This window comes from Allobosea sp. P4_E12 (assembly GCF_056401655.1).
The window spans coordinates 1-56997 of the sequence record NZ_JBFUIY010000035.1; the positions used below are offsets into that span (position 1 = coordinate 1).

The 56997-nt window shown below is 64.6% G+C and carries 51 protein-coding genes and 2 tRNA genes (1 of these 53 only partly in view); 19 read left to right on the forward strand and 34 right to left on the reverse strand.

The genetic code is table 11. The annotated features are described in order from the left end of the window. Nucleotides 1-434: hypothetical protein (locus AC1DW9_RS29850; protein WP_476855261.1), on the forward strand; the 434-nt coding region annotated here is incomplete at its 5' end. 260 nt (nucleotides 435-694) lie between these two features. Here AC1DW9_RS29850 and AC1DW9_RS29855 read toward each other — a convergent pair. Beyond that, nucleotides 695-1663 carry an acyltransferase family protein gene (locus AC1DW9_RS29855; protein ID WP_441505703.1) on the reverse strand — a complete coding sequence of 323 codons (969 nt, stop codon included), beginning with the start codon at nucleotides 1661-1663 and terminating at the stop codon, nucleotides 695-697. Nucleotides 1664-2010: 347 nt separating this feature from the next. Then, nucleotides 2011-2095: transfer RNA gene (locus AC1DW9_RS29860), tRNA-Leu, on the reverse strand. Between the two features lie 304 nt (nucleotides 2096-2399). Here AC1DW9_RS29860 and AC1DW9_RS29865 point away from each other — a divergent pair. Both AC1DW9_RS29865 and AC1DW9_RS29870 read left to right on the forward strand, forming a co-directional pair. Continuing rightward, a complete protein-coding gene (locus tag AC1DW9_RS29865) occupies nucleotides 2400-2990 on the forward strand; it encodes a YqaA family protein (protein WP_441505702.1) in 591 nt (196 codons plus the stop codon). 4 nt (nucleotides 2991-2994) lie between these two features. After that, a complete protein-coding gene (locus AC1DW9_RS29870) occupies nucleotides 2995-3519 on the forward strand; it encodes a disulfide bond formation protein B (protein ID WP_476855262.1) in 525 nt (174 codons plus the stop codon). A gap of 15 nt (nucleotides 3520-3534) precedes the next feature. Here the strand turns inward: AC1DW9_RS29870 and AC1DW9_RS29875 are convergent, their stop codons facing one another. From AC1DW9_RS29875 to AC1DW9_RS29975, 21 genes are all read right to left on the reverse strand, one after another. Further along, nucleotides 3535-4092 (reverse strand): HNH endonuclease, encoded by a 558-nt coding sequence (locus AC1DW9_RS29875; protein WP_069882394.1) that lies wholly within the window; start codon nucleotides 4090-4092, stop codon nucleotides 3535-3537. 209 nt (nucleotides 4093-4301) lie between these two features. Then, a complete protein-coding gene (locus AC1DW9_RS29880; protein WP_441505700.1) occupies nucleotides 4302-5186 on the reverse strand; it encodes a 3-hydroxybutyryl-CoA dehydrogenase in 885 nt (294 codons plus the stop codon). A gap of 110 nt (nucleotides 5187-5296) precedes the next feature. Next, nucleotides 5297-6244, reverse strand: coding sequence for an electron transfer flavoprotein subunit alpha/FixB family protein (locus tag AC1DW9_RS29885; RefSeq protein ID WP_476768901.1), 948 nt, complete (start codon nucleotides 6242-6244; stop codon nucleotides 5297-5299). A gap of 3 nt (nucleotides 6245-6247) precedes the next feature. Continuing rightward, a complete protein-coding gene (locus AC1DW9_RS29890) occupies nucleotides 6248-6997 on the reverse strand; it encodes an electron transfer flavoprotein subunit beta/FixA family protein (protein ID WP_476775501.1) in 750 nt (249 codons plus the stop codon). Nucleotides 6998-7141: 144 nt separating this feature from the next. Next, on the reverse strand, nucleotides 7142-7837 hold the full coding sequence (locus AC1DW9_RS29895) for a rhomboid family intramembrane serine protease (RefSeq protein ID WP_441505697.1): 696 nt from the start codon (nucleotides 7835-7837) through the stop codon (nucleotides 7142-7144). An 8-nt stretch (nucleotides 7838-7845) separates the two neighbouring features. Beyond that, on the reverse strand, nucleotides 7846-8427 hold the full coding sequence (locus AC1DW9_RS29900) for a cob(I)yrinic acid a,c-diamide adenosyltransferase (protein ID WP_476775500.1): 582 nt from the start codon (nucleotides 8425-8427) through the stop codon (nucleotides 7846-7848). A gap of 183 nt (nucleotides 8428-8610) precedes the next feature. Next, nucleotides 8611-9201: an acyloxyacyl hydrolase gene (locus tag AC1DW9_RS29905; RefSeq protein WP_441505695.1), complete on the reverse strand. Its 591-nt coding sequence runs from the start codon at nucleotides 9199-9201 to the stop codon at nucleotides 8611-8613. A 174-nt stretch (nucleotides 9202-9375) separates the two neighbouring features. Beyond that, nucleotides 9376-9564: a twin transmembrane helix small protein gene (locus AC1DW9_RS29910; RefSeq protein ID WP_043233987.1), complete on the reverse strand. Its 189-nt coding sequence runs from the start codon at nucleotides 9562-9564 to the stop codon at nucleotides 9376-9378. 88 nt (nucleotides 9565-9652) lie between these two features. Further along, a complete protein-coding gene (locus AC1DW9_RS29915; RefSeq protein WP_441493191.1) occupies nucleotides 9653-10525 on the reverse strand; it encodes an ABC transporter permease in 873 nt (290 codons plus the stop codon). Nucleotides 10526-10532: 7 nt separating this feature from the next. Then, nucleotides 10533-11579 (reverse strand): ABC transporter substrate-binding protein, encoded by a 1047-nt coding sequence (locus AC1DW9_RS29920; RefSeq protein WP_441505693.1) that lies wholly within the window; start codon nucleotides 11577-11579, stop codon nucleotides 10533-10535. A 95-nt stretch (nucleotides 11580-11674) separates the two neighbouring features. Continuing rightward, entirely contained in the window at nucleotides 11675-12733 is a 1059-nt protein-coding gene (locus AC1DW9_RS29925) for an ABC transporter ATP-binding protein (protein ID WP_441493193.1), read from the reverse strand. A gap of 3 nt (nucleotides 12734-12736) precedes the next feature. Next, nucleotides 12737-13555 (reverse strand): ABC transporter permease, encoded by an 819-nt coding sequence (locus AC1DW9_RS29930; protein WP_244523418.1) that lies wholly within the window; start codon nucleotides 13553-13555, stop codon nucleotides 12737-12739. Between the two features lie 193 nt (nucleotides 13556-13748). Next, a complete protein-coding gene (locus tag AC1DW9_RS29935; RefSeq protein WP_441505692.1) occupies nucleotides 13749-14984 on the reverse strand; it encodes a metal-dependent hydrolase family protein in 1236 nt (411 codons plus the stop codon). Between the two features lie 148 nt (nucleotides 14985-15132). Beyond that, nucleotides 15133-16515, reverse strand: a complete 1383-nt coding sequence (locus AC1DW9_RS29940; protein WP_476768905.1) for a glycosyltransferase family protein — start codon at nucleotides 16513-16515, stop codon at nucleotides 15133-15135. 53 nt (nucleotides 16516-16568) lie between these two features. Continuing rightward, nucleotides 16569-17342 (reverse strand): polysaccharide deacetylase family protein, encoded by a 774-nt coding sequence (locus tag AC1DW9_RS29945; RefSeq protein ID WP_476775499.1) that lies wholly within the window; start codon nucleotides 17340-17342, stop codon nucleotides 16569-16571. Further along, nucleotides 17339-18412: a glycosyltransferase family 4 protein gene (locus tag AC1DW9_RS29950; RefSeq protein ID WP_476775498.1), complete on the reverse strand. Its 1074-nt coding sequence runs from the start codon at nucleotides 18410-18412 to the stop codon at nucleotides 17339-17341. Before AC1DW9_RS29950 ends, AC1DW9_RS29945 begins: the two co-directional genes overlap by 4 nt. A gap of 103 nt (nucleotides 18413-18515) precedes the next feature. Beyond that, on the reverse strand, nucleotides 18516-19691 hold the full coding sequence (locus tag AC1DW9_RS29955) for an ABC transporter permease (protein WP_441505688.1): 1176 nt from the start codon (nucleotides 19689-19691) through the stop codon (nucleotides 18516-18518). Continuing rightward, nucleotides 19688-20686 (reverse strand): ABC transporter permease, encoded by a 999-nt coding sequence (locus AC1DW9_RS29960; RefSeq protein WP_441493232.1) that lies wholly within the window; start codon nucleotides 20684-20686, stop codon nucleotides 19688-19690. Before AC1DW9_RS29960 ends, AC1DW9_RS29955 begins: the two co-directional genes overlap by 4 nt. A 6-nt stretch (nucleotides 20687-20692) precedes the next feature. After that, nucleotides 20693-22651 (reverse strand): ABC transporter substrate-binding protein, encoded by a 1959-nt coding sequence (locus tag AC1DW9_RS29965; protein ID WP_441505687.1) that lies wholly within the window; start codon nucleotides 22649-22651, stop codon nucleotides 20693-20695. Further along, a complete protein-coding gene (locus tag AC1DW9_RS29970; RefSeq protein WP_441505686.1) occupies nucleotides 22651-24531 on the reverse strand; it encodes an ABC transporter ATP-binding protein in 1881 nt (626 codons plus the stop codon). Before AC1DW9_RS29970 ends, AC1DW9_RS29965 begins: the two co-directional genes overlap by 1 nt. Nucleotides 24532-24632: 101 nt before the next feature. Further along, complete coding sequence (locus tag AC1DW9_RS29975) at nucleotides 24633-25580, reverse strand: polysaccharide lyase family 20 protein (protein ID WP_476775497.1); 948 nt, start codon at nucleotides 25578-25580, stop codon at nucleotides 24633-24635. Between the two features lie 195 nt (nucleotides 25581-25775). Between AC1DW9_RS29975 and AC1DW9_RS29980 the strand changes: the two genes are divergently transcribed. The 3 genes from AC1DW9_RS29980 to AC1DW9_RS29990 are packed head-to-tail and all read left to right on the forward strand — an operon-like array spanning nucleotide 25776 to nucleotide 30830. Next, nucleotides 25776-28514: an ABC transporter transmembrane domain-containing protein gene (locus AC1DW9_RS29980; RefSeq protein ID WP_476855263.1), complete on the forward strand. Its 2739-nt coding sequence runs from the start codon at nucleotides 25776-25778 to the stop codon at nucleotides 28512-28514. Further along, nucleotides 28511-28960 carry a cyclic nucleotide-binding domain-containing protein gene (locus AC1DW9_RS29985; protein ID WP_441493203.1) on the forward strand — a complete coding sequence of 150 codons (450 nt, stop codon included), beginning with the start codon at nucleotides 28511-28513 and terminating at the stop codon, nucleotides 28958-28960. The genes AC1DW9_RS29980 and AC1DW9_RS29985 overlap by 4 nt, the downstream gene beginning before the upstream one ends. Before the next feature lie 16 nt (nucleotides 28961-28976). Continuing rightward, a complete protein-coding gene (locus AC1DW9_RS29990) occupies nucleotides 28977-30830 on the forward strand; it encodes an adenylate/guanylate cyclase domain-containing protein (protein WP_476775495.1) in 1854 nt (617 codons plus the stop codon). A gap of 3 nt (nucleotides 30831-30833) precedes the next feature. Here AC1DW9_RS29990 and AC1DW9_RS29995 read toward each other — a convergent pair whose 3' ends face one another. Continuing rightward, nucleotides 30834-31379 carry a hypothetical protein gene (locus tag AC1DW9_RS29995; protein ID WP_441505683.1) on the reverse strand — a complete coding sequence of 182 codons (546 nt, stop codon included), beginning with the start codon at nucleotides 31377-31379 and terminating at the stop codon, nucleotides 30834-30836. Nucleotides 31380-31463: 84 nt separating this feature from the next. On the opposite strand from AC1DW9_RS29995, the gene AC1DW9_RS30000 reads away from it, so the two are divergent. From AC1DW9_RS30000 to AC1DW9_RS30030, 7 genes are all read left to right on the forward strand, one after another. Then, nucleotides 31464-32126, forward strand: coding sequence for a class I SAM-dependent methyltransferase (locus AC1DW9_RS30000; protein ID WP_441493206.1), 663 nt, complete (start codon nucleotides 31464-31466; stop codon nucleotides 32124-32126). Further along, nucleotides 32123-33379, forward strand: coding sequence for a glycosyltransferase (locus tag AC1DW9_RS30005; protein WP_476775494.1), 1257 nt, complete (start codon nucleotides 32123-32125; stop codon nucleotides 33377-33379). Before AC1DW9_RS30000 ends, AC1DW9_RS30005 begins: the two co-directional genes overlap by 4 nt. Next, on the forward strand, nucleotides 33376-34524 hold the full coding sequence (locus tag AC1DW9_RS30010) for a glycosyltransferase family protein (protein WP_476775493.1): 1149 nt from the start codon (nucleotides 33376-33378) through the stop codon (nucleotides 34522-34524). The genes AC1DW9_RS30005 and AC1DW9_RS30010 overlap by 4 nt, the downstream gene beginning before the upstream one ends. 171 nt (nucleotides 34525-34695) lie before the next feature. Beyond that, nucleotides 34696-35679 carry a cobaltochelatase subunit CobS gene (gene cobS, locus AC1DW9_RS30015; RefSeq protein WP_069878864.1) on the forward strand — a complete coding sequence of 328 codons (984 nt, stop codon included), beginning with the start codon at nucleotides 34696-34698 and terminating at the stop codon, nucleotides 35677-35679. Between the two features lie 13 nt (nucleotides 35680-35692). Then, nucleotides 35693-36049, forward strand: coding sequence for a GFA family protein (locus AC1DW9_RS30020; RefSeq protein ID WP_441505680.1), 357 nt, complete (start codon nucleotides 35693-35695; stop codon nucleotides 36047-36049). Nucleotides 36050-36074: 25 nt separating this feature from the next. Continuing rightward, nucleotides 36075-37970 (forward strand): cobaltochelatase subunit CobT, encoded by a 1896-nt coding sequence (gene cobT, locus AC1DW9_RS30025; RefSeq protein WP_441493210.1) that lies wholly within the window; start codon nucleotides 36075-36077, stop codon nucleotides 37968-37970. Nucleotides 37971-38014: 44 nt separating this feature from the next. Beyond that, nucleotides 38015-38974, forward strand: coding sequence for an esterase-like activity of phytase family protein (locus tag AC1DW9_RS30030; protein ID WP_441505679.1), 960 nt, complete (start codon nucleotides 38015-38017; stop codon nucleotides 38972-38974). A 166-nt stretch (nucleotides 38975-39140) separates the two neighbouring features. On the opposite strand, the gene rpmB is transcribed toward AC1DW9_RS30030, so the two are convergent. Then, on the reverse strand, nucleotides 39141-39428 hold the full coding sequence (gene rpmB / locus AC1DW9_RS30035) for a 50S ribosomal protein L28 (RefSeq protein ID WP_113516050.1): 288 nt from the start codon (nucleotides 39426-39428) through the stop codon (nucleotides 39141-39143). 264 nt (nucleotides 39429-39692) lie between these two features. Between rpmB and AC1DW9_RS30040 the strand changes: the two genes are divergently transcribed. Further along, the gene (locus AC1DW9_RS30040; RefSeq protein ID WP_441505678.1) at nucleotides 39693-40526 is read left to right on the forward strand and encodes a DUF3108 domain-containing protein; all 834 of its coding nucleotides are present in this window, start codon (nucleotides 39693-39695) and stop codon (nucleotides 40524-40526) included. On the opposite strand, the gene AC1DW9_RS30045 is transcribed toward AC1DW9_RS30040, so the two are convergent. Together AC1DW9_RS30045 and AC1DW9_RS30050 are read right to left on the reverse strand one after the other, a co-directional pair. Next, nucleotides 40523-41446 carry a haloalkane dehalogenase gene (locus tag AC1DW9_RS30045; RefSeq protein WP_441505677.1) on the reverse strand — a complete coding sequence of 308 codons (924 nt, stop codon included), beginning with the start codon at nucleotides 41444-41446 and terminating at the stop codon, nucleotides 40523-40525. The genes AC1DW9_RS30040 and AC1DW9_RS30045 overlap by 4 nt on opposite strands. Continuing rightward, nucleotides 41443-42039 (reverse strand): TetR/AcrR family transcriptional regulator, encoded by a 597-nt coding sequence (locus AC1DW9_RS30050; protein WP_441505676.1) that lies wholly within the window; start codon nucleotides 42037-42039, stop codon nucleotides 41443-41445. The genes AC1DW9_RS30045 and AC1DW9_RS30050 overlap by 4 nt, the downstream gene beginning before the upstream one ends. A gap of 466 nt (nucleotides 42040-42505) precedes the next feature. On the opposite strand from AC1DW9_RS30050, the gene AC1DW9_RS30055 reads away from it, so the two are divergent. The 4 genes from AC1DW9_RS30055 (at nucleotide 42506) to AC1DW9_RS30070 (ending at nucleotide 47697) form a co-directional block, all read left to right on the forward strand. Then, the gene (locus AC1DW9_RS30055) at nucleotides 42506-45835 is read left to right on the forward strand and encodes a helicase-related protein (protein ID WP_476775557.1); all 3330 of its coding nucleotides are present in this window, start codon (nucleotides 42506-42508) and stop codon (nucleotides 45833-45835) included. Between the two features lie 42 nt (nucleotides 45836-45877). Continuing rightward, on the forward strand, nucleotides 45878-46189 hold the full coding sequence (locus tag AC1DW9_RS30060) for an RNA-binding S4 domain-containing protein (RefSeq protein ID WP_476775491.1): 312 nt from the start codon (nucleotides 45878-45880) through the stop codon (nucleotides 46187-46189). Nucleotides 46190-46366: 177 nt separating this feature from the next. Further along, nucleotides 46367-46705, forward strand: a complete 339-nt coding sequence (gene fdxA, locus AC1DW9_RS30065) for a ferredoxin FdxA (protein WP_069878872.1) — start codon at nucleotides 46367-46369, stop codon at nucleotides 46703-46705. Between the two features lie 389 nt (nucleotides 46706-47094). After that, the gene (locus AC1DW9_RS30070) at nucleotides 47095-47697 is read left to right on the forward strand and encodes a CarD family transcriptional regulator (RefSeq protein ID WP_069878873.1); all 603 of its coding nucleotides are present in this window, start codon (nucleotides 47095-47097) and stop codon (nucleotides 47695-47697) included. A gap of 402 nt (nucleotides 47698-48099) precedes the next feature. Here the strand turns inward: AC1DW9_RS30070 and AC1DW9_RS30075 are convergent, their stop codons facing one another. Together AC1DW9_RS30075 and AC1DW9_RS30080 are read right to left on the reverse strand one after the other, a co-directional pair. Further along, entirely contained in the window at nucleotides 48100-49578 is a 1479-nt protein-coding gene (locus tag AC1DW9_RS30075; protein ID WP_476775490.1) for a M48 family metalloprotease, read from the reverse strand. A 4-nt stretch (nucleotides 49579-49582) separates the two neighbouring features. Beyond that, nucleotides 49583-50365, reverse strand: coding sequence for a hypothetical protein (locus tag AC1DW9_RS30080; protein ID WP_476855264.1), 783 nt, complete (start codon nucleotides 50363-50365; stop codon nucleotides 49583-49585). A gap of 28 nt (nucleotides 50366-50393) precedes the next feature. On the opposite strand from AC1DW9_RS30080, the gene AC1DW9_RS30085 reads away from it, so the two are divergent. Next, nucleotides 50394-50470, forward strand: a tRNA-Arg gene (locus tag AC1DW9_RS30085). Here the strand turns inward: AC1DW9_RS30085 and AC1DW9_RS30090 are convergent. The 5 genes from AC1DW9_RS30090 to AC1DW9_RS30110 form a co-directional block, all read right to left on the reverse strand. After that, the gene (locus AC1DW9_RS30090) at nucleotides 50441-52111 is read right to left on the reverse strand and encodes a recombinase family protein (RefSeq protein WP_476775556.1); all 1671 of its coding nucleotides are present in this window, start codon (nucleotides 52109-52111) and stop codon (nucleotides 50441-50443) included. The genes AC1DW9_RS30085 and AC1DW9_RS30090 overlap by 30 nt on opposite strands. An 82-nt stretch (nucleotides 52112-52193) precedes the next feature. Continuing rightward, the gene (locus tag AC1DW9_RS30095) at nucleotides 52194-52517 is read right to left on the reverse strand and encodes a hypothetical protein (protein WP_476775488.1); all 324 of its coding nucleotides are present in this window, start codon (nucleotides 52515-52517) and stop codon (nucleotides 52194-52196) included. 205 nt (nucleotides 52518-52722) lie between these two features. Next, entirely contained in the window at nucleotides 52723-53442 is a 720-nt protein-coding gene (locus tag AC1DW9_RS30100; RefSeq protein ID WP_476775487.1) for a hypothetical protein, read from the reverse strand. A gap of 110 nt (nucleotides 53443-53552) precedes the next feature. Further along, nucleotides 53553-56174, reverse strand: a complete 2622-nt coding sequence (gene mobF, locus AC1DW9_RS30105; RefSeq protein WP_476775486.1) for a MobF family relaxase — start codon at nucleotides 56172-56174, stop codon at nucleotides 53553-53555. Nucleotides 56175-56325: 151 nt separating this feature from the next. Continuing rightward, nucleotides 56326-56997: the end of a type IV secretion system DNA-binding domain-containing protein gene (locus AC1DW9_RS30110; protein ID WP_476775485.1), read on the reverse strand. Its footprint extends 1017 nt past the window's final position; the window shows 672 of its 1689 coding nt (coding positions 1018-1689); its start codon lies off the right edge, out of view; it ends in the stop codon at nucleotides 56326-56328.

Consider the following 56997-nt stretch of genomic DNA (forward strand, 5'->3'; position numbering starts at 1 on the left):
CGGCTATACAGTGCCTGCTGGTGCATCGAGACCAAAAATTCTCCGTGCGCATCGATGGAGGCCCCGATGAACTTGTTTCGGGACTGCTGGTGATGAAGGGCCGGTTCTACGCAGGGCCCTTCATTATAAGCGAAAATGCCACGCCAAAGGCATCAGGTTTCATTGTCGCGCTTCAACGTGAAGGAAGCCGTTTCGCGCAGTTGAAGTCCGCATTCTGTATCGCCACAAATAGGTTTTCGTCGCTTTCGTTCATTGAAATGAGACGCGCCGACCATGTCTCCATTCGTGGTACATCGGATGTACAAATCGATGGCGATCTGGCGCCGCCGCCCCCGGCGGACATTCGTGCCGCAGGCTCATGTGTCCATGTTCGCGTGGCCCGATCGACAGCAGCGAACAGCATCCGTGTGTCGCGATCAGCTTCTGTGCGTTGATCTTGCGCGGTTTCAGGCCAGGGGCCTCGTTCCTGCCCAGCGATGTCACAGTCCGTAGGGACAACCGATCTGCACAGAGGACCATAGCTCGCGCTTTCAACACGATCGAGGCCCGCCTAGTGCCTTCGCAGTGGCGGGCCAATAATGAAACGCGTCGGGGCTGCCTTGGTTATGGGGGAGTGGGCGAGCGGTGCTCGCGATCAACAAGTCGCCTGAGCTTCCTGGCGCCCTGGCGATAAGAGACCGCCGCGTTGGAGCAGTCAGGGGGGCGTTGGGATTGGTCGACGCCGTATCTGGATTAACGCGCGGAAGCCCGCGAGCATCGGCGTTTCGATGAAGCGAAAAACGACATAGGCCAGCAATACGCTCATGCCGACAGACGCGAGCATGACCGGAATGCTCTGCGCCTGATCGAGCCAGGGCAGCTTGGTGGCTACGATCCGCATTGGCTCGATCACCATCAGGTGGGTCAGGTAGAGCGAATAGGACATGCCGCCGAGCGCAAGCAGGGCCCGATTCCGACAGGCGAGGCCGGATGCTTCGGCCAAGAGTGCGGTCAAGAGAACTGCTGTGACGATGATGAGCGCCACAGCCGCTGGCGGCTCGTGCCACGCCACGCAGATCGTGACGACGCCGCCGGCAACGATCGCGGACACGACCTTCATTGTCCTGCGCAACGGAGGCATCCAGAGCCGCGCGGCAAGCCAAACATAGTAGAGAGCAATGCCGATCACGAAGAAGCCGGTCACCCTCCCCCCATAGGTCGAGCAGACCCGCCCGCATGGGGCAAAATGCTGAACCGCCTGCAAGAGCAGTAGCACAACCGCAGCGATCAGTGGCGCCCACCTCTTGCTTATCGCGAGCGCGACACCAAACAGCACGTAGAAAAACATTTCATAGTTGAGGGTCCAACCGACGCGCAGCACCGGCGGCTTGTCGGCCGGAACGAAGAGAAGGCTCTCGAGCAAGTGCGGCCACGTATAGGGTGTAAAAATGAAGAAAACCGCAGTTGCGATCCAGTAGAGAGGCACCACACGGACAAGGCGTTTGAGCAGGAACCCGGTGCTATCCTGGCGTGTCACATGGGTGATGATGAAACCGCTGATCGCGAAGAAGATGGACACGCCATAGAATTCAGTTGAGATGCCGCGGACGATCTGAAAATCGCTGTGGTAGAAACTCACTCCAAGCGCCGCCAAGCCTCTGAGCAATTGCAGATTGTAGATCATCCCGGCGCAGCCCCCGATGCGCCGAATGACGCGTTGAAATTGTTCCGCGTCGCAGTTTCGACCGCCTATGCAGACACCCTCTTCCTTCATGATGCATGACAACGCGGATCGCAATATCGCGGCCGATCGGGGCACTTGTCAGTGCAGGCCAACGCGACGCTCGGGCTTCGCCGACTCTGGATGCCGCGCGCAGGCGATCGCTGACAGAAGAGCCTCCGTGGCGATGCAGTGCTGATGGGAGGTCGTCCGCAAGAAGCGCGCGACATGGCCAGGGCGCGCCACAAGGCGGGAATACCGGGCTTGAAAGCCTTCCGAAAACGCCAGTGAGCAGGCGTATCGAGAATGAATGGTGCCCCTGGCCGGGATCGAACCAGCACTCCTTGCGGAACTCGATTTTGAGTCGAGCGCGTCTACCAATTCCGCCACAGGGGCCCAAGCATGAGGCCGCCGGTCCTTCGACCGCGGTACATGCCCTCAACGGGCCGGCGGACTATAGCGATGGCGCGCGCGCGGTCAACGGATCGTGAGCAGGCATTGTGCAGAGCTGTGAATGATGGACAGCCTGACGCCATCGGGGCTAGACAGCCTCGATAGCGAAGCCAGCCCGGTGGGTAGGCAACGCTCGCCGGAAGATGGTCTTTGCTCGCTCAGGCGCGCGGAACGGCTATCGCCCGCTCCTGAGGACTGAACAGCCGCATGTCGGCCCTCATCGGGCGGCGCGCACCGGTGCATGAGCATGTTTCGACGCCTCTATGAATGGACCATGGCGCTCGCCGCCAGCCCGCGCGCACCCTATGCGCTGGGTGCCGTCTCCTTCGCGGAAAGTTCCTTCTTCCCGATTCCGCCCGACGTGATGCTGGTGCCGATGGCGCTCGCCAGGCCCCAGAAAGCCTGGTTCTATGCCGGGATCTGCACAGTGACCTCGGTGCTCGGGGGACTGCTCGGTTACGCGATCGGTGCGTTGCTTTATGATTCGCTCGGTCAGTGGATCATCAAGCTCTACGGCCATGGCGACGGGGTCGAGGCCTTTCGGGCGGCCTATGCGCAGTATGGTGCCTGGATCATCCTGCTGAAGGGGCTGACGCCGATTCCCTACAAGCTGGTGACGATCACATCGGGCTTTGCCGGATACGATCTGCTCTGGTTTGTCGTGCTCTCGATCATCACGCGCGGGGCCCGGTTCTATCTTCTGGCCGGGTTGCTCAATCGGTTCGGCGGCCCGATCCGGCGCATTCTCGACGAGCATTTCACCACGGCGATGATCGTCCTGGTCGTTGGGATCGTGGGCGGCTTCTTCGCCTTCAAACATCTGTTCCCGGCGGTATGATGCAATGCCCGGCAGCGATTCCCGGCTCGACATGCTGATGCGCCCGATGCGGTTGATCCTGCTCCTCGGTCTCGGTTCGACGGCCCTGATCGCCGGAGCATGGTGGTCGCAGCTCGTCTGGCATCTCGTGCCCTGCAAGCTCTGCCTCGAGCAGCGCATTCCGCATTACGCCGCCATGGCGCTTGCCGTCGCGGCGCTGGTGGGCGCTCGTTCGCGTGCCTTGCAAATGGCGGTGCTCGCGGGCTTCGCCGTGCTGATGCTCTGGAGCGCCGGGCTCGGCGCCTATCATTCCGGTGTGGAATGGGGCTGGTTCCTCGGGCCGAATGATTGCGGCGGCGGTGCCCCGGCGGCTGCCGCAGGCGTCCAGGATTTCATGAAGCAGCTTCAGACCACGCGTGTGGTGTCCYGTGGCGAAGCAGCGTGGCGGTTTCTCGGATTGTCCCTGGCGGGCTGGAATGCTCTGGCTTCGCTGGGGCTTGCCGCCCTGGCCCTGCTGGGCCTGATCAAGGCCTCGAAACAAGGCGGATAATCCGCACCGAGCATCTCAGGGTTCGAGTTCGGAATCCCAGTAGAGATAGTCGAGCCAGCTTTCGTGCAGGTAGTTCGGCGGGAAGAGCTTGCCGTTGCGGTGCAGGTCGTTGACCGTCGGCGCGAAGGGCCTTTGCAGAGGCAACATGCCGACGACGGTCGGCATCTTGTCGCCCTTGCGCAGATTGCAGGGCGAGCAGGCCGCGACCACATTGTCCCAGGTCGTCAGGCCGCCCTTCGAGCGCGGCACGACATGGTCGAAGGTGAGTTCGTCGCGCGTGCCGCAGTACTGGCAGGAGAAGCGGTCGCGCAGGAAGACGTTGAAGCGGGTGAAGGCGGGGGTGCGGGACGGCTTGATATAGGTCTTCAGCGAGACGACCGACGGGAGCTTCATGTTGAAGCTCGGGCTGTGCACGATCGTGTCGTATTCCGAGACGATGTTCACCCGGTCCATGAAGACTGCCTTGATGGCGTCCTGCCAGCTCCAGAGCGAGAGAGGGTAGTAGCTCAGCGGCCGAAAATCGGCATTGAGCACCAGAGCCGGACAGCCATCCGGAGAGGCCATCGGATGCATCACATGCGCCGTCAAACCCGTCGCACCTCCGCTGATCGAAGCAGGACGAATCCTGCTCACAGCTCAATGTACGCGCGAGACGACAGGAATGTGAAGATGCCGCAGTGCGAAGTTGATGTGCGTCATAGTGGCCGGCCTTGAGCCGGCCGACGCCATCCATTCCGAATTCTGGGGCGATACCCGGCTTAATGCCCGGGTCGGGATGCCGGTCAGCGGGTAGGGACCGGCTTTTCCCCGCGATAATCGTAGAAACCGCGCTTGGTCTTGCGGCCGAGCCAGCCGGCTTCGACATATTTTACCAGCAGCGGGCAGGGGCGATATTTCGAATCCGCCAAGCCATCATGGAGCACCTGCATCACGGAGAGGCAGGTATCGAGGCCGATAAAGTCGGCAAGCTGGAGCGGACCCATCGGATGATTGGCGCCGAGCTTCATGGCGGTGTCGATCGCCTCGACCGAGCCGACGCCCTCATAGAGCGTATAGACCGCCTCGTTGATCATCGGCAGCAGGATGCGGTTGACGATGAAGGCCGGGAAATCCTCCGAGACCGTCACCGTCTTGTGCAGCTTGCTGATAAAGCTGCGGGCCGCCTCGAAGGTATGGTCGTCGGTGGCGATGCCGCGAATCAGCTCGACGAGCTGCATCAGCGGCACGGGGTTCATGAAATGGATGCCGATGAAGCGCTCCGGCCGGTCGGTCGCCGCGGCAAGCCGGGTGATCGAGATCGACGAGGTGTTGGACGCAAGCATCGTCTCCGGCTTGATATGCGGGCAGACGGCTGTGAAGATCTTGCGCTTGACCTCCTCGCTTTCGGTCGCGGCCTCGATGATCAGGTCGCAGTCGCCAAGCCCTTCCAGGGTCGGCGTCGCGACGATCTTGGCCATGGCTTCGCGCCGTAGCGAGTCATCCATGGCGCCTTTGCTGACCTGACGCGCCATATTGCCGTCGATCGTCGCCAGAGCGGCCTTGATGCGGTCCTCGGCGAGGTCGTGCAGCCGGATGTCGAAGCCAGCGACGGCCGCGACATGGGCAATGCCGTTGCCCATCTGCCCCGCGCCAATGATGCCGATCGTCTTGATCGCCTGGTCCGACATGTCCTGATCCATCTTTCGTCTGATCGCCTTCATCGTGAAAGCGACGCGGGCCGCCCAGAGCAAGCGGCCCGGATATCACATTCGTGCCGCTGGCGTCAGCGGCCGATCGRTCAGCGCCCGATCTTGGCGAGTTCGGCCGCAAGCTCGGGCATGATGGTGAAGAGGTCACCGACGAGGCCGTAATCGGCGATCTGGAAGATCGGGGCTTCCTCGTCCTTGTTGATGGCGACGATGACCTTCGAATCCTTCATGCCGGCGAGATGCTGGATCGCGCCCGAGATGCCGACGGCGATATAGAGGTCGGGCGCCACGACCTTGCCGGTCTGGCCGACCTGCCAGTCATTCGGGGCATAGCCGGCATCCACCGCGGCGCGCGAGGCGCCCATGGCGGCTCCGAGCTTGTCGGCGACGGGTTCGATCACCTTGCCGAAATTCTCGGCCGAGGCGAGCGCGCGGCCGCCCGAGATGATGATCTTGGCCGACGCGAGCTCCGGACGATCGGACTTGGCGACTTCCTCGCCCTTGAAGCTCGAGGTGCCGGCGTGCTCGGCAGCGGCAACCGCTTCGATCGGCGCGGTCGCGCTGCCGTCGCCGGTCGCCGCGAAGGACGCGCCGCGCACGGTGAGCACCTTCTTGGCCTCGCTGCTCTGCACGGTCTGGATCGCGTTGCCAGCATAGATCGGACGTTCGAAGGTGTCGGGCGAGACGACCTTGGTGATTTCCGAGATCTGCATCACATCGAGCAGGGCAGCGACGCGCGGCATCACATTCTTGCCGGTCGTGGTGCCCGGCGCGACGATCGCGTCGTAGGGGCCGGCCAGCGAGACGATGAGGGCAGACAGCGGTTCGGCAAGCCGGTGCTCGTAGGCAGCATCGTCGGCCAGCAGCACTTTCTCGACGCCGTCGAGCTTGGCTGCGGCCTCGGCAACCGCCTTGCAGCCCGTGCCGGCGACCAGGATATGCACAGGCGCGCCGAGCGCCTTGGCGGCGGTCAGGGCCTTGCGGGTGGCCTCGTTGAGGCTCTTGTTGTCGTGCTTGGCGAGAAGCAGCGTCGTCATGATTCAGATAACTCCTGCTTCATTCTTCAGCTTGGAAACCAGCTCGGCGACCGAGCCGACCTTGACGCCGGCCGATCGGCTTGGCGGTTCGGTGGTCTTCAGGACCTTGAGGCGCGGCGCGATGTCGACGCCGAGCGCTTCGGCGGTGGTCTCATCAAGCGGCTTCTTCTTGGCCTTCATGATGTTGGGCAGCGAGGCGTAGCGCGGCTCGTTCAGTCGCAGATCGGTGGTCACGATCGCCGGCAGCTTGAGCCCCACGGTCTGCAGGCCGCCATCGACCTCGCGGGTGACATCGACCGAGCCATCGCCGATCATCACCTTGGAGGCGAAGGTGCCCTGCGGCCAGCCGAGCAGGGCGGCCAGCATCTGGCCGGTCTGGTTGCAGTCGTCGTCGATCGCCTGCTTGCCGAGAATGACGAGCTGAGGGCTTTCCTGCTCGACGATCTTATTCAGGAGCTTGGCGACGGCGAGCGGCTCGATCGTGCCCTCGGCCTTCACCAGGATGCCGCGATCGGCACCCATGGCGAGACCCGTGCGGATGGTTTCCGCGGCCTGCGCCGGGCCGATCGAGACGACGATGACCTCGGTCGCCTTGCCGGCTTCCTTCAGCCGCAACGCTTCCTCAACGGCGATCTCATCGAACGGATTCATCGACATCTTGACATTGGCAAGCTCGACGCCGGAGCCGTCCGCCTTCACGCGGATCTTCACATTGTAGTCGACAACCCGCTTGACGGGCACAAGGATCTTCATCGTCGCTTCACCGTTCGGGAGAGATACGATCGAGGCCGCGCCGCGCGACGCGGCAGGATGACGGCATCGTGGCTCTCGGCTGGAATGCCGGGGGACCGTAGCGATGGCTGTTTAGGCTTGTCAACGCCGCCAAAGTCGCGGGCGTCACCCTCTTGCAGCGCGCCCGAACAGCCCAACGCCGCGATGGATGAAGATCGGGGTCAGCGCCGCGCCGGTCGCAAGCCCGCCCAGATGCGCCCACCAGCCGACATTGCCCTGTGGGTCGACGAAGGCTGACATGAACTGGAAGAGGATCCAGGCGCCGAGCGCGTACATCGCCGGGACGTGCAGCGGGATCCATTTGAAGGCGAGGCCCCAGATCCGGACCTGCGGATAGAGCATCAGATAGGAGGCGATAACGCCCGAGATCGCGCCCGATGCGCCGATCAGCGGCTGCTCCGACCCAGGATTCATGACGGCATGCGCCAGCGACCCGGCCAGGCCGCAAAGAAAGAAGAAGGCCAGAAAGCGGAAATGGCCCATCGCGTCCTCGACATTGTCGCCGAAGACCCAGAGGAACAGCATGTTGCCGACGAGATGGGCGAAGCTCGCATGCAGCAGCACATTGCTGAACAGCGTCAGCCAGGCCGGAGCCTGCATGATCTCGATGGGCAGTTGCGCGGTGCCGAAGAAGACGGAGGGGATCAGGCCGAAGCCGGCCATGACGGCGATCTCTCCCGGCGGTTCGTGCAGGATCCAGATCGCGAGATGGATGCCGATGCAGGCACTGATCAGGGCATAGGTCACATAGGGCGCGCGCATGAAGCGCAGCGGAACGCCGTCATGCAGCGGTACGAACATGTCCGGCTCTAGCGGTTCTGCCCGGGAACCCAGAGCACATCGCCCCCGGCCCTGGCATTGAGGAAACGGGAGGCAACGAAGAGGAAGTCCGAAAGCCGGTTGATGTATTTCAGCGCCGGCGCGGAGACGTGCTCCCCCTCGGTCTGGGCGAGCTCGACCATCAGGCGTTCGGCCCTCCGGCTGACCGTGCGGGCGAGGTGAAGATAGGCGGCTGCCGGTGTTCCGCCGGGCAGGACGAAGGAGCGCAACGGGGCGAGCGCCGCGTTCAGCTGATCGATTTCCGCTTCGAGGCGGTCGACCTGGGCCTGGACGATGCGCAGCGGCTCATAGGCGAGCGTCTCGCCGGTGTCGGGCGTCGAGAGATCGGCTCCGAGGTCGAAAAGATCGTTGGCGATCCGTCCGAGCATGGCATCGACCTCGCCATCCTCGGTTGCTGCATGCAGCCGTGCCAGTCCGACGCAGGCATTGGTCTCGTCGACGGTGCCATAGGCTGCGACGCGCAAGTCGTATTTCGGCCGGCGTGGGCCGGTTGCGAGCCCGGTCGTGCCGTTATCCCCAGTGCGCGTATAGATGCGATTCAGCTTGACCATGACGCGTTATAGCGCGTCGCGTCCGCAACGAAAGGCTTGGAGCACCACAGCCTCCACCCTGCCGAGATGCTTTCGATCATCGGACCGAAACTCTTATCCGGTCAGGCGATCCAACTTTCTGTGTCCGCGTCAGCATTCCCGAAAGCCGCAATCCGCTCTTCGGGCCGATGCTCCAGCGAAGGGTCAGAAGGTGTAGCCGAGCTTGGCGCCGAAATTGGCCGGGCCGCGTGGCTTGTCCTTGTCGGAGCAGCCGGTGGTGCCGAATTGTTCGAGCGTCGCGATCAGACTCCAGCGATCGCTGAGGCGAACACCGAGCGCCGCAGCACCGCGCGTGCCGGTATCGCAGCCGACGACGAGTCGGTTCTCCGGGACGACCGCACCGGTCTTGCCGTCATTGACGGCGGCGCCGAAGCTGGCTTCGACGAAGACATTCTTCGAGAGATCGACGGTCCAGGTCGCGCCCGCATAGGCATAGCGCGTGCCATTGAAATTGATGCTGGAGCCAAGATGGAAGCGCGGCACGAAGGCCGAGGCGATGCGGTCATTAAGCGGGATGACGCGCGGCGTCACCACCTCGCCATTGAAGTTCAGCAGTCCGCTTTCGCGGCCGCTCGGATTCGCCGGTGCAATGCCGAGGCGCGCTTCCCAGGACGGAACGGGGGTTTCGGTTGCGGGGGCGTAGCTGGAAACTCCGGAAGGCAAGGCCTGCGACTGCGACTGGGCAGGCGAGGCAGCCAGGAAGCCGGCAAGGATCAGCAACGCGACGCGCGGCATGGGCTACAGGTTCTTTTTATCGTTTGAACGGACGTTAGTGAAACGCATAGACTCGTGTCCAGAATGCGGCAAGCGCGGTTGGGACCCCTGGAGGGTTATGCAGAATATCTGATTTATCAACAGCTTACGCACCGTCAGTCAGAGCTGTCGCGTCCGCTGAAAAGTGAGACGGGCTCAGCCTCCGCGCCACCAGAGCACGCCGATGATCACCAGAATCGCGACGAATTGCAGCACCACGCGCAGTCGCATCAGGTTCTGCGATGTGTTGGCGCTACCGCCGCGCAGCATGTTGGCGAGACCCAGCAGCAGCACCAGGGCGACGGCGCCGACTGCGATGGGGACGAGCGATCCGGAAATGGTCATGCGCGAGATTTAGAGTGCCGCCGCGCGCTTGACCAGTGGAAGCGCCACTGAGACCGGCGGCAACATGCCGCTGCGGCCGGCGGCGCCCTCAGCGATAACGCCGCTGCACGATCAGGTGGGCCGCCACGGTCAGCAGGAGCGTCGCCGTCATCAGGATGAAGGAAATCGCACCGCCGAAGGGCCAGTTGTTCTGTTGCGCGAATTGGCCATAGACGAGTGGCCCCATCGTCTGGAACTTCGGGCCTCCGAGCAGAACTGGGGTCGCATAGGCATTCATCGCCAGGATGAAGGTCAGGATCGTGCCAGCGAGAATCCCCGGGAGTGCCAGTGGCCAGAGGACGCGGCGGAACATCGCGACGGGGCCGGCGCCCAGGCTGAACGCTGCCTCCTCGACATTGCGGTTGATACCTTCGATGACGCTCTGCAGGGTCAGCACCATGAAGGGCAGGTTGACCGCGACGATGCCGATGATCACGGCCGTCTCGGTGAACATGATCTCGATCGGCTGATTGATCAGGCCGAGCCCCATCAGGGAGGCGTTGAGCGCGCCTTTGTTGCCAAAAGCGGTCATCCAGCCGGCGGCACGAACCGCGTTGCCGACGAACAGGGGGAGCACGACGGCCATGATCAGCAGGTTCTTGAACCGGCTTTCGGTGCGCGCCAGCACATAGGCCAGGGGGAAGCCCATGATCAGGCAAGCGATGGTGCAGATTACCGCGACGCGCACGGTGCGCATGAGCACGTTGAGATAATAGGTGTCGGTGAAGAACTTGACGTAGTTCTCGATGGTCAGTCCGTCGACCATGAACTGGCCCGGAATGAACTGGTTCAGCGAATAGCGGAACAGGATCGCGACCGGGCCGATCAGCCCGATCGCGACGAAGATGGTCGCCGGCACGACGAGCGCCCCGGCAAGTCCGGTGCGGCCGCCCGCAACAGCTTCGGGGGCAGTCGTGCTCATGGCCGCATCACGCCTTGAAGACCTTGTCCCACCACTCCTTCATCGCCGAATCGTTCTTGGCGAGGAAGCCGTAGTCGAGATCCTTGAGGCGCTTTTCCTCTTCGGGCGTGAAGCCGATGCGCTTCTGCAGGGCGGCCGCGACATTGAGACCGGTCACAGTGCCGTTATAGCCCATATCGACTGCGAAGGCCTCCTGAGGCGCCTTCTCGAGCATGGCGTTCATATAGGCGTAGGCATTCTCCTTGTTCGGAGCATTCTTCGGGATGACGAAACCGGAGACATAGGCCGGGATGCCTTCAACCGGGGAAACCGCCTCGCAGGGAATGCCGGCATCCTGCCACTGGACGACGCGCGCTTTCCAGATCGCGCTGATGCCAACCTCCTCGTTCTTCATCGCCTGGGCGAAGGCCTCGTTCGTCGGGTAGACGCGCGCGCCCGTCTTCTTGACGGCGAGCAGAACCTCCTTCGCCTTGTCGAGGTCGTTCATGCTGGCGCCGTTCGTTGCGGCCATCGAGGCGGCGACCATGATCGACTGATACTGAATGTCGATGAAGCCGATCTTGTTGCCCCATTTCGGGTCGAGCCAATCCTTGAAACCGGTCGGCGCGGGGCTGATCAGCTTGGGATTGTAGATGACGACGTTGCCGGAATAGATGTGCCCGATGCCATAGGGGTACTTCATCGTCGGCAGCAGGTTCTTGGCGTTCGGGATCTTGGAGAAGTCGAGCTGCTCCACGACGCCGGCCTCGTTCATCTCGTACATGTTGGCGGCCGAGAGCCCGTGGATGTCGACCGTGCCGCGCGGCAGGCGACGCTCGGCGACCATCTTGGCGCGGCGTGGGGCGTCGCCGGCCTGGTCCTGCAGGACCTCGATGCCCTTGGGCTTGAGGATCGGGTCCTCGATGTTCTTGGTGAGGAGGCGGGCATAGTCGCCGCCCCAGGTTCCGACCACGACCTTGCCGCCTGACTGGGCCAAGGCCGGACCGCCCAGCGCCGCGGCGCTTGCTCCCGCCGCGAGACCTTGCAGGACATGGCGCCTGTTGATCGAGTTCATATGAGTTCTCCCCTGTTGGACGCCTGTCGAGCTAGAGACCGTGATCGAGCCATGTTCGGACGGAGAGCCGCAATGCGCCTTTCCCGATCATGGCCTTACGGCTCGCGCGGATAGACGAGCCCGGCGTCTTCGGCCCAGCCTATCGTGATAGTGTCGCCCGGCTTCGGCTCGATGCTGCCTTGGCGGTTCGGGAGCTGCAGCAGCATCCGGTCGTGCTCAGAGAGACGGACATCGATATCGAGCAGCGCGCCGAGATAGGAGACGTGCTCGACACGGGCCTCGAAGCGATTGACGCACGCTCCGGCCTCGGCTGCCACCGAGATGCGCTCTGGTCGAAGCGCGAGTGTCGCCGCTCCCGTGCCACTCGCCGCGCCGACAGTGATGTCGAGCCCGCCGAGGCTGCGGAAGCGGCCAGGCGTTGTGGTTTCCCCGTCGAGGAAGGCGCTGCGGCCAATGAAGCCCGCGACGAAGCGGTCCGCCGGCTTCTCGTAGAGTTCGCGCTGGTTGCCGATCTGCCGGACCTTGCCCTTCTCCATCACCACCAGCCGGTCAGCCATGGTGAGCGCCTCCTCCTGGTCGTGAGTGACCATGATCGTGGTGAGGCCGAGCTTGCGCTGCAGGTCGCGGATCTCGACCCGGACCTCCTGCCGGAGTTTCGCGTCGAGATTGGAGAGAGGCTCGTCGAGCAGCAGCACGTCGGGTTGCATCGCAAGCGCGCGGGCGAGCGCCACTCGCTGCTGCTGCCCCCCCGAGAGCTGGCGCGGGTAACGCTCGTCGAAGCCTGAAAGCTGCACGAGACGGAGCGCCTCCGCGACGCGCGGGGCGCGGTCGGCGGGAGGGACCTTGCGCATCTCGAGGCTGAAGGCGACGTTCTCGGCGACGGTCAGATGGGGGAACAATGCGTAGCTCTGGAAGACCAGGCCGCAATTGCGCTTCCAGGGCGGCAGCACGGTGACGTCGCGCTCGCCGATGGTGATCGTGCCGGCGCTCGGCGGCACAAAACCGGCGACCATGCGCAAGGTCGTGGTCTTGCCGCAGCCGGACGGACCGAGCAGGACCAGGAACTCGCCATCGGCGATGTCGATGGTGACGTCGTCGACGGCGTTGAAGTCGCCATAGACCTTCTGGAGATGGGTGAGCGAGAGCCGTGCCATGGGTCAGACCACCCGGCTCAGCTTGACGTAACGGTCGGTGATGATCATCGCGGTGCCGATCAGAACGATCTGGATGACGGAGGCGGCAGCAACCGTCGGATCGATCTTCCATTCGAGATATTGCAGGATCGCGATCGGCAGGGTCGTGCGGCCCGGTCCGACGAGGAACAGGCTCATTTCGAGATTGCCGAAAGAGGTGACGAAGCCGAACAGGCCGGCTGCCACGATACCCGGCCGGATGCTTGGCAAGGTGACGCGCCAGAAGGTCTTCCAGGGACCGGCGCCCAAATTCTGAGCAGCTTCCTCGATGGTGCGGTCGAAGCCGGCAAGGCTTGCCGTGACCAGCCTGACGACCCAGGGCACGACCACGAGCGTATGGGCCGCGATGAGGCCGCCCGCCGAGCCCAGGACCGGCCAGCCGGTCGCGATCTCGGTTTCGATCTGGAAGACATAGAGTGCGGTGCCGAGCACGATGCCCGGCATCACCAGCGGCAGCAGCAACAGGGTATTCACCAGCGGGCCTAGAGGGATGCGGTGGCGGACGAGCGCTAGGCTCGCCGGGACCCCGAGCGCCAGTCCGATCAAGGTCGCCAGCACGCCGACCTGCAGGCTGAGAATGAAGCCGTCGACAAAGGCCTTCTGCCCGGGAACGGCCGCAAACCATTTCAGGGAGTAGCCTTCGGGCGGGAAGGACGGAATCTCCTGCCGGAAGAAGGCGAGCCAGATCACGAAGACCAGCGGCAGCAGGATGAAGCCTAACGACAGGCCGGCAGCGCCATTCAGCGCGATTCGGCCGAAGCTTGGGCGCTGGGCGGCGCTCAAGCGGCGAATCCAGCCCGGCCATCGGCCAGCCGCGATGACCCCGCCGGGCGTGTTGTGTTGTGGTCGCTCTGCGATTGCCGCCGGCTCGTCACTGCCATGCCCTCCGCCCTTCGATCCGCTCCGACAGCAGGCTGCGGCTCAACTTACAAACAATCAAGCCGGTTTTTGTCGACCCATTGTCGCCGCCCGATTCTCACTGCAGGCGGTTCTTGTGGAAGTTCCCGCCCTTCATGATCGCCGACAGAGCCGCGCCCTGGTTCTGGAAGAGGCCGAGGTCCTTCAACGGGTCACCATCGACCAGGATGATGTCGGCAAAGGCGCCTGCACGCAGCGTGCCAAGCTTGCCCTCCATCCGTAGCAGATGGGCGCCGACGGTCGTCGCGGAGCGAATGATCTCGATCGGCGAGAGAACCTCGCTGCGCAGCAGGAACTCGCGGGATTGATCGACCTGGAGCTGGCCGAGCAGATCGCTGCCATAGGCGACGGGAACCCCGGCGCGCTTGCAGATCTCGAGCGAACGCAGGCCGCCATCGATGACCAGATCGTTCTTGGCCAGCATATCCCCCGTCATGCCGAACTCGGCCGCACGCTCCTTCATCGCGTAATAGGCGACGAGATTGGCGGTGAGCACCATATTGTTCTCCGCCATCAGTTTGGCGGAGGCCTCGTCGATCAGATTGCCGTGCTCGATGGCACGAACGCCACATTGCGCGGCACGGGTGATCGCTTCAGGCGTGTAGGCATGGGCGCAGACATAGCGGCCAAATGCCTTGGCCTCCTCGACGGCCGCCTTCACCTCGTCGACGCTGAACTGCATCGAATCCAGCGGATCATAGGGCGACGCGACTCCGCCCGACATCATGATCTTGATGTGGTCGGCACCGAGCCGCATCTGCTCGCGCACGGACTTCTTCACCGCGGAAACGCCGTCGGAGACGTTCATCGTATAGGCCATGGCGTTGCAGCAATGGCAGCGGGCGCCGAAATCCGTGCGCCGGCGCGGGTCGCTGTGGCCTCCGGTCGGGCCGATCGCCTGGCCGGCGATGAACAGGCGCGGAGCCGGGATATCGCCCTTTTCGACGGCTTCCTTGATGCCCCAATCGGCGCCGCCGGTGTCGCGCACCGAGGTGAAGCCGCGATCGATCATGCCCTTCATCAGCCGGACGGAGCGGGCCGTCATCAGGGTCAGCGGCATGCTTTCCATGGCGCGGATATAGACTTCCGAGAGGAAGACATGGACATGGCTGTCGATCAGGCCGGGCATCAGGGTACGCTCGCCACAATCGATCACATCAGCCTTGGCCGTCTTGATCGGCTTGTCGGAGACCTCGCGGATCGTATCGCCTTCGACCAGCAATTCGTAGCCGCGGCGCAATTCGCCATGGTCGGGCTCGAGCATGGCGAAATTCTTGAACAGCAGCTGCGCCATCGAGAACGATCTCCCATGAAGAGGCGCCGTTGCGGCGCCGTCATTCTCCCTGGCTGATATATTGCGAAGTTTCCGCAGCCTTGTCAGCCCATTTTCTCAAGCGAATTCGGGCGCTCTTCACAGCCGTGGAGCACGGCCCGTGCGAGGCTCAGCTGACCGCCGCGCTGTTCTGGGCCAGCGCCCGGCCGCGGATCGGCATCGAGAGATCGTCGGCAAGCGCGCGGTTGATGGCGGGCAGGCCGTCGAGCAGGCTCGGGACGAAGGCCTGAGACGGCGGCATGCGCTTGGGCAGGGCGTGAAGGGCGGCAGCCATGATCGCCGGATCGCGCGTAGCCTGACCATCCTGAAGCGGATCGTGCAGCATGGTGGCGAGCTTAAGGCTGTCGGCGCGTTCGGCGCGGATGCTCTGCTCCCGCCGTGGCCGGACGCGCGGCACGATCAGCGCCGGCTTGTCGAAGGAGAGGATCTCGCAAAAGGTGTTGTAGCCGCCCATGGCGACCACGCAGTGAGCGCGATTCATCAGGAGTTCGAGGCGCGGCTCGAAACCGAGGCCTTCGAGCTTCGGGATGCGAGCGATCCGCTCGGCGAAATCCTTGCGCTTCTCGCGCGACATGAACGGGCCGAACACGATCAGCGCCGGCAGCTCGATCGTCGGGTCGGATTCGTAGGCCGAAATCACCCAGTCGGTCAGGCCCATGCCGTCCCCGCCGCCGCCGGGGGTGACCAGGATGAAAGGGCCCTTGGTGATCTTCGGGTGACGGGTCGGCGGCATCGGGCTTGGCACGGCGCGCTTGAGATAGCCAGTATAGCGGATCTTGTCGGCGAAGAGATGCTGGTCGGGCAGGCCCTGAAGCGGCTGATAGACGCTTTCCAGCCCATAGACGAAGATATCGTCATAGACCGAACCCAGTGCCTCGAGCGCGCCGCTATGTCGCCACTCCTCGAGGACCTTGCTCGGCTCGTCGAGCACGTCGCGCAGACCGAGCACGATGCGGGCACCGCGCCGGCGCAGGATCTCGAGTGAAGACAAGAGTTCGCCGCGCAAGCCCACGGGCTCCTTGTCGACGATCACGACGTCCGGATCGAAGGACAGCACGGTCTGTCTGATCAGGTCGGCGCGCAGGCGCAGCGTGTCGCCGAGATCGAGATTGAGATGATGCGGGGCGTAGCCCCCGTCATCCTGTTTCTCGACGCCGGGAACGCGGACATAGTCGACGCCGTCGCCGAACTGGAAGCTCGAGATCATCGACGAGCCCGAGACGATGATCACTGATATATGAGAATAGCTGGCGACAAGGGAATTGGCGATCGCGCGGCAGCGGCGGATATGGCCGAGCCCGAAGGTGTCGTGGCTGTAGATCAGCACCCTCGGGGCCTGAGGGCTGCGCGGCGCGCGGTCGGCACCGCCGATGTCGATGACGTTATACGGCATAGACGGCTCGCCCTCCGCGAAACGGCCAAACGACCTCGAGCGAGGGCGAACGCACCTAGAATTGTTCGGATTCGGATATAGCGCCACACGCGCGTCCATCCAAGTCCGGCTTGGCCAGGTGGCGGACGCTCACCCAGCGTCGCAGCTTCACTCTAGGCAGTGTTCGAGCCTGAAAACAACTGTCGAAGGCCGACCAACTCCACGGCGGGGTGATGGACCATTGCGCCGAGCAAGGCATCGAGAACGGCCCAGGCCCCGTCATCATGGTCGCGGTGATGCAGCAACAGGCCAAGTGGGCTGTTGCCTATTCCAGCCTCACGTCTTCGTGTGAGTTCCGTGACGATCTCCTCGGCAATGGCGGGGGCCGGGCGACCAATGCGCCCGCCATGCCAGTCGATGATGTCGATCTGGGTGTTGACGACGGAAAACCCGCGGGGAGCCGCGAAGCCGAAATGGCGGAAGCAGGAGAGCCCGCTGAAGCCGAGCTCCGGCAAGCCTGCCGCGATATCCCTGTCGATCCGGTTCCACGGGGGGACGAAGACCGGCAGCAGGGTCGGGCCAAACAGATCCATAAGCCGGCGTCGCCCAGCCGCGATCTCTGCGCCAATGATGTCCCGAGACCGGTGGCTTCCGAACTCCGACTTCTTCTCGCCCTGGGGGGCGTGATTGCGGTGCCAGGTGCCATGCTGGCAGGGCATTAGGAGCGGGGCGCTCCGCAAGCGCTCGCAGAGAGCGGGTTGCGCCAGGAACGGGATGACCGCGAGTAGCACGGGCGCATCGAAATGTTCGGCCAGGGCTGCCAGCCTGTCGAGCTGCGGGCTTGGCGCGATCGCGTCGTCATCGCGAAGCCAGAGCTGAAGGCGCCGGCCCTGCGTGCTCCAGCGGTCGAGTTCGGCGAGAAGCGGAGCCCAGAGCGGGGTGCTCATGGCCCGGTCGATTCCGCGCGCGCGACCCGATATGCGGCGCGAGCCGCCTGCGCCAATGCGAGGCCGTGCGAGATGATCTCGCTCGTCCGGTCGAGCGTCCGTTCCCGCAAGACGAAGTTTCGCGCGGCGCGACCCATATCTTCGCGCCGGTTCGTGTTCTCGATGAGCTCCGCCAACGCTGTTGCCAAAGCCGCGAGGTCGCCATCCTGCACCAGGATCGCGGTCTCTCCATTCCGGACGGTGGCTGCGACGCCGCCACTGTCGAAGGCGACGACCGGGAGACCCGCAGCCTGGGCTTCGAGATAGACCAGGCCATAGGCTTCGCCGATGCCGGGCCACACAAATATGTCATGCTCCGCCAGCGCCGCGCCGACGGCAGGGCGATCCAGCACACCGCGCCATTCGATGCGCTCGCGCGGGAGGGGCGCGAAGGCCACTTCGACCTGATCGCGCACGGGTCCATCGCCAATGATGGTGAGCGTCCAGGGACGATCGATCAGGCGGGCGAGGCTGGCGGCAAGCGCTTGATAGCTTTCGAGCTTAACGCCTGGACGCATCATCGCGACGGTGATCAGGCGCGTGGCTGCGGCACCGGATCGGCGGTGGGGAGTGGAGGGCTCCAACGCGATGAAGGGGGGCAGCTCGAGGAATTGCGTGCGGTCCGAGGAGCGGGCCTCGACGCCACCACGATCACGCTCGGTGAAGCAAAAATGCAGATCGGCAGCGCGGAAGCCGCGCCTTGCGAGTGCGACATGCCGGGCCCATTCCCCTTCGGAGCGCCGGCCGGAATCGCTTGCCTCGGCGACGACATAGGGAATGTCGAGCCGCTTCGTGATCTCGGGCCCCAGGAGGTCGGGGGCTTTGTAATAGCTGTGATAGGTGAACCAGAGCCCCGGCCGGTTGCCATTGGTCTCCCAGGCGGCCAGCAAGGCATCGCGCCGGCCGGCCGCCTCGGCGAGGCGCTGATCCAGGAGCGCGGGCTCCGCGCTGCGCATATAGGAGCGCGCATCCGCGATCGGGGCGACGGCATGGCCGAGCCGTGTCATCGCCTCGACGAGCTGGTGCGCCATGCGCCGGTCACCGGAAATCCTGCCGTCCTCATACGCATTGAGCGGCGTGTGAAATGCGATCCGCACAGGATGTCAGGTCCGCGAGCAGGAGGTGGCGGCGCGCTCAGCGGTAGGGATCGGCCGCATCGCGCAAGCCGTCGCCAAGGAAGTTGAAGGCCAGGATGATCAGGATCACCGGAACGACCGGATAGAGCAACCAGGGATAGAGCGCCACAACATTGACGTTCTGCGCCTCGTTCAGCATCACGCCCCAGCTGGTGATCGGTGGCCTGAGTCCAAGTCCGAGGAAGCTGAGCGCCGTCTCGCCCAGGATCGTTTTCGGCACGGTGATGGTGGCCGAGGCGATGAGATGGCTCATGAAGCCCGGCACGAGGTGCAGGCCGATGATCCGCGCAGGCTTGGCGCCCATCAGCTGGGCGGCGACGACATAGTCTTCCTCGCGCAGCGAGAGCAGTTTCGAGCGGACCGCGCGGGCAAGACCGGTCCAGTCCATCAGGCCGAGAATCATCGTGATGCCGAAATAGACGAGCAGCGGGCTCCAGGATGGCGGCATGATCGAGGCCAGCGCGAGCCAGAGCGGGATATGCGGCAGGGACTGCACGATTTCGATCACGCGCTGGATGAAGAGATCGATCTTGCCGCCGTAATAGCCGGCGATACCGCCGATGATGACGCCGAGGATGAAGCTGACACCGACCCCGAGCAGGCCGATGCTGAGCGAGATGCGGCCGCCATAGATGATGCGCGAGAGCATGTCGCGCCCGAGCCGATCGGTGCCGAGGAGAAACAGCGTGCCGTCCTTGGGAGGGCAGACGAGGTGAAGGTTGCCCGGTACCAGGCGCCAGAAATCGTAGTCGTCGCCCCGGCAGAAGAAGCGGATCAGCTGCGGCCGGCTGCGGTCGACATCGTATTCGCGCTTCAGGTTCTCCATGTTGAGGCGCTGCGTATAGGGATAGACGAAGGGGCCGAGGAAGCGACCTTCGTGGAAGAGATGCACCTCCTGCCGCGGGGCGCGGATGAATTCGGTATTGCGGGTGGTGTAATGGTAGGGCGCCAGGAACTCGGCGAATATCACCGTCAGATACATGAGGATGATGAAGACGCCGGAGATCACCGCGAGCCGATGCTTGCGGAATTTCCACCACATCAACTGCCATTGTGACGCGAGATAGACGCGCTCCTGCTCAGGCGTCATGCGTTCGACGGCGTAGGGTTCGAACGGCGCGGTCGAGGCCGTATGCAGCAGCGGCGCGCCGTCTGGCGGGAGAGCGGGCTTCACTTGGTGGCCGCTCCCTGGAGGCGGATGCGCGGATCGAGGATCGCCAGCGCGATGTCCGAGATCAGCACCCCGATCACGGTGAGGAACGAGAGGAACATCAGGAAGGAACCAGCGAGGTACATGTCCTGCGCCTGCAGGGCGCGGATCAGCAGCGGACCGGTCGTCTGAAGCGAGAGCACGATCGCGACGATCTCCGCGCCGGAGACGATCGAGGGCAGAATGTCGCCGATATCGGAAATGAAGAAATTCAGCGACATGCGCAGCGGATATTTGCGCAACGCCTTGCCGGGCGGCAGCCCCTTCGCGCGGGCGGTGACGTAGTACTGCTTCTGGAGTTCGTCGAGCAGGTTGGCGCGCACGGCGCGGATCATGCCGGCGGTGCCGCCGGCGCCGATGATGATGACGGGAATCCAGAGATGCTCCAGCACCGAGCGGAGCTTTGCCCAGCTCATCGGCTGGTTGAGATATTGTGGATCGACGAGCCCCCCGATCGAGGTGCCGAACCAGACATTGGCGAAATACATGAAGACCAGCGCCAGCAGGAAATGCGGCACGGCAAGCCCGATCAGCCCGAGGAATGTGAGGCCGTAGTCACCCCAGCTGTATTGATGGGTGGCGGAATAGATGCCGATCGGGAAGGCGACGACCCAGGTGAAGATGATGGTGACGAAGGAGACGATCATCGTCAGCAGCAATCGATCCCCGACGATCTCGCTTACCGGGCGCTGATATTCGAAGGAATAGCCCATGTCGCCGCGCATGAGCCCGGTGACCCAGTGGAAATAGCGCTCGATCGGCGGCTTGTCGAAGCCATACTCCGTCTTCAGGAACTCGATGCGGCTGAGGTCGGCCTTTTCGCCCTGGGCCTGCATCTCGGCGGCAAGCGTCTCGAAATAGTCGCCCTCGGGCAGGTTGATGACGGTGAAGATCAACGCGCTGGTTACCAGCAGCGTCGGTATCATCAGCAGGATGCGCTTGAGGATGTATTTCAGCAGCATCGGTCAGCTCTTCACCTGAGCATCGTCGAACCAGAAGGTATCGGGCAGGTAGCGGCCGAAAAAGGCACCCGGCTCGAAGCTGTAAAGGCCCTTTTCGGGAACATTGCGCAGATTGCGCGAGACCACGACCGGCTGGAGCGTGCCATTGACCACGCCGATGGTGAAGAGCTGCTCGGCATTGATCCTCAGCATCGCGCGCCAGATCGTTCTGCGCTCGTCATGGGTCACGCTTACGCGCCAGGCCTGGTAGAGCCTGACCAGTTCCTGCGCTTCGGCCAGGTCAGGCTCTTCGCCTTCGCGGCCGCCGCTTTCCAGGAACTGGCCCCAACGCGGCCAGTTGAACTGCATCGACGACGTTGGGGCGAGCGCATCGGGTTCCATCTCGGCCGCGACCAGCGCGTTATCCATGCCCGCCCAGGCCGACATCACGGTCTGGCCGGCCAGGATGCGGCGGCGAAAGACGTCGCGCTGGGTCGAGCGGGGATAGATCTTGATCCCGACCTCCTGCAGATCCTGTTTGATCAGGTCGAGGATGTCCGTCTCTTCGGTGCTCTCGCCGGCGGTTTCCACGGTAAATTCGAGGCGCTGGCCATTGGGAAGGAGCCGTATGCCGTCCGGGGCACGTTTGGTCAGCCCGATCTCGTCGAGCAGGCGGTTGGCCAGCGCCCGGTCAGCCTGCATCCACATATTGGCGTTGGCGGCGTCATAAAGTGGGCTCTCGGGCAGCGCCGTATTGCCGCTTTCCTTGGCAAGGCCAAAGAAGATCACCTGGTTGATGTCCTTGCGATTGATCGCGACGGAGAGGGCGCGGCGGTAACGGACATCGCGATTGAGATCGCGCCAGATCGGATCGATGGCATTCAGGTTCGGCATCAGCGCAAACCAGGAGCCTTCGGCCCGCTTCCAGAGCCTGACGTCGAAATTCATCCGCTTCGAGGCGTCCTTCAGGAAGGTGTAATTGTCGAAACGGAGATAGCGCGCCTGGAGGTCGCTCTCGCCGGCTGCGGTCTTCGCGGGGATCAGCGAATTCGTGCCAATCGTGATTGTCACTTCGTCGGCATAGGGCAACTGCCGCCCGGCCTGGTCGACGCGGTGGAAATAGGGGTTGCGCTGGAAAGCGAACTGCTCGGCGGGGAGCGATGTCAGATTGCGCCAGGGGTCGAGCGTCGGCAGATCGGGGTTCTCGGGCCTGTACATGCGCGAGAACCGCTCGTGCAGCGAGCCCCAGTCCTTGACGCGCGCCGTCTTGACGCGGGCATAGAGCGTGACCTTGTCGGCGTAGCGCTCGTGGAACTGCTTCAGGTAGCCCGAAGGCATGTAGATATAGGTCGGTTGGGCGTCGGCGAGCGAGGGCAGGAAGACCGGGTTCGGCTTGCTCCAGCTGTAGCGGACCTCGGTCTCGCTCAGCACTTCGAAGACCGGCTTCTCGCCGCCCGCGAGCATCGCCTGGGGCGGCCCGCCAGGTGAGAGGCGCCGGTTATTGGCGAAATCCTCCCACCAGTAGCGGAAATCCTCCGTGGTGAAGGGGCTGCCGTCCGACCAGCGATGCCCCTTGCGCAGCTTCAGCGTGAAGACACGGCCGTCCTTGACGTCGACCGCCTCCAGGATGTCCGGCGCGAGTTCGAGGTTGTCGTCATAGACGAGAAGCCGGGTATAGCTGTAGAGCGTCATCATCCTGATGTCGCGCTGGTCGCCCATCAGCATGCGCATCGTGCCACCATGCCGCCCGGGAACACGGTCGGGGCCGGACACTTCGATCACGCGGGGCTCTTCCGGCAGGCGAAGCGCGATCACCGGCATGGTGCCTGCCGCCACCTTCTCGGCCCAGAATGGGCTGTCGATGAAATCCATCGGGTTGGGTTCGCGTGCGAGCACGCCGCGCGGCAGGCCCTGAACGGCGAGAGCGCCGGCTCCGAGCAAGAGAGCGGCACGGCGTGTGGGATGCTGCCGGCGGGATGTCATCAGACCAACTCCCTGTGGTTTGCTTCCGGACGGGCCAGGACGTAGTGGCCTTCGCCCAGGGATAGCGGCTCGAGGCTGACGCCGGGTTCCGGTCTGAAGGCCGGCGCCCAATGGCTGTAATCGGAGGCGCCGCCGGGTGCGACGAGCTTGAAATCGAGCTTGCGGTCGAGATCGGCGAAGGGCACCGAGCGCAGCAGGGCTTTCGTATAGGGGTGAGCTGGCGAGGCAAAGAGGGCGTGGCGCGGCGCGAGTTCGACGATGTGGCCATTGGCCATGACCGCGATCCGGTCCGCCATGTAGTTCACGACGGCGAGATTGTGCGAGATGAACAGGAAGGTGAGGCCGCGCTCGGCCTGTAGGTCCTTGAGCAGGTTGAGGATCTGCGCCTGCACCGAGACATCGAGCGCCGATACCGGTTCGTCGCAAACGATCAGGTCCGGGTCGAGCGCGAGCGCGCGCGCAATGCCGATGCGCTGACGTTGGCCACCGGAGAAGGAATGCGGGTAACGGCTGAGGAAGCGCGGATCGAGCCCAACGCTCTCCATCAGGCTGCGCACGCGGGCCGTCTGCTCGGCGCCGTCACCGCGCTCGTGAATCACCAGCGGCTCGCGCAGGATGTTCATGACGGTCATGCGCGGCGACAGAGACGAGACCGGGTCCTGGAAGATCATCTGGACTCGCTGACGGAAGCGCCGCAGCTCCTCGCCCTGCAGGGAGAGGACGTCTGTCGGGCCGAAGCCGTCATTGAAGGTCACCGCCCCGGCATCGGGCGTGATCGCGCGCATGATGATCTTGCTGACGGTGGTCTTGCCGCAGCCGCTCTCGCCGACAAGGCCGAGGCATTCGCCCCGCGCGATGTCGAACCCGACATCGTCGACCGCAAGCACCGTAGCCTGGGTGCCCTTGCCGAAGAACCCGCGCGAGCCAGTGGTGTAGGTCTTGCGCAGGTGGCGCACGCTCAGCAATGGCGGCGCATTGGCAGGCCGGGAGATGAGCGGGGCGGCACGCGGCGTTGCCACAGGCTGGGCACGTGCCTCGCGCAATGCGACCAGCCGCTCGCCCTCCTGCATGTCGAAATGCGGCGAGGCTTTCAGCAGCGCTTTGAGATACGGGTGTCGCGGACGTCGGAAGATATCCTCGACAGGACCGCTTTCCATGATCTCGCCGTGATAGATCACCACAACCTCGTCGGCCATGTTGGCAACGACGCCGAGATCATGGGTGATGAGCAGGATCGCCATGCCCATCTCGGCCTGGAGATCTCGCATCAGGTCGAGCACCTGGGCCTGGATGGTGACGTCGAGAGCGGTGGTCGGCTCGTCCGCGATCAGCAGGGCGGGCTGGCAGATCAGGGCCATGGCGAGCATGGCGCGCTGACGCAGACCGCCGGAAAGCTCGAACGGGTAATAGCCGTAGGCGCGCACCGGGTCCTTGAAGCCGACGCGCCGAAGCATCGTCTCGATCTGCCGGCGTGCCGAAGCATCATCGGTCGGGCGATGCAGTTGCAGGGCTTCCTCGATCTGGTTGCCGATGGTGTGCACCGGTGAGAGCGAGGACATCGGCTCCTGGAAGATCATGCCGATACGGCCGCCGCGCAGCGCGCGTATCGCTTCGCCTTCGGCGGTCAGGCCCGCAATGTCGATCACGGTGTTCCGGTCGAGCGGATCGCGAAATAGGATCTCTCCGCCGGTGACGGCGCCCGCGCGGGGCAGGAGCCCCATGATCGCCTGCGAGATCACCGATTTGCCGGATCCGGACTCGCCGACAAGGGCAACTGTCTTCCCCGCGGGGACACGCAGACTGACCCCCTTCACGACATCCCGGGCGAACCCGTGCACCGTGAAGCCGATCCGCAAATCGCTGATCCGCAAGATATCCATGAGCTGCTAACGCCTGAACCCCGCATTCACTCCCGGGTCACCGGGTCCCCTGGCACTAGACGTGGAAAGTTGCGTCTTGCCAATCTCTGTCTTGCACGCGCTCATTCCGGCGGACATTGCCCGTTCCGGATGACATCCGCGCAACGCGGCCCGCGCCGGAAATCGTCGTAACTTACGCTCCACGGGCCTGTGTTGGCGGCGCGGTAAGGTCCGAACTTGAAATACTGCTTCTTTCCGAGGCCTAGGCCGCGATGGCCGATCGGGCCCTTGATCGTGGCGACATGTCGGCCGTTCGCCACGATCTCGACATGGCCGTTGCCCTGCGGGCCGGGGCTCGAGCGAAAAACGAAGTCGATCCAGCCGGCGCGAGCAGGCGGCAGCCCGGCGTGATGGGTCACCTGGATTCCTGGCGCGCAGGCATTGAAATAGGCGGGGTAGTCGGCCCGCGTGCTGCCGGTCTCAAGCGCCACCAGAGCGCGGGTCTGCCGCGCGACACGACGGTTCACGGCCAGGGCCTCTCCGGGGAGGCAGCCGTCTGGGCGTTCTGCACCGCCGATCGGAAAGACCTCGATCATGTCGGTCTCTACGGTGACACCAAGCCGCCCCTGAAACAGCCTGAGCGCCAGAAAGGGCGAATAATCTCCCTCTGCTCCGGGCGTGATCTGGCGCTTCCACTGCGCCATGACATAGCGGGCATCGTCCTGCGGCACGGGATCGTCGAGGCGCATGGCGAAGCCGTGCCAGACCGTCTGATCGTAGCTTGCCAGGACCTCGGGCTTCTCCCAGACCTCGGCCCTTTCGCTGCAATTGCGCGCGCCCTTCGCGCAGAGCGGCTTGACCGACAGGGTGAGCGCGCCCCTGCCATCCAGGGCGCCTTTCTCCTGAAATGTCACCTGTCCGGCGCGCTGTTCGGCATTGTCCTTATAATAGAGCCCGCCTTCGAGGGCGAAGCGCCCGGCATCGAAAGCATCCCTCAGGAGCAGCGAAGATCCGTCCTGTGCCGCAGCCAATGACGGCGGTGTCAGCGCGAGCAGGGCAATCCCTGACATCCCTGCCAACCGCCGTCCGACACCTCTCAGCCGCATCGTCGTTCCTCCGCGCATTGTGATCGAAACATGCGGCCGGGCGCCAAGCAAGCCGTGGGCATGCCGCATTGCGACATTGCGCAAGGGCCGTGACTGACACACATATGACGCGAAACTCAATAAGCGGTGCACCATCCGGTTCGCCAGACAGGACGTCCCTTGGAGACGAACCTCTTTCGTTACATCTGGCAGAAGAGCCGTGGCGAACAGATCGTCGTCCTGCTGATCATCCTTGCCTCAATTCCATTCAACTGGGCCTCGTTCGTCGTGCCGAAGCGCATCGTCAACGATGCGATCCAGGGCGGAGCCTTCAAGGACGGCCAGACCAGCGCGACGCTGATGGACATCACGCTGCATTGGCCGGACATCTTCGGCGGYGGCAGCGTCCACCTGTTCGACGGCTTCCAGGTCGGCCAGCTCGGGCTGCTCTTCGGGCTGAGCTTCTATTTCCTTGTGCTGGTGCTGATCAACGGCGTCTTCAAATACGTGATCAACGTGCGCAAGGGCATCCTCGGCGAGCGGATGCTGAGGCGCATGCGCTACGACCTGTTCAGCCAGCTCATGCGCTTCCAGCCGGAGGATATCAGGGCGGTCAAGCCGGCCGAAGTGGCAAGCATGATCAAGGACGAGGTCGAGCCGATCGGCGGTTTCGTCGGTGATGCCTTCATCCAGCCGGTCTTCCTGCTTAGCCAGGCGTTGACGGCGCTGGTTTTCATCATGGTGCAAAGCGTCTGGCTGGGCTCGATCGCACTGTTCATCGTGATCGCCCAGGCGATCATCATCCCGATCCTGCGGCGGGAGCAGTTACGGCTTGGCCGCGAAAGGCAGATCGCATCGCGCCTGCTCGCGGGGAGGATCGGCGAGATCGTGGATGCCGGTCCGACCATTCAGGGGCATGGCGTCACCAACTATATGCAGTCGGATATTGCCGGGCGTCTCGGCAACCTTTTCGACATCCGCTACGCGCTCTACAAGCGCAAATTCGCGGTCAAGTTCCTCAACAACCTGCTGGCCCAGATCACGCCATTCTTCTTCTACGCAGTCGGGGGCTATTTTGCCCTGCAGGGCCGGCTCGATATCGGCCAGCTCGTTGCCGTGATCGCGGCCTATCGCGATCTGCCGCCGCCGATCAAGGAACTGATCGACTGGGATCAGCAGCGCAACGACGTCACCATCAAGTACGAACAGGTCGTCGGCCAGTTCAACCCTGACGAGACAATGGTGCTCGACGAGGAGGAGGATTGTTCGAACCTGCCCGACAAGGGCGAGATCAGGCTCGACAGCGTCCAGATGCTCGATAACCGCGGCCAGCCGCTGCTGTCGCCCTTGTCGTTTCAGGTGCCCCGTCCCAGCGTCGTTGCCGTCATCGGGCCGCCGGGGGGAGCGCGCGACGTCTTCGGCCGCATCCTCGGCCGCCAGATCATGTCCTATTCGGGACGGGTCCTGATCGACAGGGCCAGCCTCGCGCGATTTTCGGTCGAGAAGGCAAGCCATCTGATCGGTTATGCCGGCCAGGAGGTCGAGATCATCAACGGCACGCTGCGCGACAACATCCTGCTGCCCCTCAGGCGCCGGCGGCCGAGCCTGAAGCCAAACGAACCGATCACGCCGCAAGAGCACAGGCGGCTGATCGAAGCGGTCCGCTCCGGCAATACGCCCTTCTCGTTTGCGGCCGACTGGACCGACTATGAAGGGGTGGGGCTCGCCGACGCCGCCGAGCTTGAAGCGCATATCCAGCGGATTCTGGAGGTCCTTGGCTGCGACGAGGACGTCTACGAGCTCGGACTGGACGGTAAGGTCGTCCTGCCGCTCGACCAGTCGATCATCGACAGGATCACCGAAGCCCGCAAGGTCGTGGCGGCGGAACTGTCCAAGAGCAAGCTCGCCGGACTGGTCGAGACATTCGATCCCAAACGCTACAATGCCAACGCGACCATTGCGGAGAACCTGATCTTCGGGGCGCGCAAGGGGGCGCGTTTCGCCAATGATACCCTGCTGGCGGAGCCCTATGCGCGCGCCCTGATGCAGGCCGAAGCGCTGATCGAGCCGCTCGTCGAAGTGGGTGCGCGCATCGTCTCGACGGTGGTCGAGATCTTCGAGGGACTGCCGGCCGGCCATGCCTTGTTCGAAAGGTATTCCTTTGGCACGAACTTCGACCTCGAGATACTGAAGAGCCTGGCCTCGGTTCTTGCCAAGCACGATATGCGCAGCCCGCTCGATCCGGAAACGGAGCGAAACCTGATGGCGCTCGCGCTCGGCTATATCGAACCGAAGCACCGCCTCAACTTGCTGGACGATGCCCTGCGGCGGCGGATTTTGCGTGCGCGGGCAAGTTTCAAGGCCCATTTGCCGGCGGATGCTGCCAGTTCGGTCGATTTCTATGACCCGGACCGCGTCATGGATGGGGCCAGCATCCGCGACAATCTTCTGTTCGGGCGCATCGGCTTCGGCATCAGCGATGCCGGCCGCAAGGTTGCCGACATCATGCGAACGGCGCTGTCTCGCGCAGGTCTGGACGGCTCGCTCTATCGCGTCGGACTCAACACCGATTGCGGGCTGCGTGGCCGCTATCTGCCGGCCCGGATCCGGCTCGCGATCCCGCTCGCCCAAGCCTTGATCAAGACGCCGCAGATCGCGATTCTCGATCCGAGTGCGCTGCTTGCCACGACAAACAAGGGTGGTGAAATCATCAGCCGCTTGCGCAAGCATTGTACCGGCATGACACTGTTTCTACTTCTTGGTGATGGTAGTCTCGCCAGGGACATTTCGCCGAGGCTCGTGTTCAACGGATCCTTCGGCGTGATTGAAGACGGCGACAGCGATGGCGAGGACGAAACGGAACATCGGGCCGTTTCATCTCCGTTGCGGGTCGCCGAGGGGGTAGAGGTGCGACAATGACGCTCGAAAGCGATATCGCCTGCCTGCGGAGCATACCGCTCTTTCGCAGCCTGCCGGCGCCACGGCTCAAGCTTGTGGCCTTGATGGGTGAACGCCTGCATTTCGAGCCGGGGACCGTCATCATCCGGGAAGGAGAGAGGCCGCAAGGCGTCTACTTCATCCTGGAGGGAGAGGTGGAGCTCCTCCACATGGAGGGTGAACGCCCCGCCAAGCGCTTCCAGTTCGAGACGGGAAGCATCTTCGGCGACGTGCCGATGCTGAGCGACCAGGCCTATCTCGGCGAAGCTGTCGCCAAGACCGAGGTCTGCGCGCTCCGCCTGCCGAAGGATCTGTTCTTCGAACTGCTCGGCACCGTTCCCGATTTCAGCGTTGCGCTGTCACGTGATCTGGCCTCGCGCCTGTACCGACTGGCCAATTACGTCCTGCATAGCGAGAAGGTCCATTGAGGACACGGGAAAACTCATGAGTCTGCCGCAGACCGGCACGAAGCGTTCGCCTGGATTCGATGCCGGCATGAGCCAGGTTTCGTCCTGGAGCCGGGATATCCGCCTGGTGTCAGGGTTCGTCCTGCTCGTCTTCGCGACGACCCATTTCCTCAACCATGCCGTTGGGATCGCCGGTGTTGCGGCGATGGAGCAGGTGCAGGAATGGCGCTACGCTGTCTGGCATTCCTGGCCGGGAACCGTCGCGCTCTATGGCGCTCTGATCGTTCACCCGCTCTTTGCTCTGGTGCGAGTCGCGCAGCGCCGGACCTTCCGCATGCCGGTGCGCGAAATCCTGCAGATCGCGCTGGGCCTCGCCATCCCCCTGCTGCTCGTCGACCATATCGTCAGCACCCGGATCATCGGGCATTATTTCCATATCGACGAGAGCTACCACGCGGTGCTGCGACGGCTCTGGCCCGGGCACGCCTTGGCGCAGTCGCTGCTCCTGCTCCTGGTCTGGACGCATGGCATGATCGGCCTGCACTTCATCCTGCGCAGCCGGGATAGCTATGCGCGGTGGCGCGATCCCTTTCTTCTGGTCGCGATCCTCATTCCGGTTCTTGCCCTGATCGGCTTCTCCGTCGCCGCGCGCGAGGCCGTGCAAATGGCCCTGCCGCCGGAGGCACGCAACGACGCCCGTTCGGCGATGTCCAACTGGCATGAGATGTGGGTGAAGAGTGGCTTCTTCGGGCTCGTCGGCGCCTTCGCGATCTTCGTTGCGTTTCGCGAGTTCCGGGTGCGGACGACCCGTGCGATCACGGTGCGCTTCGTCGGCCATGGCGTGCGCAAGGTCGTGCCCGGCCCGACCGTGCTTGAGCTGTTCCGGCGCTTCAATATTCCGCATGCGGCGCTTTGCGGTGGGCGGGCGCGCTGTGCCACCTGCCGCGTGCTGGTCCTCGATGGTGCGGATGGGCTTCCGGCGCCAGGGCCGAACGAGGCGAAGCTGCTGCGTCGGATTTCGGCGCCGCCGCGTGTCCGCCTCGCCTGCCAGATCCGACCGCGCGACGACCTGCAGGTGCAGTTGTTGCTCGCATCCAAACTGGGATCGGCCATACGAGCCGTCGAACTGGATAGTTCCATCGCCCGGCGCGGCCTGACCGTGATGGTGGCCGATCTGCGCGCTTTCTCGGCGCTGTCGGAGCGTCAACTGCCGCATGAGCTGATCGGATTGCTCAATCGCTTCTTCGACGAGATGGCGCAGGCGATCATCGCTCATGGCGGGCGCATCGATGCTCTCTATGGCGATGGCTTCATGGCGGTGTTCGGCCTGGAAGCCAGCCCGGCCAAGGCGGCACTGGCTTCGATCGCGGCTGCTGGCGACATCGTGCGGGCGGTCGACGCCCTGAATCGTGAGTTCAGCGCGGCCCTGCCGCTGCCGCTGCGGATCGGCATCGGCATCCATACCGGCCAGGCTGTCGTCGGCGCGGTCGAGAATGACAGCCTCGGCCGGCATGAGATCACGGTCGGCGAGACGGTGGCGATCGCGAGCCAGTTCGAGGCCGCGACACGGCGTGTTCTCGCCGATATCGTGGTTTCGGAGACGACTGTTGCAGTGACCGGCCGGAGCTTTGCCGAAGCCGTTCCGCTGAAGGTGATGATCAAGGGCCGGGATGCGCCGATGGCGGCCTATGGCTTCGCCAGGACGCCACGCATCGACGCTGCGGATGAGGCTGACGCGGTGGACGCCAGCGCAGTGGCGACGCAAGGCGCGACGCAGGATGCTGGCAATGGCGAGCAGCGGGCTCCCACCGAGACGCCCACCCCCGCGAATCCGGCTGGACGGCGCCCCAAGACGCAGGCTGACCAGAAGCCCGAAAATCAGGACGTCTGAGGCTCAGGGCGGGCCATAGACCAGGAAGCGGCGGCGGTCGTATCCGGCGCTGCGCAATGCCGGATCGTCGATCGTCATGGCGAGATCGATCAGCGGCGGAGCCGGCCGCGTCGCCGTGATCGCGCCGATCTGGCCGCAGGCGCGTTCCAGATCGAGCGCGTAGTCGATCACAAGGGTCTCGGCTGCTTCCGCAAGGGCGAGCAGTTCGGGCGGGGTCGCCGCGGTTCCCCCGAAGGGCTTGAGCGACAGGCCGAGCAGCACCAATGCATAGGGCTTCGGCGGGGCAAGCGCGATGGCCTGAAGCTTGGCGGCCCGATGCAGGACCGTGCAGGGCTTTCCGTTCAGTATATCTGCTTTGAAAGCCGGTATTTTCGGGTCGATCACCGTCACCGATTGCGGGGAATGGGTGAGAAAGCCGGTGATCGGCAGCCCGGCGCCCCCGATCTCCACGATATGCGGGCAGTGCCGCACCGCGTGCGCGGCGAGCACCTGTCTCAAGCAGGCGCCGGGGCCGGCGAGATGGGGCAACAAGGTTCCCGAAGGGGCCATTGCGCCGTCATTCTCGTGACTGGCCTTTATATCCGGGCTTGCATATGGTCCGGCCGAATTCATCCCATCCCTTCGCGATATGGCATGACCACGGACACGCCTTCGGACGCCTTCTACGACATTCTGCGCGGTGTCGCAGCCCTGACCGGAAACAGGGTCGTGGCCGATCTCGCGCGGCTGATCGGCCAGGGGATGCCGCCGGAACTCTGGATCGCCTTCAACCACAAGCAGATCGCGTCCAAGCGCTGGCTGGTCGATGCGCTGGCCGAGACTTTGCCGCGACCGGAGGGGCCGGTCTGGGTGCTCGGGGCGTGGTATGGCGTGCTCGGCGCTTTGTTGCTGGATGATCCGCGGCTCGACCTCGGCAGGGTGGTCAGCCTCGACCGCGATCCCGCGTGTGCGGAGATCGCCGAACGCCTGAATCGCCGCCATGTCGCGGAAGAGCGCTTCGGCGCTGTCACTGCCGATATGATGCAGCTTGATTTCACGAGGGAGCCCGAGCGGCCCGGCCTGGTGATCAACACGAGCTGCGAGCATCTGGCCGATGTGCCCGGCTGGGTCGCATCGCTGCCGCCCGGTCTGCCGGTGCTGTTGCAGTCGAACGATTATTATCGCGAGCCGGACCACAAAAGCTGCGTCGCCAGTCTTGAAGCGTTCAAGGAGCAGGTCGGACTGTCCGAGATCCATTTTTCCGGCGCGCTGCCGGGCAGGAACTATACGCGCTTCATGCTGATCGGCCGGCGATGAGCGAGGTGAAGGAGCCGCGGATCGCGATTGCGATGAAGGGCTATCCGCGCCTGTCGGAGACGTTCATCGCACAGGAATTGCTGGGCCTGCAGCAGCGCGCACTGCCTTTTTCGATCTGGTCGCTGCGTCAGCCGACGGATGGCGCACGCCACCTCATGCACAAGCAGATCACGGCGCCCGTGACATACCTGCCGGAGTATCTGCACGAGGAGCCGGGGCGTGTGCTGCGCGGCATCGGGCGGGCTCTGTTCCGGCCAGGATTCCTTCGGCTCCTGCCGGTTTTCCTGCGCGATCTTGCCCGCGATCCGACGCGTAACAGGGTACGCCGCTTCGGCCAGGCCTGCGTGATGGCGCGGGAACTCCCGGGGAGTATCGACCATCTGCACGTTCACTATCTGCACACGCCGGCCTCGGTGATCCGATACGCGGCGCTGCTGCGTGGCTTGAGCTGGTCATTTTCGGCCCATGCCAAGGATATCTGGACGACACCGAACTGGGAGAAGCGCGAAAAGATCGCCGACGCAGCCTGGGGCGTCACCTGCACTCGTGATGGACATGCGGAGCTGACGCGGCTTGCGGATCGCACCGACAAGGTCGCTCTGCTCTATCATGGGCTCGACCTGGCGCGGTTTCCCGCGCCTCCGGTCGCGCGGATCATGCGCGATGGTCGCGACCCTGCCGATCCGGTTCGTTTCATCACCATTGGTCGGGCGGTGGAGAAGAAGGGCTTCGACGATCTGCTCGCAGCTCTGGCGGCGCTGCCGGCAGAGCTTCACTGGCGGCTGACCCATATCGGCGGCGGCGAAAGGCTCGCTGCGCTGAAGGCGTTGTCCGCGAATCTCGGACTGGCGGAGCGGGTCATCTGGTCGGGGCCTAAGGCTCAGCAGGACGTGATTGCGGCCCTGCGCGATGCGGATCTCTTCGTATTGCCCTCGAAGCAGGCGGGCGATGGCGATCGCGATGGCCTGCCCAATGTCGTGATGGAGGCCGCAAGCCAAGCCCTGCCGATCGTTGCGACCGATTTCGCGGGCATTCCCGAATTCGTACGCGAAGGCGTCGAAGGTGTGCTCGTGGCGCCGGGCGATCGGGAGGCACTGGCGCGGCAATTGGCCGATCTCGCGTCGTCCCCGACACGGCGCGTCGCCCTTGGGGAGGCCGCCTTCCAGAGATTGGCGCAGGCGTTTTCGGCAGCGGCGGGACTCGACCGGGTCCAGGCGATGCTGTTGGACGCAGCGAACCGGCGGCGATCATGACGCCCCGCGTCCTGATCGCCGTCACGCACCTCCTCGGCAGCGGCCATCTTGTCAGGGCCGCTCATCTTGCGCGTGCCCTTGGGGCCGCCGGATTCGAAACCGTGCTGGTCAGCGGCGGGGCCGCGCCGCGATCCGTCCCGGACGGTTCGTTCACCTTTGCCCAGTTGCCGCCGGTCAAGGTCGAGGGTGTTGACTTCCGGAACCTGCTCGACCCGGAAGGGAGACCGGTTTCGCAGGACTATCGCGCCTTGCGCCGGAAGACGCTCTGCGATCTCACGGCGCAGCACCGGCCCGATGTCGTCATTACCGAGCATTTTCCGTTCGGACGCCGACAATTGGGCGATGAGTTTCTGGGCCTCATCGGCGTGGCGGCGGCGGCCAATCCACGGGCGCTGGTCCTGTCCTCGGTGCGCGATGTCCTGGTGACGCCGCGCGCCGATCGCATCCGTGAGGCCGAAGCGCGCATCGCGGCAGATTTCGACGCGGTCCTCGTCCATGGCGACAGAGCCTTCCTGCCGCTGGAGCGGTCCTGGCCGGTTGCACCAGAGCTGGCGCGAAAGCTGCGCTATACCGGTTACCTGACCGGCCCCGAGGAGTGCGCCGCTCCCTTGGAGCCTGGCGAGATCGTGGTGTCCGGAGGCGGTTCGGCTGCTGGCTTGCCTCTGTTCGAGCTCGCCATCGCGACCGCGACCTTGATGGGCAATCGCAGGCGCTGGCGTATCCTTGGCGGTCAGGGCATCGGCGCAGAGGAATTCGCCGACCTGGAGGGCAAGGCGCCGGCGCATGTCCGCGTCGAACGTGCGAGACCGGATTTCCCCGGGCTGCTTGCAGGCTGTGCGCTTTCGATCAGCCAGGCCGGCTACAACACGGTGCTAGACCTGGTCCGCGCCGGGCGGCCGGCGATCGTGGTGCCCTTCGATGCCGGAAACGAGACCGAGCAGGCGATCCGCGCCGAGGCGATGGAGAATGCAGGCCTCGCACGTTGTCTGCGCCTGACCGGACCTGATTCGCTGACACCGAACAGGTTGGAGAAAGCGGTGACGGAGATGCTGGGGGCAGATGCGCCCCCACCGCTCACGATCGACAGGGCAGGGGCCGAAACCTCCGTCGCGATCATTGCGAAGCTGCTGGCCGAACGCGCCTGAACGCTCGGCATGTCTTTTGCGACATGCCTCCTGCGTATTGCCGTTGCGGCGGTTTGCGAATTGCCGCTCCGACGCTTTCGCACTAATTAGGTTTCGTACGCCTCCCCTTTCGGTCGGCAGTGGGACAACCGGTGGTTCGCCCGGCACTGTTCTGCGCCCGGAGACAAGACAATGACGACGACGATTGCCCAGGGCCTTCCCGATATGAAGCTGTCGGTGCGCCAGACTTTTGGGATCGACTCCGATCTCGAAGTGCCGGCCTACTCGCAGGCCGACGCCCATGTGCCCGATCTCGACGTCGACTACCGATTTGACCGTGACACCACGATCGCGATTCTCGCGGGCTTCGCGCATAATCGACGCGTCATGATCTCGGGCTATCACGGCACAGGCAAATCGACCCATATCGAACAGGTCGCGGCCCGCCTGAACTGGCCTTGCGTGCGCGTCAACCTCGACAGCCACGTCTCGCGCCTCGATCTCGTCGGCAAGGACGCGATCGTGCTGAAGGAAGGCAAGCAGATCACCGAGTTCCAGGACGGCATCCTGCCCTGGGCGCTGCAGAACAACATCGCGCTCGTCTTCGACGAGTACGACGCCGGTCGCCCGGACGTTATGTTCGTGATCCAGCGCGTGCTCGAGCAGTCCGGCAAGCTGACGCTGCTCGATCAGAAGCGCGTCATCCGTCCTCACCCTGCCTTCCGCATGTTCGCCACGGCGAACACGGTCGGCCTCGGCGACACGTCGGGCCTCTATCACGGCACCCAGCAGATCAACCAGGGCCAGATGGACCGCTGGTCGATCGTGACGACGCTGAACTACTTGCCGCACGACAACGAAGTCGCGATCGTGCTCGCCAAGTCGAAGCATTATCAGGCCTCGCCCGAGGGCAAGGACATCGTCAACAAGATGGTCCGCGTCGCCGACCTGACGCGCAACGCCTTCATGAACGGCGATCTCTCGACCGTCATGAGCCCGCGCACGGTCATCACCTGGGCCGAGAATGCCGCGATCTTCGGCGATATCGGCTTCGCTTTCCGGGTGACGTTCCTGAACAAGTGCGACGAGATGGAGCGCACGCTCGTGGCGGAGTTCTTCCAGCGCTCCTTCGGCAAGGAATTGCCGGAGAGCGCGGTCAACGTCGTTCTGAGCTGAGGGGAAACGGGTCATGGCGAGCGCGCGCTATCAAGGGAGCTGCCATTGCGGGCGGGTCGGGTTCACGGTCGAGGCCAGCCTCGAGCGGACGATCACCTGCAACTGTTCCTATTGCCAGCGTCGCGGCTCGATCCTGACCTTTTCGCCGGCGACGGCCTTCACCCTTGAAAAGGGGGAGGATGCGCTGACCGAATACCGTTTCCACACGCAGAAGATCCAGCACCTGTTCTGCGAAACCTGCGGCATCGAATCCTTCGCTCGCGGCTCGATGCCGGACGGCACGCCGATGGTCGCGGTGAATGTACGCTGCCTCGAGGGTGTCGAGCCCGCCGAACTCGATTCGACGATGTTCGACGGGCGCTCGCGCTAGCATCAAGTCAAAGGACGGCTCCGCCTTGTCCATCTCCAATCGTAAGCCGGGTCAGCCCAAGGAAGCACCAGCCGAGCCGCTGAAGCGCGCCATTTCCGGTGCGATGAAGGCGATCGCGCGCAAGCCCGAGATGGAAATCGTCTTCGCGGCGGACAAGCCATCGCTCGTTGGCGAACGAGCCCGTCTGCCCGAACCGCCGCGCAAGCTGACGGTCCAGGATGTCGCGATCCTGCGCGGCCACTCGGATTCGATGGCACTCAGGCTCGCCTGCCATGACGCCTCGATCCACCGCCGCGCCGCGCCGGAGGGCGATGCGGCGCGCGCTGTCTTCGACGCCGTCGAGCAGGCCCGGGTCGAATGCGTCGGCTCGCGCCGGATGAGCGGCATGGCCGGCAACATCACCGCCATGCTGGAAGACCGCTATCATCGCGGTGGCCGCTACGAGGAAATCTCCGATCGCGCCGACGCCCCACTGGAAGACGCACTGGCGTTGATGGTGCGTGAGCGCCTGACGGGGCTGAAGCCGCCGCAGGCCGCGACCAAGATCGTCGATCTCTGGCGCGACGTGATCGAGGCGAAGGCCGGTGCCGATCTCGACCGGCTGTCGCAGTCGGTCGAGGATCAGCGCGCCTTTTCGCGGACGGTTCGCGATATGCTGGCTTCACTCGACATGGCCGAGCAGAGTTCGCAGGGCCAGGACGAGGAAGAGGACGAGGACAACCAGGACCAGTCCTCCGAGGATCAGCAGCAGCAGGATGGCGAGGCCGAGCAGGAAAGCGGCGGCGAGCGCTCGGAGGTCGAGGTCAGCGAGGATGCGACCGACGAGTTGCAGGAGGGCGCGTCGGAAGCGACCGATGCTCCGGCCGGCGACTGGGACGAGGAGGACGATTCCTCTGAATCCGAGGAGGCGGGCGAGGCGCCGCGCCCCCGCGAGGGGCGCCAGAACGACCGGCCGCAAACGGACTACAAGCCCTACACCGTCAAGTTCGACGAGACGGTCACGGCCGAGGAGCTCTGCGACGCCGAGGAGTTGACCCGGCTGCGGGCCTATCTCGACAAGCAGCTCGCCCATCTCCAGGGCGTGGTGGCACGGCTTGCCAACCGGTTGCAGCGCCGCCTGATGGCGCAGCAGAACCGGTCCTGGCAGTTCGATCTCGAAGAGGGTTCGCTCGATCCTTCGCGCCTGCCGCGGATCATCATCGACCCGTTCCAGCCGCTCTCCTTCCGGCAGGAATCGGACACGAATTTCCGCGATACGGTCGTGACGCTGCTGATCGACAATTCCGGCTCGATGCGCGGCCGGCCGATCACGGTTGCTGCGACCTGCGCGGACATCCTGGCGCGGACGCTGGAGCGCTGCGGCGTCAAGGTCGAGCTGCTCGGCTTCACCACGCGTGCCTGGAAGGGCGGGCTGTCGCGCGAGGCCTGGCTGCAATCCGGCAAGCCGGCCAATCCGGGCCGGCTGAACGATCTCAGGCACATCATCTACAAGGCAGCGGACGCTCCCTGGCGCCGGGCTCGCAAGAATCTCGGGTTGATGATGCGCGAAGGCCTGCTCAAGGAAAATATCGACGGCGAGGCGCTCGACTGGGCCCATAAGCGGCTGCTCGCGCGGCCCGAGCAGCGCAAGATCCTCATGGTGATCTCCGATGGAGCGCCGGTCGACGATTCGACGCTGTCGGTCAATGCCGGCAACTACCTCGAGCGGCATCTGCGCCATATCATCGCCGAGATCGAGACGCGCTCGCCGGTCGAACTGATCGCCATCGGCATCGGCCATGACGTGACGCGCTACTATCGCCGCGCCGTTACCATCGTCGATGCGGAGGAACTCGGCGGGGTGATGACGGAGAAGCTGGCCGAGCTCTTCGAGGAGGACGGCCCCACCGGCAAGGCTCCGGTTTCTCGTCGCATGCAATGAGGCTGACCAGACGCGGCGTCCTCCAGGGGCTGGGCGCCGCCAGCTTGGGCTTGCCTGCCGCTCAGGCTCAGAGCATCGAGCCGGGCCGCATAAAGCTCACCATCAGCGTGCGCGGCTTCGATGCCTTCGAGCCGCGCAATCCCGGCAAGACACACTTCGGCCAGCTCAGCTTCCGGGGCGGGCTGGTGTTGCGCGGCGACCATCCGCGCTTCGGCGGGTTTTCCGGCCTCTGGCGCTCGCGCAACGGCGTCGATCTGGTTGCGATCACCGATAACGGCTTCTGGTTGACGGCGAAGACTGTCTCCGAGAAGGGGCGGATCGTTCGCTTCGAGCAGGCCGAACTCGCACCGATCCTCGGCGCCTCCGGGCGGCCGCTGCATCGTTCGCGCTATTTCGACACGGAGAGCCTGACGATCGCCGATGGCGTCGCCTATATCGGCGTCGAGCGGACGCATGACGTCCTGCGTTTCGAATGGGCGCGGTATGGGGTCGAAGCGCGTGCCCGCATCGTCCCGGTACCACGCGAGGTGAAGCGCCTGCCGAGCAATCGCGGGCTGGAGGCGATTGGTGTCGTTCCTGCCGGGCAGCCGCTTGCGGGCGCGCTCGTCGCCATCGCCGAGCGCTCGGGCGGGGAAGACGAACCGACGCTCGGCGTGATCATCGGGGGGCGGCAGCCCGGCCTGTTTCAGGTGCGGCGCCATGGCGGCTTCGATATCACCGATCTGGCCTTCCTGCCCGGCGGCGACATGCTTCTGCTGGAGCGCTGGTACAAGCCTCTGCGTGGTGTCGGCATGCGGATTCGCCGCGTTCCCGGCGCAAGCCTCCGGCCGGGTGCGATGCTTGACGGCCCCTCCCTGATCGAGGCCGATCTCGGCCAGGAGATCGACAATATGGAAGGGCTTTGCGTCCATCAGGATCATGGCAGGACGATCCTGACCCTGATCTCGGACGACAACTTCTCTTTCCTGCAGCGCACCGTGCTTCTGGAATTCGAGTTGGGATAAGGGGACGAGCGTGACTTCAAGCTCGCTCTTGCGGCGAGCACAAGTCCTGAATGTGCCGGCGATCAAGCACCGAGAACGGATGATACGGGGCTGGCCACTGCGTCCTGTGCAAACGAAAAAAGCGGCCTTGCGGCCGCTTCATTCATTCCGTGAAGGAGCCGCGCGCTCAGTTGGTCGCGAGCTTCTTCTCGATGTCACGCTTCAGCGTGAGTGCGCCGGTCGAGAGGTTGCCTGCCGGCTCCTTGACCAGGAAGGCGTCAAGTCCGCCACGGTGATCGACCGTACGCAGGGCGTTCGCCGAGACACGCAGGCGCACGGAGCGGCCGAGCGCGTCCGAACGGAGCGTAACATTGACGAGATTCGGCCGGAAGACGGTCTTCGTCTTGCGGTTCGAGTGGCTGACGAGGTGCCCGGTGAGGGTGGCTTTCCCGGTCAGTTCGCAACGGCGAGCCATGATATCGTTCCCTTGGAACCGGTTGTCTCAAACAAAAATGCCGACACGCGACGTGCCGGCCCACGAGCACCGGAAGTCAAATTGAAGTCGCGGGTCTATAGCCAAGGCCGGCTGCTGCGTCAAGGACCGCGACTGATTCCATAGCACGATCGGGGCGGATGCAGCGTGGCGGCATTGCCACTCGCCAAATTCGGTAAAAGGGGTCACGATTCGGACCGATTCGCAGTGCATGCCGGTGCGAAGCATGCCGTCCGGAGGAGTTGGATGAAGCCCGCCATCGCGTCGTCCCTGGCCGGACTTGGTCTCGCTGCGCTGGCCCTGGCCTCCGGCTTTGGAGCGTCGTCGGCCGCGGCGACCTCGTTGGAGGCCAAATATGATGTCTCCCTGCTCGGCCTGACGCTCGGCACCGCCCATCTCAGCGGCGGCATCGACGGCAGCAGCTACAAGCTCGATATCGTCGCCAAGATGACGGGCCTGGTCGGCAGCTTCACGGGCGGACGCGGCTCAGGTGCCGCAACCGGCAATCTTCATGGCGGGCGCCTGTCGCCTGCGACCTTCGCGGTTTCGTCGGCGAACTCAAGCGAGAGCCGCACTGTGCGCATGGCGCTCGACGGCGGCACGGTGCAGGCCGTGGATATTGCGCCGCCGATCGACGACAAGCCCGATCGCGTGCCGCTCAACGAGAGCCACAAGCGCAATGTGGTCGATCCGATCAGCGCCTTCCTGATGCCCGTGGAGGGCAAGGGCGGGAATGGTGCCGCCTGCAACCGGACGCTGCCAATCTTCGACGGCGCTGCGCGCTATGACATCAAGCTGAGCTATTCCGGTTCGCGGCAGGTGAAGCTCGAAGGCTATAGCGGCCCGGTCACGATCTGCCAGGCGCGGTATGTGCCGATCGCAGGGCATCGCGCCCTGCGGCCGAGCACCAAGTTCATGACCGAGAATCGCGAGATCAACACCTGGCTCGCCCCCGTCAACGGCACCAATGTGATGGTGCCGATCCGCATCTCGGTGAAGACCATGATCGGGACGGCGGTCATCGAGGCCTCGAGCTTCAGGGTCGATCCGACCACCACCACGGCCGCGCGGCAGAACTAAGCCGCAGCGCGTTCACTCGCTTTCGTCGTTGCAGTAATCTCACCCAGCCAGTCACGGAGCGCCGTCCCGATTGCACCGGGGTGATCCTCCTGCAGGTAATGCGCGCCGGGGCCGAGATTGATCAGGCGGCAATCATGCAGTCCCGCCGCGAACCTATCCGCCTCGGCCGGAGAGATCAGCGCCCCGGGATCGCCGCAGAACAACAGCTTCGGATAGGTGGACGCACGTAATGCTGCGTGGTCGCGCTCGCTGATGGCATGGACATCGGCCGGGGCGCCCGCAATGGGGAGCTCGTTGGGCAGTCGGAGGATCGGCCTGCGCGATTCGGGCGTTGGAAACGGCGCTCGATAGGCATCCAGCTCTTCATCGCTCAAGGCCCGCAGGACGGCAGCGGGCAGGACCCTCTCGATAAAGACATTGTCCTCGAGAATCAGCTTCTCGCCCTGTCCCGGCGTCCGGAACGCCCTGAACAGCTCACGCGCCTGCGGCCGCTGATGGAATGCATCCCAGCTTGCAAAGGGCTGGATGAATTCCATGAAGGCCAGGCCGATCATGTCGCTGGGGTTACAGGAGGCATGGTGGAAGGCGAGTGCCGTGCCCCAGTCCTGGGCGACGATGACCATCCGTCCGAGGCCCAGTTCAGCGATGAAGGCGTCGAGATAGCGGACCTGGTCGGTGAAGCGATAGGCGATGTCCGGCTTGCCGGACTGACCGTAGCCGATCAGGTCGGGGGCAATGCAGTGCGCCAGCGGCGCGACGTGCGGAATGATATGGCGCCAGATATAGGAGGAGGTCGGGTTGCCGTGCAGGAAGAGTACGGTCGGCCCCGCAGAGCCGGCCTCGACATAGGACATGGTCGAGCCGAGGACGGGAATCTCCCGGCGCAGCCATTCGGATGCGAATCCAGGTGACTGGGTCATGGCGATGCCCTTCTTCCAAACAGCGTTGCGAAAAGGATGGCCTTGAAGCGTTCGAGCGGAACCGGGCTGCGATCGACCTTCATGCGCAGGATCGCGCCCTGCCAGGCGGTGAGCAGGAAATCAGCGAGGTCGTCGGCGCTGAAATCCGTCGCGATCTCGCCAGTGGCCTGGCCTTCGGCGATGCATGCCGCAAAGGGCTCTCGCCAAAGGACGAAGATCTCCGAGAGTCGCTGCCGCAACCGTTCGCTATTGGGAGAGGTCTCGACGCTGAAATTGCCGATCATGCAGCCGCGCGACCAATCGGCGGTTTCGAGCTTGGTCGTGATCGCGTCCAGATAGCGCCGCAACCGCGCGGCTGCGGGCAGGGAGCGGTCGGCCAGGGCTTCATCGACGAGGCCGCCGACATAGGCGAAATAGCGATCGAGCACTTCCTCGGCGAATTCCTCCTTCGATCCGAAATGATTGGTGAATGAGCCAGGGCTCGCTCCGGCTGCAGCGACGATCTCGCGTATGCCGGTGGCGGAATAGCCGCTCTTCCAGAGGAGATCGCGGCCAGCGGCGAGGAGATTTTCACGAAGGGATGGCTTGCTCATGAAGGTAGAATACGTACGTACGTATTATTGTCAACGCTCCGGGAAACGCCCGATCGCCAAGGTGTCGGACGGGAGGCGGGTCTCGTCCGAACGGCCCGCTGAGGCGATGGCTCAGGCTGGTTCCGCGCCGTTGCGTACGCAGAAATCACACGGCGGCCCCTCGTTTCGCCGTGAGCACGACATAAATAGCGCGGAGGACTGTCGGCGCCCGGCCGTTTACGCTGGTCGCGAAAATGAGTGGATCAAGCTCGTGTCACGATTCCAGATATGGTGGTACGTGCGGCCGTCCCCGCGATATCTTGCCGTGAACGAATCCCGATTCTGCCGGAGTCAGCGATTCGGGCTTGCTTCGTTCAGGACTCGTTCCGCAGCTTAATTTCGGCGCTCCAGCTTGTGCCAAGGTAGGACGCTTTCCCCAGCGTCTGCTGCCGGCAAGGGCCCAAAGGAAACGATCGGTCGCGTCTTGATTTCAGCACGCTCTCTTCCGCCCTCGGTTCGTGCGCAGGGTGTCACAGCAGTTCTCGGGCCCACCAATACCGGCAAGACGCATCTGGCGATCGAGCGGATGGTGGCGCACCCGACCGGAATGATCGGCCTGCCGCTGCGCCTGCTGGCGCGCGAGGTCTATGGCCGCGTGGTCGAGAAGGTCGGCCCCGAGGCGGTGGCGCTGGTCACCGGCGAGGAAAAGATCAAGCCGCAGCGGCCCCGCTTCTGGGTCTGCACCGTCGAGGCCATGCCGCGCGATCTCGCCGTCGATTTCGTCGCGATTGACGAGATTCAGCTCGCCGCCGACCTCGACCGCGGTCACGTCTTCACCGACCGCCTGCTGAACCGGCGCGGTCGGGCCGAGACGATGCTGATCGGCGCGGGCACCATGAAGCCGCTGATCGAGCAGCTCATTCCCGGGGTGAACGTCGTCACGCGTCCACGCCTGTCGCAGCTCACATTTGCCGGCGACAAGAAGATCACCCGCCTGCCACGACGCAGCGCGATCGTCGCCTTCTCCGTCGAGGAGGTTTATGCGATCGCTGAACTGATCCGTCGGCAGAAGGGGGGAGCCGCCGTCGTGCTCGGCGCGCTCTCGCCGCGCACGCGCAACGCCCAGGTCGAGATCTACCAGTCGGGCGACGTCGATTATCTCGTCGCGACGGACGCCATCGGCATGGGGCTCAATCTCGATGTCGATCACATCGCCTTCGCGTCGGACCGGAAATTCGACGGCCATCATTTCCGCAAGCTGAACCCCGCGGAGTTCGGCCAGGTCGCCGGGCGCGCCGGCCGCCATCTGCGCGACGGCACCTTTGGCACGAGCGGGCGTTGCCCGCCCTTCGACGCCGAATTGGTCGAGGCGATCGAGAATCATCGTTTTGAATCGGTGCGGCAGCTGCAATGGCGCAATTCCGATCTCGATCTGCGCTCCGTCGACGGGCTGATCGCCAGCCTGAACGTCCAGCCAACCGAGCAGGGGCTGACCCGTGCGCTGATCGCAGAGGACATGACGACGCTGGAGGTTCTGGCCCGCGATGCCAATGTCAGGCCGCTGGCGCAGGGCCGTGCAGCAGTCGAGCGGCTCTGGGAGGTGTGTGGCCTTCCTGATTATCGCAAGATCGCGCCGATGCAGCACGCTGATCTCGCCACCACGCTGTATCTGCGCCTGATGCGCCACGGACGGCTCGATCCGGACTGGTATCGCGCCCAACTCGATGCGCTTGACCGGACCGATGGCGAGATCGACACGCTGTCTGCCCGCATTGCGCAGGTCCGAACTTGGACCTATGTCGCAAACCGTCCTGACTGGTTACCTGATCCAGAGCATTGGCAGGGGGTGGCGCGTCTTGTAGAGGACAAGCTGTCGGACGCTTTGCACGAGCGGCTAGCCAGCCGTTTCGTCGATCGGCGCACGAGCGTGCTGATGCGTCGTTTGCGGGAGAATGCAATGTTGGAGGCTGAGGTCACCACGACGGGCGATGTGCTCGTCGAGGGACAGCATGTCGGGATGCTTCAGGGATTTCGCTTCACGGCGGATCCCAAGGCTGGCGGGCCCGAGGCGAAAGCCTTGAACATGGCCGCGATGAAGGCGCTTGCCAGCGAGATCGAAGCGCGCGCCGCGCGTGTCGTGCTCGCGGCTGATGATGCCTTCGTGCTTTCGCATGACGGGCTGGTGCGCTGGATCGGTGAACCGGTCGCGCGGCTTGTCGCCGGCGACAAGGTTCTGGAGCCGCGCCTGCGCCTGCTGGTCGAGGAGCACCTGACCGGACCGGCGCGCGAGCAGGTCGACGCGCGCCTCACTCTCTGGCTCAAGAATCACATCGCCCGTCTGCTTGGTGCGTTGCAGCTGCTCGAGAATGCCGAGAATGTCACCGGTATCGCGCGCGGCATCGCCTATCAGGCCGGGGAGTCGCTGGGCGTGCTGGAGCGCGCCAAGGTCGGCGAGGAGATGAAGACGCTGGATCAGGAGGGCCGCGCGGCACTCCGTCAGCTCGGCATCCGCTTCGGAGCCTTTCATCTTTACGTCCCGGCCCTGCTGAAGCCGGCACCACGTGCGCTGGCTGCCCAGCTCTGGGCGCTGAAGCATGGGGGGCCCGATACGTCGGGCCTCGACGATATTGCCCATCTCGCAGCCTCGGGTCGGACATCCTTTGCCGTCGACAAGGCGGTGCCGAAGGGCCTTTACCGTGCTGCCGGCTATCGCGTCTGCGGCGAGCGCGCCGTGCGTGTCGATATCCTCGAGCGGCTTGCTGACCTGATCCGGCCGGCTATCGCCTATCGCCCGGGCCTGACCCAGGGCCAGCCGCCCACCGGCGCGGCCGATCAGGACGGTTTTGTCGTCACCGGCGCCATGACCTCGCTGGTCGGTTGTGCGGGCGAGGATTTCGCCTCGATCCTGCGCTCGCTCGGCTATGTCTCGGCCAAGCGTCCGGGACCGGCGATCACCGTGCCGCTGGCGCAGCCACCGGTTGCGGCTACCGCTCCGGTTGCCGACGCGCCGACCGCGGAAACTACGGACGTCCCGGCTGGGCACGAGGCCGATCCGGCGGTGGTGGCCGATGAGGCCGGCGCCGGTATTGTCGACGAGCCTTTGGCCGCTACTGACATCGAGACCGCCGAGGCTGCCTCTTCGGAGGCTGCCGCGCCTGAAACGGCCGACGCCCCGATCGCGGCGGAGACCGAGCTCGAGCAAGCCGCACATCCGGTGCCAGCCGATGCCATGTCTGCTCTGCCGGCGCCTGCCGACGAGACACCTGTCTCCGAGACGCTTGCCGCGGAAGCTCTTGCCCCTGAGGCAGCGGTTGATGTGGTTGCTGCGACCGAGGTGCAGGAAATCGAGGTCTGGCGGCCGCATCGTCACCAGGGTGGGCGCAGGCCGGAGCATGCCGGGCGCGGTCGCCGCGACGGCGCTCAGGGCGAGCGTCAGCCTGGCGCAGGGCGTGGTGAACGTCCGACCCGTGACGGCCGGCCCGACGAGCGTCGCCGCCAGGGCGATCGTGGCCGTCCGGCTGCCGCCAATGCGTCTCAAGGTGATGCTCCCCGACAGGATGCGCAGCCGCGCGAGGGTGATCAGAAGCGCAGCGGCCGGCCGCAGCGCAATGGCCGCCCCGAGCAGGGGCGTGGCCCGCGGCCGGACTTCAAGCGCGATGGACGCCCAGGTGGCCCACGCCGCGAGGAGCGGGGCAACGAGCGTTTCCAGCAGGCGTCAAAGCCGCGTCCGGCCGAGCGCGAGCCTGATCCGGATTCGCCCTTTGCCAAGCTTGCGGCTCTCAAGGCCCAACTCGAGGGCGGCGGGCGCAAGACCTGACATGCGGCTCAACTGACCTGGGGCTGAGCGGAAAGGCTGTCCTTGCGGGAAGATCGCCAGCGTCTCGACAAGTGGCTCTGGTTCGCGCGTTTCTCCAAGACGCGCACCGTCGCTGTGCGTCTGGTGGATGACGGCCATGTCCGCGTGAATGGTCGGCGTGCAGGGAATGCAGCGCTTGGGCTCAAGCTCGGCGACGTGCTGACACTGGCGCTGGTGCATGAAACCATAGTGGTGCGCCTGCTCGCCCTGGGCAGCAGGCGCGGTCCCTATGAGGAGGCGCAACTGCTCTATGAGCGCTTGGGGGAGAGCACGCGCGGCGACGCGCCGCTTGCGGAGGACGATCCGAGCGGATAGAGCGCGGGAGCGGTTCGATAGGCCTGCCTGGGCAGGCTTGGGTGCTTCAGGAGGAGTTTCCTTCCGGAGCTGGCCGGAAGAGATTTGTCTTTCTGCCGCAGCCCGGATATCGACCTTGAAATACCCGCCTTCCGGGTCTTTATGATCCGGCGGGATGGACCGGGAAGGACTGGCGACATGACCTATGTGGTCACCGAAAACTGCATCAAGTGCAAGTACATGGACTGCGTCGAGGTCTGTCCCGTCGACTGTTTCTACGAAGGCGAGAACATGCTCGTCATCCATCCCGACGAGTGCATCGATTGCGGTGTCTGCGAGCCCGAATGCCCGGCCGAGGCGATCAAGCCCGATACCGAACCCGGCCTTGAGAGCTGGTTGCAGCTCAACTCGAAATATGCGTCGAGCTGGCCGAACCTGACCCAGAAGAAGGACCCGCCGGCCGACGCCAAGGACTTTGATGGCGTGGCTGGAAAGCTCGAAGAACATTTCTCGCCGAACCCCGGCGAAGGCGACTGAATTTCACCCAAGGGGAAGAGGCTGAGCGATGAGCACACCGGCGCTGCGACATGCAGTTCCGGTGTTAATCGGCGTTTACCTTTGATTCGGCGTGTTTTTTGTGATACACCTTTTCGTGCAGTCGAATTGGTTCCGCCTGCCCCTGCGAGGATTCATAAACGGGGCACCCCCATAGATACGGGATGACCAGGGCTTCCGGCAGAAGGCCGGAGCGTGGTGATTTTCGTGTTCGGTGGTCAAGTAGCAATCGGCTGAGGGAGCGTGAGGCTGCGGGTCCGTGACCGCTCGGTCGGGATTGCAACGCATCAGGCAGAGTGTCTCCGGTCATTCCGGCCGGGGACGTGTCATCGTGGGCCGTGTCAAGCGGTCCCGTCAGGAGTCGTAACGGCATGTCCACTGCGAAGAAAGCTGTTGTGCGCCAGGGTTTCAAGACGGGCGAGTTCGTCGTCTACCCGTCCCATGGCGTCGGCCAGATCACGGCGATCGAAGAGCAGGAGGTTGCCGGCTTCAAGCTTGAACTCTTCGTCGTCAGCTTTGCCAAGGACAAGATGACGCTGCGTGTTCCCACCGCCAAGGCTGTGAGCGTCGGCCTGCGCAAGCTTGCCGATACCGATATCGTCAGCAAGGCGCTGACGACGTTGACCGGCCGGGCCCGGATCAAGCGCACCATGTGGTCGCGCCGCGCCCAGGAATATGAAGCGAAGATCAATTCGGGCGATCTTGTCGCCATCGCGGAGGTCGTCCGCGATCTCTACCGCTCCGAGGCGCAGCCCGAGCAGTCCTATTCCGAGCGTCAGCTCTACGAGGCTGCGGTTGACCGCATGACCCGTGAGATCGCGGTCGTCGACGACGTGACCGAGACCGAAGCGCTGAAGAAGATCGAGGGCCAGCTCGCCAAGTCGCCGCGTCGTGCGGCCAAGGGCACCGAGGTCGACCCGGCTGATGCCGATCTCGAAAGCGACAATGACGATCTGCAGGAAGAAGCCGCCTGAGGCGATTCCTCCGGCATGATGCCAATCAACCCGGCGGGCAACCGCCGGGTTTTTTCTTGGCCAGACGGCTCCGGTTTTTGCGCGGGAGAAGGGCGACTAAGCGCTCCCAGGCTGGCTTGGCGGCCCTGAGCGTCTTCTCGTGATCCGGCAGCTGCTGGACCGGCCGCCCATCGCGCGCGGTCCGGTGGATCAGCAGGCGGGCCTTGATCTGCGTGACCCCACGGGACCTGGGCCAGATCGGGCGAGCGCCCATGGAGAACCTTGCGGCCAGTCAGTTCGGAAGCGGCGCCGGCAAGGTTGTTGCCGGTGCAGGGGGCGCCTGCAGAAGCCGATCACGCCGGTTCCGTCGGTGGCGCCTGATGCTGTAGCAAGGAAAGCCAGGGCTGCCCGCGCGGGCAGCCCCTATTCGGCGACGATCTTGTAGCGCTGGCCGGGCGTCAGCTTGCTGTTACGATCGAGCCCGTTCAGCAGCAGGAAGAGGTCGAACGCGCGCTCATGTGTCGCCATGCGGGCGGCCAGCGTTGCAGGCGTGTCGCCTTCGGAGGCGCTGACGATCCGCAATTGCAGAGGCTTCGTGGCCTGTGCTTCCGCTGCAGTCAGGACCCGGAAGCTGCTGAGCACGGCGCGCATCGGGCGCTCCGGATCGCTGCTGCCGCGGGCCGCCAGGATGAAGCGATAGACGCGATTGCCTGCCTGGATGGCGGCGAGCCTGAAGGTCCAGTCGGTCCCCTTGCCGCTGGCCAGGACGGCGGACTGGCCCTCAAGGTCGAGCTTTTCGACGGGGCCGGTCTCGACCCCGTCGATCCAGCCGGAGGCGACATAGGATTCGAGGGTCTGGCCGGGCTTGAGCGTGACCGAATCAAAACGCAGCGCCTGGGCACCGTTGCCGCTGACACCGATGACCATGTCGCGCGCCGCCTCGAGGTCGAACCCGTCGGGGGCATCGAAGGTGATGCGCAAGGTGCTGTTGAGATAGCGCCGGCCTCGTACCACGCCATCGCTCGGGTCGTCGCCATAGGCGATGCCGTCGATCGCAGCGAGCCAGCGGGCCGCATCGCGCTCGCCAAGCCCGGGTGCACCGATCTGGCGGGCGGACGCCGTGACGGCGGCGACGCGCTCCGGGGTCGAGGGATGGCTGGAGAGAATATCGAGCCGCTTCTCGCTGCCGCTCTGGCCCTGGCCGCTGTTGCGGAAGCTGGTATTGCGGCCGAGCGCGCCCAGGAAGCGGCCCGCTCCATAGGGGTCGTAGCCGGCGCGCGCGATGTTGCGGACGCTGATCTGGTCGGCAATCAGCTCCTGCTGTCGCGAGAAGCGGGCGAGCGAGATCTTGGAGCCGGCCTGAACGGAGGCGCCAGCAGCCGGATCGTTGAGCACCTGTGTGACGACTTGCGTGACAAGCGCAGACTCAGCTTCGGCCTCAGCCCGCTCGACGGCGTGATGGGCGGTTACGTGAGCGATCTCGTGGGCGAGCACCGAAGCGATCTCGCTGGTGTCGTTGGCGAGCGCCAGCAGCCCGCGCGTGACGTAGAGCCGGCCATTCGGCAGGGCAAACGCGTTCACCGCCGGCGAGTTCAGGATGGTGATCTCGTAGCTGCCGATCTGCCCTTCGCCAGCCTTGACCAGCCGCGCCACGACTTCGTTGAGCTGGGCCCGAGCGTTTGGCGCGCGGTACTCGCCGCCGAAAGCGGCCAGCAGCCGCAAATGCTCGCGGTCCGACGCGCGCTGGAACGTGCTCAGCCGCGGGGCAAGCTCGCCATCGGCCGGTTGGGGGGGCAGGACGCTCTGGTCGCCGAAGCAGCCGGAAAGCAGCAGGGCGGGAAGGAGCAGGGCGCCTAGTCGCGCCATGGGGCGTGACACAGTCTGTCGGCGAAAGGCCAGCATGGTTCTAATCGATCAGTTCCAGGGCTGCGCGGGAGGGGAGTTCAAGCGACAATCCATCCGGCCCGCTCAGTACGCCGCGCGCCCACACGCGTTTACCCGTCAGTGTCCTGGCGGTCCAGCCGACCTCCCGCATCTCCCGCCAGAGCCTCCTCGACACGACGACCGACGCACCGGCTCCCCGCCGGCGCGAAAAATTCAGATAGGAACGCTGCGGTCGCTCGCCGATCGATGCGATCCGCCCGTCCAGCACGATGACGCGACCGGCGTGCACCTTCAACGCGGCAATATCGTGACCATCGACGAGATTGGCTGGTTTTGGGCCAGTTTGTCGCGCGGATGGGGTGGCATTCGGGGCAGATGCCCGCAAGAGCGCGTCGCAGGGGCTGCTGACGGAATCGGGTAGATGCCAGGCTGCGCCGCTTCGGATGAGGGCGACCGACAGGTCCAGCGGTGCGGTGGCCTGGGTATCCGGATCGGCCAGCAGGCGCGCCGCGATGCGGCCCCAGCGATCGGGCTCGGCCAGGATGACGATCCGGAGATCGCGGCCTTGCCACGCTGCCAGGGCCGCGACGAAACGCGCGATCTCCGCGTCGTCCTGCCGAGGGGCCAGTCCGACGAGGCGTATCCGCCGGCCATCGTCGAGCAGCAGATCGCCGCTGGTGTCGGTGCCAGCCAAACGAACCGTCGGCGTCTCGGCGGCCGGGGCCGGACAGGAATCGTTCGCCAGCGCCTTGCCCGACGCGGCAATGAGACTCAGCATGACTGCAACAAGAGGCTTCACCCGCATGCGCTTTATGCTAAACGCATTCACGTGCGTCCCGGTAGCTCAGCAGGATAGAGCAACGGTTTCCTAAACCGTAGGTCAGGGGTTCGAATCCCTTCCGGGACGCCATTTCCGTACCAAACTGCGAACACCGGACGCAGGTACGCTCTTTCCGGCCACGACTTGTTCGAGCGTTGCGCGATCGCCGATGATGCGGATGGCGTGATCGTCGACTTCGACGCGATCAATGATCGAGCGGAGGTAAGCCTTGCGGAATGGTACCTCCCCCGTGGTGATATTCTCCCGCATGGCCCGGCCGAACTTTTCGATCACCTCTGGCGGAATTGCCGCTGCCGGAACGATCTGGGTCCGTATCCGGTCAAGCGCCGCCTGAGCTCGCTCGCGTTCGAGCTTGAGGTTGGCAATGCGATCCCGAAGGAGGTCGTCGAGTTCGGTGACGCCGTCCTCAATGAGCCGGTAGAGACGCCTGAGCTTGTCGGAGGCGTCTGTCGCTTCACGCTGGAGTGTCATTGCGCGCTCATCGATCTCGGCAGCCCTTTCAGCTCGGCGTGAGGAGGCGGCGGAGAGCATCTCCGTCAGGCGCTCGATGGTGAAGAGGGACCGGGAGAGGCTATCGACGACCATATTGTCGAGGGTGTCCATCCGAATCGAGCGTCCCTTGCAGGCTGACTTGCCCATCCGCGCGCAGGTCGAACAGGTATAGTATTTGTGGATGGCGCCGGATTTCGAGGTGCCCGTGCGCAGGGTCATCGCCCCACTGCAGGAGGCACAGGCCGCAAGTCCGGTGAGCAGGATCGGTCCGGTGACGACGCGCGGGGCGGTAACGCGGGGGTTATTCGCCTTCAGGGTCACCTGCACCGCATCGAACTCGGCCCGATCGATAATTGGCGGTACTTGGACGGTGATCCACTGATCGGCAGGTTTGTCGCGCAGCGTACGGGAGTCACGACGGTTGAATACGCATTCCCCCACATAGATAGTGTTGGTCAGAATCTTGTGGACGGTAGCGACACCAAAACGCGCACCCTTGCGGGTGCGATGGCCGCGCTCGTTGAGCCAGGCTGTCAGGGACTTGACCCCGAGCGGGCCGCTGCGTCCGTCGCCGTGCCGGTAAAGCCGGAAGATCAGCTTCACGGTTTCCGCCTCGACGGGATCAATCACGAGCTTCTTCTTAGCTCTCGCTCCGCGCTTCTCGACCTCCTCGGTGCGATAGCCCAGCGGCGCGGACGACCCGTTGTAGAAGCCCTGCCTGGCGTTTTCATTCATGGCCCGGCGCGTGTGCTTCGAATTTTCCCGACTCTGGTACTCGTCAAAGAGCGCGATTACCTGGCGCATCATCACCTGCGCCGGATCGTCGCCGAGCTCCTGGGTGATGGAAATCAGGCGGACGTCGGCCTTCGCAAGGCGACGGATATACATTTCGAGCCCGAAGGAGTCGCGGAAGAAGCGCGAGAAGGAATGGACGACGATGACGTCGAAGGGGCGATCGTCATCCGTCGCCCGTTCGATCATCCGCTGGAACTCAGGCCGGCTGTCGTCCATCGCGGACGCGCCAGGCTCGACATATTCGCTGACGAGCGACCAGCCCTTACCGGCGCAGAACGCCGCGATCTGATTGCGTTGATCCGGGATCGACAAGTCGCTCTCCGCTTGGCGACCGGTGGAAACGCGCAGATAGGCGCAGGCCCGGGGGAGATCGAGCGCGGTGCCTCCGGAACTGACTGGCTGGCGGCGACGAACCTGAGTCATGATAAACGCTTCTCTCTTAAACGTGTTGAGCGGACGGTAGCATGAGGGGACATTCGCTGGAGCCCCGGGGGGCTCCTCACGGTCAGCTTGCCCCGCAAGCTGCGAGGAGTTCGTCGAGCAGGCCGCCAAGATAGGTCTCGACGACCTCAATCTCCGCTGGCGTGACCGGCACCTCGGCCGGCCAGCCGTGGTGGACCGTCCAGTTTTCACCGACGATCCGATGGCGTTGTGAGGCCGAACGGCGGGAGCGTCCCCGCTGTGGCAGCGCGGCGGCCTGCGCGGGTACTGCGCGTACGTCGCGGGGCCTGCGGCCGTCGGTTGCTTTCTGTGCGCCGGCTACCGCGCGGGAACTCGATCGGTCGTGGCGATCGACGGCCACGGCCTGTGTTGTCTTTGTCTTCGGCATGTCGGGGATCCGTCCGCACCAGCCGACGACCTACGACTGCGGAGGCGGTCGCCGACCGGTGCGGACAGTTTCCTCACCTTCTCCGAGCGATCCCCGATCCGGCGGCGCAAGCGCTCCGTCGGACCGGGGACAGACCAAGGGTCGACCGGAATTCCGTCGGCGACAAGCTCCGGATCCGTGGGGACGGAGATCCGACCGAATCGCCTCACGCCGGTTCGACCTTCTCGTGCTCGCCTTCATCCTCGTCATCGTCGCGCGGAAAATCGCCGTAGATCAGTTCGTAGACCTCCCGATAATCGGCCTCCTCGAAACGGGCATCAGGGCCGACGACCTCGCCCGTCATGGCCCAGCCATCGCCCGGGTCGATCGCGTCGATCTCGAAGTTGAGGTCGGGGTGCTGGATTCCGAGTGCGCGATAGATGGGTTCCGGCATCGACGACGCCGTATCGAAAACGAACCCGATCACCTCGCTGTCGGAGAAGAGGATGTCGGCCGGACCGGCGTCCCGCTTCGTGCCCCAGTGATGAAGCGACCATTCGCGCCAGCCGATGAACCCCGTCGCTTCATGGCACGCGATCAGCTTCCGCGCGGCAGTGAGCACGCCCGGGCGATGCTGTTCAAGATGGACCAGAAGCGCGGCGCGTGATCCGATGCCGGCTTCCCGAACCCAATGAGTTGTGAGCGCCATTGCAAGCGTCATTCGGTTAGGGTCGTCGCCCCCTGGATCGAGGCCGAGCGCTACAAGGCCAAGTTCACCGTCGGCCGCACCTTCCGTGGCCAGGACGACGTCGGGCACGGGGACCACGGTTTCAAAATCGAAAACCAGACCATCTTCTTCGTCATCACGGAAATGCTGTTCCATGAACGCGGCAAGATCGGCTTCCGGGCCGATGGCGATGACCTTGTTTGCAATCCAGTTGGGCATGTTGAATCTCCTGTCAGTGACGAAACGTTGGATCGAAGACCGGTGCGAGCGATGGCCGCCCGTCCGGATTTGCCCGGGTCGGGCGGCGCCGGGGTCCCGGTCGCTATCCGCTAGTCATGAGACAGCTCCAGATCGCGCTCGTGCTCCCGGCTAGCGGCGGGAGTTCGCGCCTCCTCGACCGCCGCGGCGCGGATCAGCGGATCGAGCGTGCTGTGCTTCAGGTTCTCGTATGAGAGACAGCGGGACAGGTGTGCGAAACGCTGTCCCTGCTCGATGGTCGCCGAACGGTCGGCCGCGTCTGCCCGGATTTCGCGATCGAGAGCACGGCTATCGACGAACAGCCTCGTCTCCTGCCGGGCCCGGCTGAAGGCGACATAGGCGTCGTGGCGGTCAAACCGGCTCGACCCGAGCACAAGAGCGTGGTCGACGGACGCCCCCTGCGCCTGGAAGATCGTCGAGGCCCAGGCATGGGCAAGAAGGCTGCGGCCGCTGTCGTCGGCGACCTCCGGCAGCGCGAACCGGATTTCGCGCTGATCAAGTCGAACCGTCAGGGTGACGGTGCCGTCGTGCAGTGCGGTGAGGCGCGTCACCTCGGCTTCAGTGCCGTTCACGACCCCGAGTTCGTCGAAGCGACGCAGGAAGCGGATGCGATCGCCGACCGCCAGGGTGAGATCGTACTCCTGACCGGAAGGCGTCACCGCCCGGGTGGTTGCCTCGATGCCGCGAATGATCCCTTCGGACCGGAGATGCGAGCGGATCGCGGCAGACAGGGCCCGAACCTCGGCGTTGGTCTTCGCGACCGCGAGACGCGATGAACGGGGAGACGTCCGCCGAAGTTCGTTCCAGGCATCGGCGAGTGCGGTCACCGCAGCGACGGCGCCATCCGCTTCTACGATCAGGCCGCGGGCCTTGTAGGATTCCAGACCGGAAGCGGCATCGCCTCGCGCAAACGCATGAACGGCATCACGCGCCCAGGCCTCACGCTGTCGCACGATGGTGTCGAGGCGAGCTCCGGCGACAGTATCTTTGACGAGGCGAAGCGCCGAACCAGGTCCGATCGGTTGCAACTGACGATCATCGCCGACGAGCAGAACGGAAGCCTGCGCCGCTTCAACATGGGCGAGCAGCCGTTCCATCTGACGGCTCGACATCAGCCCGGCCTCGTCGACGATCAGGAGCGTCGCCGCTCCCAATGTCGTGCTGCCGAGCTCGATCGATGCCAGCCAAGCGTCGATCGAGCGGGAAGGCACACCGAGATCGCAGCCCAGGCTGACGGCGGCCTTCCAGGCGATCGATGCGCCAAGAACTTGAAAGCCCATCGTCTCCCAGGCGCGCGCCACGACGGCCAGCGTATGTGACTTGCCGGTACCGGCAGTGCCTTGCACGACCGCCAGCCGGACACCCGAAGTGGCGAGTTCGACCGCGGCTCGCTGTTCCGCGGTCAGGCTGGCCTTGTCCGCCAGCCTTACGACGATCTCCGGCGCCGGGGTCGGACGCCGATCTCTCGCCAGGCGTTCGGCCGAGTCGACGAGAGCCCGCTCGATGGCGATCATCTCCGGGGTCGAATAGCGCGGCGCTCCTGCACGATCGGTTCCCAGTTCAACCACGGTGCCGTTGCCGATCAGTTGCGCGACCTCGGTCTCGATCCGGGCCGCATCGGCCGCGGTGCCGACCAGCGCCGCACCGACGGCCTCGAACAGATGACGGCGCTCGAAAGCCGACTGGGTGAGGGTCAACCGGTCCGGAACCTGTGCCAGCCGTTCGGCGCTAGAAACAGGGGCACTGGCCAATTGCGCCTGCGCCCCCAGCGCCCGGGCAGACGCGACGATAAACTCCGGATCGTGACCCAGCCGGTGAACCGTATCGCGCCAGCGTTCGAAGCGATCGCCGCGCAGTGGCTGCATCTCCTTGTCGCGCCGGGTCGATCGCGTCAGCGATGCGGCCAGGGCCGGTGCAGCAGCGGAGGTCACACCGGCTGTGGCAAGCTCTTCCTCGATCGTCGCACGCCGCGCGCTGAAATACCGCGTGATCTCCGCCGGGACGCCCGCGACGTCGAACAGGCCGTCCTCGCTGACCTGGCCAAGGCTGAACCCGGCCTGCTGGAGTCGCGTGGCAAGGCCGACGCGGAAATGTACGCCGAGTGCCTTCTTCCACTGCCTGAGCTGAATGGTGTCGATCGCTCCGATCGAGCCATCCTGTCGGTCGGCGAGGTTGAGAATCGTGACATGCGTATGGCGCTGGGGATCGGGAGCAATCACGCCGTCAGCATGCCGTTCGGGCCGTGCCTCACCATGCGGGAATGCGGCTGCGATGAGCTTCACATGCTCGCGCTGGCCGCCATTATGACCGCGCCGGCCAAGCGGGAGCTCGCGTTCGAGAAATGCCATGGTCGCCGCGACGGCCTCGGATTCCGCCGTTTCGATCGTCGCCCGGAGCTTCGCGTCGCCGAGCGCCCACAGGACCGACACGCCCTTGGGGCAGGAGAAGGTGAGATCGACGCCGGCGGTATGAGACTTGCCGCCGCCGTTGGCGATCAGCGTCCTGCCGTCCTGATCCAACCCAGCGCACAGGCGCTGGAATCGGTCTGCGGCCACTTCGGCGCCACGCTCGACGCCGAGACCTGCATGGGCAGTCAGCCAGCGTCCCCTCGGCTCGCGGTCCGACAGATAGTAGGCCGCGCTGTCACGGGTGTAGTAGTCAGCGCGGTGAATGATGGCGAATGAAGCAACCACGAAAGCCTCCTGAAGAGGCTTCCCATCTATCGGGTCGTGACCCCGCAATTTTAGGGAACAAATCGGATAGCCGTGACAGGGGCCGAAGTTCCCGAAAACATGAAGCCCGCATCGAGCGGGCTCCTGTGTCCGATTTCCGGATGGCCCCGGCTCAGCGCCTCGTTTCCCAGGCGGTGACCGGCCAGGTGAGCTCGAGGATGTCGCTAAAGCCGATCACCAGAGCGCGCACGCGGCCGTCGATGACACCGAGCTCGGAACTGAGCCGTTCCGGGCGAACGATCGGGACTTCACGGATCGGAGGCGGCGGCGCATCGGGACCGCGATCGTCCTGCGGATTGATGACCGAGCGCTTGCCGATCAGCCGCTCCGAGACCTGGATGGCGGCCTCGCCCTGCCGCATGCGGCCGACGATCATGGTCGCAAAGCGTCCCAGCATGTTCTCGGCTCCGGCATGACCGTAGCTGATCCGAAGCTGGTTGAGGTCCTGAAGCGTCGCGATGACCGAGACGTTCTTGTTGCGTCCGACGTCGAGCAGTTCCTGAAACCGGCCGAGCGCTCCGAGCTGATGGATTTCGTCGAGGACGAGATGCAGGCGCAGCTTGCGTTCAGGATTGAAGGCCACATCCGTCGCGTGGGCAGCGATCAGGTCGACCACCGCGCCGATCCAGGCGGCACTGAGCTCGGCATGCCGTGCGGAGCGCTGGAGCAGGACGGCACGCGGCTGGCTGACATCGCCGTTCAGCCAGCGCACGAACGAGAAGCGACGCTCTGCCGGAACATCCTTCCAGATTCGGGCAAGCGGAGCGAGCACCCGCAGGATCTG

Excerpts from the sequence above, each read along its gene's own strand:
- AC1DW9_RS29890 (WP_476775501.1), bottom strand. The coding sequence starts at position 6,997 with ATGAAGATCCTTGTGCCCGTCAAGCGGGTTGTCGACTACAATGTGAAG.
- AC1DW9_RS29995 (WP_441505683.1), bottom strand. The coding sequence starts at position 31,379 with ATGGCCCCTTCGGGAACCTTGTTGCCCCATCTCGCCGGCCCCGGCGCC.
- AC1DW9_RS30100 (WP_476775487.1), bottom strand. The coding sequence starts at position 53,442 with ATGCCCAACTGGATTGCAAACAAGGTCATCGCCATCGGCCCGGAAGCC.
- AC1DW9_RS30050 (WP_441505676.1), bottom strand. The coding sequence starts at position 42,039 with ATGAGCAAGCCATCCCTTCGTGAAAATCTCCTCGCCGCTGGCCGCGAT.
- AC1DW9_RS29945 (WP_476775499.1), bottom strand. The coding sequence starts at position 17,342 with ATGAGCACCCCGCTCTGGGCTCCGCTTCTCGCCGAACTCGACCGCTGG.
- AC1DW9_RS30070 (WP_069878873.1), top strand. The coding sequence starts at position 47,095 with ATGTCCACTGCGAAGAAAGCTGTTGTGCGCCAGGGTTTCAAGACGGGC.
- AC1DW9_RS29910 (WP_043233987.1), bottom strand. The coding sequence starts at position 9,564 with ATGACCATTTCCGGATCGCTCGTCCCCATCGCAGTCGGCGCCGTCGCC.
- AC1DW9_RS30020 (WP_441505680.1), top strand. The coding sequence starts at position 35,693 with ATGGCGAGCGCGCGCTATCAAGGGAGCTGCCATTGCGGGCGGGTCGGG.
- AC1DW9_RS29965 (WP_441505687.1), bottom strand. The coding sequence starts at position 22,651 with ATGACATCCCGCCGGCAGCATCCCACACGCCGTGCCGCTCTCTTGCTC.
- AC1DW9_RS30010 (WP_476775493.1), top strand. The coding sequence starts at position 33,376 with ATGACGCCCCGCGTCCTGATCGCCGTCACGCACCTCCTCGGCAGCGGC.
- AC1DW9_RS29855 (WP_441505703.1), bottom strand. The coding sequence starts at position 1,663 with ATGATCTACAATCTGCAATTGCTCAGAGGCTTGGCGGCGCTTGGAGTG.
- AC1DW9_RS29905 (WP_441505695.1), bottom strand. The coding sequence starts at position 9,201 with ATGCCGCGCGTCGCGTTGCTGATCCTTGCCGGCTTCCTGGCTGCCTCG.
- AC1DW9_RS29950 (WP_476775498.1), bottom strand. The coding sequence starts at position 18,412 with ATGGCGCACCAGCTCGTCGAGGCGATGACACGGCTCGGCCATGCCGTC.
- AC1DW9_RS30090 (WP_476775556.1), bottom strand. The coding sequence starts at position 52,111 with ATGACTCAGGTTCGTCGCCGCCAGCCAGTCAGTTCCGGAGGCACCGCG.
- fdxA (WP_069878872.1), top strand. The coding sequence starts at position 46,367 with ATGACCTATGTGGTCACCGAAAACTGCATCAAGTGCAAGTACATGGAC.
- AC1DW9_RS29920 (WP_441505693.1), bottom strand. The coding sequence starts at position 11,579 with ATGAACTCGATCAACAGGCGCCATGTCCTGCAAGGTCTCGCGGCGGGA.
- AC1DW9_RS29885 (WP_476768901.1), bottom strand. The coding sequence starts at position 6,244 with ATGACGACGCTGCTTCTCGCCAAGCACGACAACAAGAGCCTCAACGAG.
- AC1DW9_RS29925 (WP_441493193.1), bottom strand. The coding sequence starts at position 12,733 with ATGGCACGGCTCTCGCTCACCCATCTCCAGAAGGTCTATGGCGACTTC.
- AC1DW9_RS29970 (WP_441505686.1), bottom strand. The coding sequence starts at position 24,531 with ATGGATATCTTGCGGATCAGCGATTTGCGGATCGGCTTCACGGTGCAC.
- AC1DW9_RS29985 (WP_441493203.1), top strand. The coding sequence starts at position 28,511 with ATGACGCTCGAAAGCGATATCGCCTGCCTGCGGAGCATACCGCTCTTT.
- AC1DW9_RS29990 (WP_476775495.1), top strand. The coding sequence starts at position 28,977 with ATGAGTCTGCCGCAGACCGGCACGAAGCGTTCGCCTGGATTCGATGCC.
- AC1DW9_RS29895 (WP_441505697.1), bottom strand. The coding sequence starts at position 7,837 with ATGTTCGTACCGCTGCATGACGGCGTTCCGCTGCGCTTCATGCGCGCG.
- AC1DW9_RS29975 (WP_476775497.1), bottom strand. The coding sequence starts at position 25,580 with ATGTCAGGGATTGCCCTGCTCGCGCTGACACCGCCGTCATTGGCTGCG.
- AC1DW9_RS30095 (WP_476775488.1), bottom strand. The coding sequence starts at position 52,517 with ATGCCGAAGACAAAGACAACACAGGCCGTGGCCGTCGATCGCCACGAC.
- AC1DW9_RS30005 (WP_476775494.1), top strand. The coding sequence starts at position 32,123 with ATGAGCGAGGTGAAGGAGCCGCGGATCGCGATTGCGATGAAGGGCTAT.
- AC1DW9_RS30000 (WP_441493206.1), top strand. The coding sequence starts at position 31,464 with ATGACCACGGACACGCCTTCGGACGCCTTCTACGACATTCTGCGCGGT.
- AC1DW9_RS29865 (WP_441505702.1), top strand. The coding sequence starts at position 2,400 with ATGTTTCGACGCCTCTATGAATGGACCATGGCGCTCGCCGCCAGCCCG.
- cobS (WP_069878864.1), top strand. The coding sequence starts at position 34,696 with ATGACGACGACGATTGCCCAGGGCCTTCCCGATATGAAGCTGTCGGTG.
- AC1DW9_RS30045 (WP_441505677.1), bottom strand. The coding sequence starts at position 41,446 with ATGACCCAGTCACCTGGATTCGCATCCGAATGGCTGCGCCGGGAGATT.
- AC1DW9_RS29900 (WP_476775500.1), bottom strand. The coding sequence starts at position 8,427 with ATGGTCAAGCTGAATCGCATCTATACGCGCACTGGGGATAACGGCACG.
- AC1DW9_RS29940 (WP_476768905.1), bottom strand. The coding sequence starts at position 16,515 with ATGGACGCGCGTGTGGCGCTATATCCGAATCCGAACAATTCTAGGTGC.
- AC1DW9_RS30040 (WP_441505678.1), top strand. The coding sequence starts at position 39,693 with ATGAAGCCCGCCATCGCGTCGTCCCTGGCCGGACTTGGTCTCGCTGCG.
- AC1DW9_RS29935 (WP_441505692.1), bottom strand. The coding sequence starts at position 14,984 with ATGGCGCAGCTGCTGTTCAAGAATTTCGCCATGCTCGAGCCCGACCAT.
- AC1DW9_RS29880 (WP_441505700.1), bottom strand. The coding sequence starts at position 5,186 with ATGTCGGACCAGGCGATCAAGACGATCGGCATCATTGGCGCGGGGCAG.
- AC1DW9_RS29875 (WP_069882394.1), bottom strand. The coding sequence starts at position 4,092 with ATGCATCCGATGGCCTCTCCGGATGGCTGTCCGGCTCTGGTGCTCAAT.
- AC1DW9_RS29915 (WP_441493191.1), bottom strand. The coding sequence starts at position 10,525 with ATGAGCACGACTGCCCCCGAAGCTGTTGCGGGCGGCCGCACCGGACTT.
- AC1DW9_RS30080 (WP_476855264.1), bottom strand. The coding sequence starts at position 50,365 with ATGCGGGTGAAGCCTCTTGTTGCAGTCATGCTGAGTCTCATTGCCGCG.
- AC1DW9_RS30075 (WP_476775490.1), bottom strand. The coding sequence starts at position 49,578 with ATGCTGGCCTTTCGCCGACAGACTGTGTCACGCCCCATGGCGCGACTA.
- rpmB (WP_113516050.1), bottom strand. The coding sequence starts at position 39,428 with ATGGCTCGCCGTTGCGAACTGACCGGGAAAGCCACCCTCACCGGGCAC.